The organism is Saccharothrix coeruleofusca, assembly GCF_014648515.1.
GTDB lineage: Bacteria > Actinomycetota > Actinomycetes > Mycobacteriales > Pseudonocardiaceae > Actinosynnema > Actinosynnema coeruleofuscum.
Window position 1 is genome coordinate 60,772 of the sequence record NZ_BMRG01000017.1, and the last position, 57,671, is coordinate 118,442.

Annotated in this window: 49 protein-coding genes and 2 pseudogenes (1 of these 51 running past the window's edge); 28 read left to right on the forward strand and 23 right to left on the reverse strand. The window is 73.8% G+C overall.

The window, feature by feature from the left end:
* Together IEZ00_RS37310 and IEZ00_RS29285 are read left to right on the forward strand one after the other, a co-directional pair.
* A pseudogene (locus IEZ00_RS37310) lies at positions 1–136 on the forward strand (sugar ABC transporter permease); the annotation flags it as partial.
* Between the two features lie 48 nt (positions 137–184).
* Positions 185–1,396 carry a C39 family peptidase gene (locus IEZ00_RS29285; RefSeq protein WP_189226590.1) on the forward strand — a complete coding sequence of 404 codons (1,212 nt, stop codon included), beginning with the start codon at positions 185–187 and terminating at the stop codon, positions 1,394–1,396.
* A gap of 1 nt (position 1,397) precedes the next feature.
* On the opposite strand, the gene IEZ00_RS29290 is transcribed toward IEZ00_RS29285, so the two are convergent.
* The gene (locus tag IEZ00_RS29290; protein WP_189226591.1) at positions 1,398–2,006 is read right to left on the reverse strand and encodes a hypothetical protein; all 609 of its coding nucleotides are present in this window, start codon (positions 2,004–2,006) and stop codon (positions 1,398–1,400) included.
* 324 nt (positions 2,007–2,330) lie between these two features.
* Between IEZ00_RS29290 and IEZ00_RS29295 the strand changes: the two genes are divergently transcribed.
* Positions 2,331–3,464, forward strand: a complete 1,134-nt coding sequence (locus tag IEZ00_RS29295) for a right-handed parallel beta-helix repeat-containing protein (RefSeq protein WP_189226592.1) — start codon at positions 2,331–2,333, stop codon at positions 3,462–3,464.
* 108 nt (positions 3,465–3,572) lie between these two features.
* Positions 3,573–4,358, forward strand: a complete 786-nt coding sequence (locus tag IEZ00_RS29300; RefSeq protein WP_189226593.1) for a DeoR/GlpR family DNA-binding transcription regulator — start codon at positions 3,573–3,575, stop codon at positions 4,356–4,358.
* Positions 4,359–4,680: 322 nt separating this feature from the next.
* Here the strand turns inward: IEZ00_RS29300 and IEZ00_RS29305 are convergent, their stop codons facing one another.
* On the reverse strand, positions 4,681–5,679 hold the full coding sequence (locus IEZ00_RS29305; RefSeq protein WP_189226660.1) for a LacI family DNA-binding transcriptional regulator: 999 nt from the start codon (positions 5,677–5,679) through the stop codon (positions 4,681–4,683).
* Between the two features lie 150 nt (positions 5,680–5,829).
* Between IEZ00_RS29305 and IEZ00_RS29310 the strand changes: the two genes are divergently transcribed.
* Genes IEZ00_RS29310 through IEZ00_RS29330 form a run of 5 tightly spaced genes read left to right on the forward strand, consistent with a single transcriptional unit; the run spans position 5,830 to position 13,132 of the window.
* Complete coding sequence (locus IEZ00_RS29310) at positions 5,830–6,894, forward strand: ABC transporter substrate-binding protein (protein ID WP_189226594.1); 1,065 nt, start codon at positions 5,830–5,832, stop codon at positions 6,892–6,894.
* Between the two features lies 1 nt (position 6,895).
* On the forward strand, positions 6,896–8,413 hold the full coding sequence (locus IEZ00_RS29315; protein WP_189226595.1) for a sugar ABC transporter ATP-binding protein: 1,518 nt from the start codon (positions 6,896–6,898) through the stop codon (positions 8,411–8,413).
* Positions 8,410–9,357 carry an ABC transporter permease gene (locus tag IEZ00_RS29320; protein ID WP_189226596.1) on the forward strand — a complete coding sequence of 316 codons (948 nt, stop codon included), beginning with the start codon at positions 8,410–8,412 and terminating at the stop codon, positions 9,355–9,357. Before IEZ00_RS29315 ends, IEZ00_RS29320 begins: the two co-directional genes overlap by 4 nt.
* A gap of 8 nt (positions 9,358–9,365) precedes the next feature.
* Complete coding sequence (locus IEZ00_RS29325) at positions 9,366–10,343, forward strand: ABC transporter permease (RefSeq protein WP_189226661.1); 978 nt, start codon at positions 9,366–9,368, stop codon at positions 10,341–10,343.
* A gap of 53 nt (positions 10,344–10,396) precedes the next feature.
* The gene (locus IEZ00_RS29330; RefSeq protein ID WP_189226597.1) at positions 10,397–13,132 is read left to right on the forward strand and encodes an AbfB domain-containing protein; all 2,736 of its coding nucleotides are present in this window, start codon (positions 10,397–10,399) and stop codon (positions 13,130–13,132) included.
* Positions 13,133–13,187: 55 nt separating this feature from the next.
* Here IEZ00_RS29330 and IEZ00_RS29335 read toward each other — a convergent pair whose 3' ends face one another.
* Positions 13,188–14,273 (reverse strand): amidohydrolase family protein, encoded by a 1,086-nt coding sequence (locus IEZ00_RS29335; RefSeq protein ID WP_189226598.1) that lies wholly within the window; start codon positions 14,271–14,273, stop codon positions 13,188–13,190.
* Between the two features lie 66 nt (positions 14,274–14,339).
* On the opposite strand from IEZ00_RS29335, the gene IEZ00_RS29340 reads away from it, so the two are divergent.
* The 6 genes and pseudogenes from IEZ00_RS29340 (at position 14,340) to IEZ00_RS29360 (ending at position 20,644) form a co-directional block, all read left to right on the forward strand.
* The gene (locus IEZ00_RS29340; protein WP_189226599.1) at positions 14,340–14,774 is read left to right on the forward strand and encodes a MarR family winged helix-turn-helix transcriptional regulator; all 435 of its coding nucleotides are present in this window, start codon (positions 14,340–14,342) and stop codon (positions 14,772–14,774) included.
* A 118-nt stretch (positions 14,775–14,892) separates the two neighbouring features.
* Positions 14,893–18,108 (forward strand): GH92 family glycosyl hydrolase, encoded by a 3,216-nt coding sequence (locus IEZ00_RS29345; RefSeq protein ID WP_189226600.1) that lies wholly within the window; start codon positions 14,893–14,895, stop codon positions 18,106–18,108.
* A gap of 180 nt (positions 18,109–18,288) precedes the next feature.
* Positions 18,289–18,699 (forward strand): annotated as a pseudogene (locus IEZ00_RS37885) (DUF6359 domain-containing protein); the annotation flags it as partial.
* Positions 18,688–19,470 carry an endonuclease I family protein gene (locus IEZ00_RS37320; RefSeq protein ID WP_373293221.1) on the forward strand — a complete coding sequence of 261 codons (783 nt, stop codon included), beginning with the start codon at positions 18,688–18,690 and terminating at the stop codon, positions 19,468–19,470. The pseudogene IEZ00_RS37885 and the gene IEZ00_RS37320, both read left to right, overlap by 12 nt.
* Before the next feature lie 271 nt (positions 19,471–19,741).
* Positions 19,742–20,089: a hypothetical protein gene (locus IEZ00_RS37325; RefSeq protein ID WP_229796200.1), complete on the forward strand. Its 348-nt coding sequence runs from the start codon at positions 19,742–19,744 to the stop codon at positions 20,087–20,089.
* Between the two features lie 120 nt (positions 20,090–20,209).
* Positions 20,210–20,644, forward strand: a complete 435-nt coding sequence (locus tag IEZ00_RS29360; protein WP_189226602.1) for a hypothetical protein — start codon at positions 20,210–20,212, stop codon at positions 20,642–20,644.
* A 110-nt stretch (positions 20,645–20,754) separates the two neighbouring features.
* On the opposite strand, the gene IEZ00_RS29365 is transcribed toward IEZ00_RS29360, so the two are convergent.
* A complete protein-coding gene (locus IEZ00_RS29365) occupies positions 20,755–21,657 on the reverse strand; it encodes a glycoside hydrolase family 16 protein (protein ID WP_189226603.1) in 903 nt (300 codons plus the stop codon).
* A 215-nt stretch (positions 21,658–21,872) separates the two neighbouring features.
* On the opposite strand from IEZ00_RS29365, the gene IEZ00_RS29370 reads away from it, so the two are divergent.
* Together IEZ00_RS29370 and IEZ00_RS29375 are read left to right on the forward strand one after the other, a co-directional pair.
* Positions 21,873–23,159 carry a hemolysin family protein gene (locus tag IEZ00_RS29370; protein ID WP_189226604.1) on the forward strand — a complete coding sequence of 429 codons (1,287 nt, stop codon included), beginning with the start codon at positions 21,873–21,875 and terminating at the stop codon, positions 23,157–23,159.
* Between the two features lie 64 nt (positions 23,160–23,223).
* Positions 23,224–23,673 carry a DUF4383 domain-containing protein gene (locus tag IEZ00_RS29375; protein WP_209617388.1) on the forward strand — a complete coding sequence of 150 codons (450 nt, stop codon included), beginning with the start codon at positions 23,224–23,226 and terminating at the stop codon, positions 23,671–23,673.
* A 120-nt stretch (positions 23,674–23,793) separates the two neighbouring features.
* Here IEZ00_RS29375 and IEZ00_RS29380 read toward each other — a convergent pair whose 3' ends face one another.
* Positions 23,794–24,537 carry an alpha/beta fold hydrolase gene (locus tag IEZ00_RS29380; protein WP_189226605.1) on the reverse strand — a complete coding sequence of 248 codons (744 nt, stop codon included), beginning with the start codon at positions 24,535–24,537 and terminating at the stop codon, positions 23,794–23,796.
* Between the two features lie 133 nt (positions 24,538–24,670).
* On the opposite strand from IEZ00_RS29380, the gene IEZ00_RS29385 reads away from it, so the two are divergent.
* Both IEZ00_RS29385 and IEZ00_RS29390 read left to right on the forward strand, forming a co-directional pair.
* Entirely contained in the window at positions 24,671–25,444 is a 774-nt protein-coding gene (locus tag IEZ00_RS29385; RefSeq protein WP_189226606.1) for an alpha/beta fold hydrolase, read from the forward strand.
* 111 nt (positions 25,445–25,555) lie between these two features.
* On the forward strand, positions 25,556–25,975 hold the full coding sequence (locus IEZ00_RS29390; protein WP_229796216.1) for a DUF6292 family protein: 420 nt from the start codon (positions 25,556–25,558) through the stop codon (positions 25,973–25,975).
* Positions 25,976–26,003: 28 nt separating this feature from the next.
* Here the strand turns inward: IEZ00_RS29390 and IEZ00_RS29395 are convergent, their stop codons facing one another.
* On the reverse strand, positions 26,004–26,954 hold the full coding sequence (locus tag IEZ00_RS29395; protein WP_189226608.1) for a lysyl oxidase family protein: 951 nt from the start codon (positions 26,952–26,954) through the stop codon (positions 26,004–26,006).
* 237 nt (positions 26,955–27,191) lie between these two features.
* Between IEZ00_RS29395 and wecB the strand changes: the two genes are divergently transcribed.
* Positions 27,192–28,670: a non-hydrolyzing UDP-N-acetylglucosamine 2-epimerase gene (gene wecB, locus IEZ00_RS29400; protein WP_229796201.1), complete on the forward strand. Its 1,479-nt coding sequence runs from the start codon at positions 27,192–27,194 to the stop codon at positions 28,668–28,670.
* Here the strand turns inward: wecB and IEZ00_RS29405 are convergent.
* Both IEZ00_RS29405 and IEZ00_RS29410 read right to left on the reverse strand, forming a co-directional pair.
* On the reverse strand, positions 28,636–29,928 hold the full coding sequence (locus IEZ00_RS29405; RefSeq protein WP_189226609.1) for an FAD-dependent oxidoreductase: 1,293 nt from the start codon (positions 29,926–29,928) through the stop codon (positions 28,636–28,638). The two genes, wecB and IEZ00_RS29405, sit on opposite strands and share 35 nt — an antisense overlap.
* Before the next feature lie 10 nt (positions 29,929–29,938).
* Positions 29,939–30,754 (reverse strand): glycosyltransferase, encoded by an 816-nt coding sequence (locus tag IEZ00_RS29410; RefSeq protein ID WP_209617400.1) that lies wholly within the window; start codon positions 30,752–30,754, stop codon positions 29,939–29,941.
* A 256-nt stretch (positions 30,755–31,010) separates the two neighbouring features.
* On the opposite strand from IEZ00_RS29410, the gene IEZ00_RS29415 reads away from it, so the two are divergent.
* Together IEZ00_RS29415 and IEZ00_RS29420 are read left to right on the forward strand one after the other, a co-directional pair.
* The gene (locus IEZ00_RS29415) at positions 31,011–32,444 is read left to right on the forward strand and encodes an exopolysaccharide biosynthesis polyprenyl glycosylphosphotransferase (RefSeq protein ID WP_189226610.1); all 1,434 of its coding nucleotides are present in this window, start codon (positions 31,011–31,013) and stop codon (positions 32,442–32,444) included.
* Positions 32,426–33,676 (forward strand): putative glycoside hydrolase family 15 protein, encoded by a 1,251-nt coding sequence (locus IEZ00_RS29420; protein ID WP_189226611.1) that lies wholly within the window; start codon positions 32,426–32,428, stop codon positions 33,674–33,676. The genes IEZ00_RS29415 and IEZ00_RS29420 overlap by 19 nt, the downstream gene beginning before the upstream one ends.
* Positions 33,677–33,729: 53 nt before the next feature.
* Here the strand turns inward: IEZ00_RS29420 and IEZ00_RS29425 are convergent, their stop codons facing one another.
* Genes IEZ00_RS29425 through IEZ00_RS29465 form a run of 9 tightly spaced genes read right to left on the reverse strand, consistent with a single transcriptional unit; the run spans position 33,730 to position 43,598 of the window.
* Complete coding sequence (locus IEZ00_RS29425) at positions 33,730–34,827, reverse strand: glycosyltransferase family 4 protein (protein ID WP_229796202.1); 1,098 nt, start codon at positions 34,825–34,827, stop codon at positions 33,730–33,732.
* Positions 34,824–35,954 carry a glycosyltransferase gene (locus IEZ00_RS29430; protein ID WP_189226612.1) on the reverse strand — a complete coding sequence of 377 codons (1,131 nt, stop codon included), beginning with the start codon at positions 35,952–35,954 and terminating at the stop codon, positions 34,824–34,826. The genes IEZ00_RS29425 and IEZ00_RS29430 overlap by 4 nt, the downstream gene beginning before the upstream one ends.
* Entirely contained in the window at positions 35,951–37,378 is a 1,428-nt protein-coding gene (locus IEZ00_RS29435) for an oligosaccharide flippase family protein (protein WP_229796203.1), read from the reverse strand. The genes IEZ00_RS29430 and IEZ00_RS29435 overlap by 4 nt, the downstream gene beginning before the upstream one ends.
* The gene (locus IEZ00_RS29440) at positions 37,375–38,634 is read right to left on the reverse strand and encodes a glycosyltransferase 87 family protein (RefSeq protein WP_229796204.1); all 1,260 of its coding nucleotides are present in this window, start codon (positions 38,632–38,634) and stop codon (positions 37,375–37,377) included. The genes IEZ00_RS29435 and IEZ00_RS29440 overlap by 4 nt, the downstream gene beginning before the upstream one ends.
* Positions 38,631–39,557, reverse strand: a complete 927-nt coding sequence (locus IEZ00_RS37330; protein ID WP_229796205.1) for a hypothetical protein — start codon at positions 39,555–39,557, stop codon at positions 38,631–38,633. The genes IEZ00_RS29440 and IEZ00_RS37330 overlap by 4 nt, the downstream gene beginning before the upstream one ends.
* Complete coding sequence (locus tag IEZ00_RS29450) at positions 39,554–40,633, reverse strand: glycosyltransferase (protein ID WP_229796206.1); 1,080 nt, start codon at positions 40,631–40,633, stop codon at positions 39,554–39,556. Before IEZ00_RS29450 ends, IEZ00_RS37330 begins: the two co-directional genes overlap by 4 nt.
* A complete protein-coding gene (locus IEZ00_RS29455; protein WP_229796207.1) occupies positions 40,608–41,879 on the reverse strand; it encodes an O-antigen ligase family protein in 1,272 nt (423 codons plus the stop codon). Before IEZ00_RS29455 ends, IEZ00_RS29450 begins: the two co-directional genes overlap by 26 nt.
* Positions 41,812–42,762 carry a polysaccharide deacetylase family protein gene (locus IEZ00_RS29460; protein ID WP_189226613.1) on the reverse strand — a complete coding sequence of 317 codons (951 nt, stop codon included), beginning with the start codon at positions 42,760–42,762 and terminating at the stop codon, positions 41,812–41,814. The genes IEZ00_RS29455 and IEZ00_RS29460 overlap by 68 nt, the downstream gene beginning before the upstream one ends.
* Complete coding sequence (locus IEZ00_RS29465; RefSeq protein ID WP_189226614.1) at positions 42,759–43,598, reverse strand: hypothetical protein; 840 nt, start codon at positions 43,596–43,598, stop codon at positions 42,759–42,761. The genes IEZ00_RS29460 and IEZ00_RS29465 overlap by 4 nt, the downstream gene beginning before the upstream one ends.
* 222 nt (positions 43,599–43,820) lie before the next feature.
* Between IEZ00_RS29465 and IEZ00_RS29470 the strand changes: the two genes are divergently transcribed.
* The 3 genes from IEZ00_RS29470 to IEZ00_RS29480 all read left to right on the forward strand — a co-directional run bounded on the left by IEZ00_RS29470 (position 43,821) and on the right by IEZ00_RS29480 (position 47,603).
* Complete coding sequence (locus tag IEZ00_RS29470; RefSeq protein WP_189226615.1) at positions 43,821–44,726, forward strand: DUF8832 domain-containing protein; 906 nt, start codon at positions 43,821–43,823, stop codon at positions 44,724–44,726.
* A 61-nt stretch (positions 44,727–44,787) separates the two neighbouring features.
* Positions 44,788–46,983 (forward strand): heavy metal translocating P-type ATPase, encoded by a 2,196-nt coding sequence (locus IEZ00_RS29475; RefSeq protein ID WP_189226670.1) that lies wholly within the window; start codon positions 44,788–44,790, stop codon positions 46,981–46,983.
* Positions 46,980–47,603, forward strand: coding sequence for a TVP38/TMEM64 family protein (locus IEZ00_RS29480; RefSeq protein ID WP_189226616.1), 624 nt, complete (start codon positions 46,980–46,982; stop codon positions 47,601–47,603). The genes IEZ00_RS29475 and IEZ00_RS29480 overlap by 4 nt, the downstream gene beginning before the upstream one ends.
* A gap of 88 nt (positions 47,604–47,691) precedes the next feature.
* Here IEZ00_RS29480 and IEZ00_RS29485 read toward each other — a convergent pair whose 3' ends face one another.
* The 4 genes from IEZ00_RS29485 to IEZ00_RS29500 form a co-directional block, all read right to left on the reverse strand.
* Positions 47,692–48,534, reverse strand: a complete 843-nt coding sequence (locus tag IEZ00_RS29485; RefSeq protein WP_229796208.1) for a DUF3152 domain-containing protein — start codon at positions 48,532–48,534, stop codon at positions 47,692–47,694.
* Positions 48,531–49,181 carry a DivIVA domain-containing protein gene (locus IEZ00_RS29490; protein WP_189226617.1) on the reverse strand — a complete coding sequence of 217 codons (651 nt, stop codon included), beginning with the start codon at positions 49,179–49,181 and terminating at the stop codon, positions 48,531–48,533. Before IEZ00_RS29490 ends, IEZ00_RS29485 begins: the two co-directional genes overlap by 4 nt.
* Positions 49,182–49,306: 125 nt before the next feature.
* Entirely contained in the window at positions 49,307–49,744 is a 438-nt protein-coding gene (locus IEZ00_RS29495) for a hypothetical protein (RefSeq protein WP_189226618.1), read from the reverse strand.
* A gap of 206 nt (positions 49,745–49,950) precedes the next feature.
* Positions 49,951–50,772 (reverse strand): lysozyme, encoded by an 822-nt coding sequence (locus IEZ00_RS29500; RefSeq protein WP_189226619.1) that lies wholly within the window; start codon positions 50,770–50,772, stop codon positions 49,951–49,953.
* A gap of 295 nt (positions 50,773–51,067) precedes the next feature.
* Between IEZ00_RS29500 and IEZ00_RS29505 the strand changes: the two genes are divergently transcribed.
* Together IEZ00_RS29505 and IEZ00_RS29510 are read left to right on the forward strand one after the other, a co-directional pair.
* Positions 51,068–51,505: a hypothetical protein gene (locus IEZ00_RS29505; RefSeq protein ID WP_189226620.1), complete on the forward strand. Its 438-nt coding sequence runs from the start codon at positions 51,068–51,070 to the stop codon at positions 51,503–51,505.
* Positions 51,506–51,591: 86 nt separating this feature from the next.
* A complete protein-coding gene (locus IEZ00_RS29510) occupies positions 51,592–54,066 on the forward strand; it encodes a penicillin-binding protein (RefSeq protein ID WP_189226621.1) in 2,475 nt (824 codons plus the stop codon).
* An 8-nt stretch (positions 54,067–54,074) separates the two neighbouring features.
* Here IEZ00_RS29510 and IEZ00_RS29515 read toward each other — a convergent pair whose 3' ends face one another.
* Positions 54,075–55,736, reverse strand: a complete 1,662-nt coding sequence (locus tag IEZ00_RS29515) for a RecQ family ATP-dependent DNA helicase (RefSeq protein ID WP_189226622.1) — start codon at positions 55,734–55,736, stop codon at positions 54,075–54,077.
* A gap of 220 nt (positions 55,737–55,956) precedes the next feature.
* Here IEZ00_RS29515 and IEZ00_RS29520 point away from each other — a divergent pair, with 220 nt between their 5' ends.
* Positions 55,957–56,931, forward strand: coding sequence for a sigma-70 family RNA polymerase sigma factor (locus IEZ00_RS29520; RefSeq protein ID WP_189226623.1), 975 nt, complete (start codon positions 55,957–55,959; stop codon positions 56,929–56,931).
* 94 nt (positions 56,932–57,025) lie between these two features.
* Here IEZ00_RS29520 and IEZ00_RS29525 read toward each other — a convergent pair whose 3' ends face one another.
* Positions 57,026–57,671: the 3' portion of an SDR family oxidoreductase gene (locus tag IEZ00_RS29525; protein WP_189226624.1), read on the reverse strand. The gene runs 248 nt beyond the window's last position; the window shows 646 of its 894 coding nt (coding positions 249–894); its start codon lies off the right edge, out of view — the gene reads right to left on this strand; it ends in the stop codon at positions 57,026–57,028.

Here is a 57,671-nt window from a genome sequence, read left to right on the forward strand (position 1 = left end):
CGGCGGCCTGATCATGGGCGTGATCAACAACGGCATGTCCCTGATCGGCGCGCCCAGCGAGCGGGTCATGCTGGTCAAGGGCCTGGTGCTGCTCATCGCGGTGGCCTACGACGTGTGGACCAAGCGCCGGGCGTAGCCCGGTTGGGTGTTTACGGAAAAAGATCGCAACACGACAATCGTCAACATGAGGTCGCGCGTGTTGTGCTCGGTGCTGCTCGGTGTCACCACGGTCCTGTCGGTGGTGACACCGGCGGCCGCCGAGGGGAGCGAGGTGGACTACCGCGAGTGGCGGGCCGGTGACTTCCGGCGCGGCCACTTCGAGGGCACCGCCCCCTGGCTCGGCGGCCTGGTGCTGGCCCGCCCGGCGGGGCGGGTCGAGCACGAGGCCAAGACCTACGACTACGCGCGCTGGACCTCGCCGGTGCACCGGGTGGGCTTCGCCGCCACCCAGGCCGTGGCCTCCTGGAACGCCCGCACGCCCGCGGGCACCTGGCTGCAGGTGGAGTTCCGGGGCGCGGACACCGGCTGGTACGTGATGGGCCGCTGGGCCTCCGGCGACGGCGACATCAAGCGCGCCACCGTGTCCGGCCAGTCCGACGAGCACGGCTACGTCGACGTGGACACCTACGTGGCCCGTCGGCCGCTGCGCGGCTACCAGCTGCGGGTCACCCTCTACCGGCAGGTCGGCTCGCACGCCACACCGTCGGTGTCCATGGTGGGCGCGATGGCCTCGGCCGTCCCGGACCGCTTCACCGTGCCCGCGAGCAGCCCCGGCCCGGCGCGCGGCGTCGAGCTGCCGGTGCCGCGCTACTCGCAGAACGTGCACGCGGGCCAGTACCCCGAGTACGACAACGGCGGCGAGGCGTGGTGCAGCCCCACCTCGACGGAGATGGTCGTCGAGTACTGGCGCCGCGGACCGACGCCGCAGGACCTGGCCTGGGTCAAGCCCGGCTACCCGGACCCCAGCGTCGCCCACGCCGCCCGGCACACCTACGACTACGACTACCAGGGCGCGGGCAACTGGCCGTTCAACACCGCGTACGCGGCCACGTTCGGCCTGCGCGCGCACGTGACGCGGCTGCGGTCGCTGACCGAGCTGGAGCGCTACATCGCGCGCGGCATCCCGGTGATCACCTCACAGTCCTTCCGCGAGGACGAGCTGGACGGCGCGGGCTACGGCACGGCCGGGCACATCATGGTGGTCGTCGGCTTCACCGAGTCCGGCGACGTGATCGCCAACGACCCCGCCTCGCCGTCCAACGAGGCGGTGCGCCGGGTGTACAAGAGGGCGCAGTTCGAGACCGTCTGGCTGCGCACGCAGCGGCATCTGGCCGACGGCACGGTGGGCGGCGGGTCCGGCGGCATCGCCTACATCATCGCCCCGCCCGGCCGGTAGGTCAGGTCTCCACGGGCGGCGACAGCTCACTCAGCCGCAGCCCCCACAGGCGCCCCTCGGCCTCGGTCGCGCGCGACCGGTAGTACACGAACCAACCCTCTTCGACGGAGCTCAGGTAGAACTGGCCGTCGAAGTCGACGACGTCACCATCGCGCCTGCCGGGGCACCAGGCGAACCCCCTGCCACCGCCCATGGCCCGGTCGTCGGTGCTCATGAAAACGCAACCGTTGTGAGAGCTGATGTGCTCGAAGTTGTAGAGCCCCACGTTCCCGCCGTACGGGGGCGTCAGCGGCGGCCTGGTGACCGCCTCGGCGGCCAGCCGTTCCAGCGCCGCTTGGTGCCAGGGGAACACCGCCCGGCCGATCAGGTCCCCGGAGGCCGCAGCCCAGCTCGCCGCGAACAGCGCCGGGGCGATCAGCAGCGGCCGCAGCCTCGCGAGATACCTGCGACGGCGAATGGGCGACTCCATGAGCCAGGCCAGGCAGGTCAGGGCCCACAACAGGGCCACCACGCCCCAGCCGACCAGGGCCATAACCAGCACGGAGTAGTACCCGCTCGGCACGCAGACGCCCAACAGCAACAGGCAGGCGGACGGGACGCTCCACCCCACCGACCACCACGGCGAATTCCACCATTCCACAAGACACCCCCAGAGATCATCACGTAGGACGCGCGGTCCCCGCTCGGGTTGCCCTTGACGATGCGGCGCGCATCCGATTGACTCGAAGCCCTCTGGGAGCGTTCCCAGAGCAGAGGACAAGGAGCAACGGTGCTCACCTCTCCTGTCGCGCACGGGCGTGACCACTCGCTCTGCGGCAGCCCCCGCCGCTGATCCGCCGATCCCTCCTGCCCACGTCCCCCGTGGGCAGGCGGGATCTCCTCGCCGGTTCCGCCGCCCATCAGGAAAGCGCTTACCGCCTGTAGAGGAGAACCAGTGAGAAGCCTGGCCCTGCTGGGTGCCGCGATCCTCACCGCGGCACTCGCGCACACCACCGCCCCCAGTGCCACGGCCGCCGACTGCGGAACCGGCTCGTTCAACGCCGAAGCGGTGCTCTCCGGCAGCACCTGGACCGCGCGCAACGGCAGTCGCACCGTCTACACCGGCACCAGCATGCTGGCCGCCATGCAGGCCGCGACGGGCAGCCTGACCACGGGCCGCACGTCCAAGGAGCGCGTCGTCGTGCGCGGCTCCGGCTCGATCAGCGCCGGTTCGCGGTTCTCGCTGCCCAGCTACACCACCCTCGACGTGTGCGGCACGATCAACGTCACCGGGTCCGGCTCCGGCGACCAAGCCCCGGTCTACGCGCGCAACGTCCGCGACATCGAGGTCCAGCACCTGACCCTGACCGGCGCGCCGCTGTACGGCATCTTCATCCGCAACGCCACCAACGTGGTGCTCGGCCAGATCGACATGCGGCTGTCCGCCGGGCTGGGCATCCGCATCGACAACCACGGCGACCGCGCGGTGCGCACCCGCAACGTGCACATCGACAACGTCCACGTCTCCGGCGCGAGTTCGCACGCGGTGGAGACCTACGGCGTGGACCAGTTGACCATCGGCACCGTGACCGCGCGCGACGTCGGCGGCTCGGGCCTGCTGCTCAACGACACCACCAACGCCACCATCACCACCGTGGACGGCAGCGGAGCGGGCACCGGCACCGGCTACGCCGCGTTCCGCACCGCCAACCGCAACGGCCGCATCGGCGACAGCTACCCCACCAACATCCGGGTGGGCCAGGTCATCGCCCGCGGCGGCGGGCGCGGCGTCTTCTGCGTCTCGGAGAGCGGCGGTCTGGTCATCGACCGCGTGGACATCGCGCAGACCGGCAGCAACGCCGTGCTGATCGAGAACTGCTACAACGTCACCCTGGCCGCGCAGAGCGGCACGGTGAGCGGGCCGGGCGACATCCGGCTGGCCGCGCGGTCGGAGTTCCCGGTCACCCGTGACGTGGTGGTGCAGAACCTGCGGGTCAGCAACTCGGCGATCACCGAGAACCCGTGCGGGACCAACACCACCTTCCGCAACAACACCCTGGTCGGCTCCAGCCAGAACATCTGCTCCTGACCACCGCCCGGATGCCGAATCGTCCCTACCGCACCTTCTGCCCGTGGCCACGGTGCGTTAGGTTCGCCACCACGGTGCGTGCAGTTCGCGCGGTGCGGGAGGCGATGGGTGAATCGGTACGAGCGGTTGAACGCCCTGCTCGCCCTGCTCGCCGAGCGGGGCAGGGTCGAGGTCGACGACATCGCGGACGAGCTGGCGGTGTCCGGCGCGACCATCCGCCGGGACCTCGACCACCTGGCCGAGCAGCAGCTGCTGACCAGGACCCGCGGCGGCGCCGTCGCCCACTCGGTGGCCTACGACCTGCCCCTGCGCTACAAGACCGTGCGACGCGCGGGGGAGAAGCTGCGCATCGGCCGCGCCGCTGCGCAGCTGGTCGGCCGCGGGTCCGTGGTCGGCCTCAACGGCGGCACCACGGCCACCGAGGTGGCCAGGGCGCTGGTGACCAGCGCGGAAGTCGGCGGCGCGGGCGGCGACGGCGTGATCACCGTGGTGACCAACGCGCTCAACATCGCCAACGAGCTGGCCGTGCGCCCCCAGGTGAAGCTGGTGGTGACCGGCGGGGTGGCCCGTCCCCAGTCCTATGAGCTGGTCAGCCCGCTGGCCAACAAGATCGTCGGCGGGCTGAGCCTGGACGTGACGTTCCTCGGCGTGGACGCGATCGACCCGGACGCGGGCGCGGCCGCGCACCACGAGGGCGAGGCGGAGATCAACCGGGTGCTGGCCGAGCGGGCCCGCCAGGTGGTCGTGGTGGCCGACTCCTCCAAGATCGGCGCGCGGGCGTTCGCCTCGATCTGCGAGATCGGTCGGGTCCACGTGCTGGTGACCGACACCGACGCCGACGCCGACGAGGTGCGCCGCTTCCGCGAACGCGGCGTCGAGGTCCACCAAGTCTGACCCCGCGAGTCGAACCTCCAGGCACCCCGAATTCAACATTCGCGCACCCCGACCCGCACTTCCGCGCCCTGACCGGTGCTTTCCCGCCTTCGGTCCACGCTCACGCCCCCACCCCGTGCTTTTCGCGCCCTCCGCCCCGCGCTTCCCGTGACTCGGGTAGTAGTTACCGCCCTCCCCAGCCCCGTCGGGTAGTACTTGCCGACGCACCAGGGCTGCGCGACCCGCCGTCCTTGGTGACCTGCCGCGCGGCGAGCGCACCGCCCTTGCCCCACCCCAACGACGAACTCGCGGTACCCGAGCGTTCGACTCGCGGGGGAGGGGGTCAGCTGGTGCTCTCGCGGATCTCCAGGGCGAACGGGACGTGCACCTGCTGCGGTGCCAGGCCCTCCTCGCCCGACACGCGGCGGCGCAGCAGGTCGACCGCGGCGCGTGCGATGGCCCTCTTGTCCGGTGCGATCGTGGTCAACGACGGCAGGCTGTAGGCGCTCTCCTCGTTGTTGTCGAACCCCACGATCGCCACGTCCCCCGGCACTCGCACGCCGCGCTCGGCGGCGGCTCGCAGCGCGCCGATGGCCAGCAGGTCGTTGAAGCAGAACACCGCGTCCGGCGGCTCGGGCAGCGCCAGCAGGTCTGCCATCGCGGTCGCGCCGTCGCGCCGGTGGTAGTTCAACGCCGGGGCGATCAGCTCTTCGCGCACCGGCAGCCCCGCCTCGGTCAGCGCCGACCGGTAGCCCGCCAGCCGCAGCGCCGCGGTGCCGCGCGTCGGGTGCTGCCCGATCGCGGCGATGCGGGTGCGCCCGATGGCCACCAGGTGCCGCACGGCCACCTCGGCGGCCCGCACGTTGTCGATGCCCACCCGGTCCACCGGCACGTCGACCGCGTGCTCGCCGAGCATCACCATCGGCACGCCGCCGGACAGCTCCTCGAAATCGTTGGCGTGCAGCGCTTCCGGGCTGACGATCGCGCCGTCGACCATGTGCGGGCCCAGCGCGCCCAGTGTGGCGCGCTCGCCCTCCCTGGTGCCCAGGGTCTGCTCGATGAGCACGTTCCACTCCTGGTCGTGCCCGGCGTTGATGACCAGCCCGGCCAGCTCGCCGAAGTAGGGGATGCTCAGCTCCGGCAGCACCAGGGCCAGGAAACCGGTGCGGCCGCGGCGCAGGTTGCGCGCGCCGACGTTGGGCCGGTAGCCGGTGGCGGCCAGGGCCTCCTCGACCCGCCGCCGGTTCTCCGGCTTCACGAAGGCGTAGCCGTTGACGACGTTGGACACCGTCTTCACCGACACGCCCGCGAGCTCGGCGACGTCCTTGAGGGTGGCGGCCACCATCAGCCCCCTTCGGCTGGCAGGCAGGAGAAGCGTGGCACGAGTGTAGCCGTGCGTTAGAAGGGTTTACAACGTTGTGCCAACGATGTAAAAGTGGTTCGACCATTGTGACGCGGGTAACGCCGCCCGGTCCACCGAGGAGCGAAGACCATGTCCCTCGCCCGCCCCGCCGTCGTGGCCACCGCCGTGCTGGCCGTCGCGCTGACCTCCTGCACCAGCCGGGAAACCCAGTCCACAGGCCAGAGCAGCGGTGGTCCGGCCGCCTCGGCCGCGGCCGTGCAGTCCTCCGGTCCCGGCTGCACGCTCGCGCAGACCGGCTACCCGAAGGTCGACGTCAAGGACGCGATCATCGGCTTCTCCCAGTCGGAGAAGGAGGCCAACCCGTTCCGCACCGCCGAGACCCAATCCATCCGGGACGAGGCGGCCAAGCTGGGCATCCCGGACGACAAGCTGCTGGTCACCAACGCCCAGAGCGACCTGAACAAGCAGATCAGCGACATCAAGTCGCTGCTGGACCGGGGCGCGCAGCTGCTCGTCGTGGCGCCGCTGAACTCCGACGGCCTGCAGCCCGCACTGGACGCGGCCAAGGCCAAGAAGGTCCCGGTGATCACCATCGACCGCAAGGTGACCTCCCAGCCCTGCGCCGACTACCTGACCTTCATCGGCTCCGACTTCGTCGAGCAGGGCAAGCGCGCCGCGCGGCAGATGGCCAGGGTGACCGGCGGCAGCGGCAAGGTCGCCATCCTGCTCGGCGCCTCGGGCAACAACGTCACCACCGACCGCACCAAGGGCTTCAAGGACGAGCTGGTCAACACGCCGGGCCTGACCGTGGTCGCCGAGCAGACCGGCGAGTTCGACCGCTCCAAGGGGCAGGCGGTGATGGAGCAGCTGATCCAGAGCAACCCCGACATCACCGCGGTCTACGCGGAGAACGACGAGATGGGCATCGGCGCGGTGACCGCGCTGCGCGGCGCGGGCAAGCAGCCGGGCAAGGACGTCAAGATCGTCTCGGTGGACGGCACCCAGAACGCCGTGCGGATGATCGCCGAGGGCAGCTACAACGCGGTCATCGAGTCCAACCCGCGCTTCGGCCCGCTGGCCTTCCAGACCCTCCAGCGGTTCGCCGACGGCGAGGAGGTCCCGCCGACCGTGGTCATCTCCGACGACGAGTACGACGAGACCAACGCGGCGCAGAAGCTCGGGAACGCGTACTGACGTGGACCCGGTGCTGGAGGTAGTCGACGCCACCAAGGAGTTTGGTGGCGTGCGGGCGCTGGACGGCGTGTCGTTCGCGCTGCGGCCGGGGGAGGTGCACGCCCTGGTCGGCGAGAACGGCGCGGGCAAGTCGACGCTGATCAAGGTGCTGACCGGGGTGCACCGCCCCGACTCGGGGCAACTGCGGCACCGGGGCGAGCCGGTGGTGTTCACCCGGCCCGCGCAGGCGCAGCAGGCCGGGATCTCCACGATCTACCAGGAGGTCAACCTCATCCCGCTGATGAGCGTGGCGGGCAACCTGTTCCTCGGCCGCGAGCCCCGCAACCGCTGGGGGCTGGTGGACCGCGCCAGGATGAACGAGATGGCCGAGCGGGTGCTGGCGGGCTACGGCATCCGGGAGGACGTCCGCCGCCCGCTGGGGACGCTGGCGGTCGGCGCGCAGCAGATGGTGGCGCTGGCGCGGGCCGTGGCCACCGACGCGCACGTGGTCATCATGGACGAGCCCACCTCGTCGCTGGAGCCGCGCGAGGTGGAGACCCTGTTCGGCGTCATCGAGGAGCTGCACCGGCGCGACATCGCGATCGTCTACGTCAGCCACCGGATGGACGAGCTGTACCGGATCTGCGACCGGGTCACCGTGCTGCGGGACGGCAAGCACGTGCACACCGGTCCGCTGGCGGAGCTGCCGCGCATCGAGCTGGTGTCGATGATGCTGGGCCGCGAGGTCGGCGACATCCGGGCGCACGGCACCACCGGGTTCGGCGAGGACCACCACGCGGGCCGGGAACCGGTGCTGCGCGCGGAGCACCTGGCCAGCGGGCAGCGGCTGCGGGACGTGTCGCTGACCGTGCGCCCCGGCGAGGTGGTCGGCTTGGCCGGGCTGCTCGGCTCGGGCCGCAGCGAGACCGCGCGGGCCATCGTCGGGGCGCTGCCGCTGGACTCGGGCACCGTGCTGCTGGGCGGGAAGTCGTTGCCGCGCGGCGACGTCGCGGCGGCCGTGCGGTCCGGGGTGGCGCTGCTGGCCGAGGACCGCAAGGCCGAGGGCATCGTCCCGAACCTGTCGGTGCGGGAGAACATCGTGCTGGCCGCGCTGCCGAGGCTGTCGCGGTTCGGCGTGGTCAGCCGGGCGCGGCAGGACCGCGTGGTGGAGACCTTCATGCGCAGGCTGCGGATCAAGGCCTCCAGCCCGGACCAGAAGGTCGCCGAGCTCTCCGGCGGCAACCAGCAGAAGGTGCTGCTGGCGCGGTGGTTGTGCACCGAGCCGAAGGTGCTGCTGCTGGACGAGCCCACCCGCGGCATCGACGTGGGCGCCAAGGCCGAGGTGCAGGCGCTGGTCGACGAACTGGCCAAGGAGGGCCTGGCGGTGCTGCTGATCTCGTCGGAGATGGAGGAGCTGGTCGACGGCGCGGACCGGTTGGTGGTGCTCAAGGACGGCGCGGTCGTCGACGAGCTGGTCGGCGAGCAGGTCACCGAGGGCAACGTGCTGGCGGCGATCGCGTCCGGGGGTGAGCGGCGGTGACCATCGCGCTGGACCGGGCCCGCACGACGCGGTGGCTGCAGGAGTACGGCGTCTACGCCGCGGTGGTCGCCCTGCTGCTGTTCAACATCGCCTTCACGGCGAACTTCCTGTCGGTGGGCAACTTCCGCACCCAGCTGGTGCAGGCCGCGCCGGTGTGCATCGTCGCGCTGGGCATGGCGCTGGTGATCGGCACCGAGGGCGTGGACCTGTCCGTCGGCGCGACCATGGCGCTGGCCGCCTCGCTCATCCCGCTCTACCTGGGCGCGGGCCCCGCGCCCGCGATCGCCATGGCGCTGCTGGCGGGCCTGCTCGCGGGCACGTTCAACGGCTTCCTGGTGGCCTACCTGGGCATCCAGCCGATCGTGGCGACACTGGCCCTGCTGGTCGGCGGGCGGGGCCTGGCGCTGGTCATCGCCAACGGCCAGCTCGTCCAGCTGCACGACCCGGCGTTCCTGGCGCTGGGCACCGAGGACGTGCTGGGCGTCCCGGTCGGCGTGCTGGTGGCGGGCGTGCTGGCGGTGCTGGTGGCGCTGCTGGTCGGGCGCACCACGTTCGGCCGCGCGCTGGTGGCGGTCGGCGGCAACCGGGCGGCGGGTGTGCTGGCCGGGCTGCCGGTGCGCCGCGTGCTGCTGGGCGTGTACGCGCTGTGCGGCGTGCTGGCCGCGGTGGCGGGCGTGCTGTCCACCGCGCGGCTGAGCGCCAGCGACCCGGCCGACATCGGCCTGCTGATGGAGCTGTCGGCCATCACCGCCGTGGTCGTCGGCGGCACCCCGCTGACCGGCGGCCGGGTGCGCATCCTGGGCACCGTCATGGGTGTGGTGCTCATGCAGCTGGTGCGCGCCACGCTGATCAAGCACAACCTTCCGGATTCGACCGCACAGATGGTGCAGGCGGCGATCATCGTCGTCGCCGTCTACGTCGCGCGTGAGCGGAGCAGCCGATGACCGCCCAGATGACCGCACCGCCCGAGACCCCGGCCAAGCCTCGGCGCGAGCTCGTGGCCTCGGTGCTGCAGCGGCAGGGGGCGGCGATCGCGCTGGTGGTCGTGGTGGCCGTGGCGTGGCTGGCGTTCCCCCGCTTCGGCAGCCCGGACAACCTGCGCGACCTGGCGCTGCAGAGCTCGTTCCTGGCGGTGATCGCGCTCGGCATGACGTTCGTGATCATCACCGGCGGCATCGACCTGTCGGTCGGCTCGCTGTACGCGCTGGGCGGCGTGCTGGCCGCCTACGGCTCGCAGTGGGGCTTCCTGGCCGCCCTGCTGCTGCCCCTGCTGGTGTGCGGCGCGATCGGTCTGGTCAACGGCCTGCTGGTGGCCAGGACGGGCATGGCGCCGTTCATCGTCACGCTGGCCTCGCTGCTGTTCGCCAGGGGCCTGCTGCTGGCCATCACCGACGAGGGCTCCACCACCTACCAGATCGCGCCCGGCTCGGCCTTCCTGGAGCTGGGCCGCGGCACGGTCTTCGGGTTCGGCTACCCGGTGTTCATCGCCGCGGCGCTGTGCCTGCTGGGCGGTCTGGTGCTGCGCCGCACCAGGTTCGGGCAGTCGGTGTTCGCCACCGGCGGCGCCGAGCAGTCCGCGCTGCTGATGGGTGTCCCGGTGGCCCGTACCAAGATCGCGGTCTACACGCTCAGCGGTGTGCTGTCCGGGTTCGCGGGCGCGTTGACGGCGTCCTACCTGCAGTCCGGCGTCACGGTCATCGGCGTGGGCACCGAGTTGGACGCCATCTCCGTGGTGGTCATCGGCGGCACGCTGCTGACCGGCGGCGCGGGCACCGTGCTCGGCACCGTGATGGGCGTCGGGCTGCGCAACGTGATCCAGAACATCATCAACCAGATCGGGACGCTCGACAGCAACTACCAGTCCGTGGTCAGCGGCGCGTTCCTGCTCGTGGTCGTCGTGCTCCAGCGGTCCCTGGTACGTCGCCGATGAGCCGCTGACGACCGACGGGCGCGCAACCCTTCCCTGCTCACAACGGAGTGACCATGCGCAAAGCCCTCGGTTCCCTGATAACAGCGCTGGCGCTGGCCTCGGCAAGCGCCGTGGCGCTCGCGCCCGGCGCGTCGGCGGCCACCTGGCAGCCCAAACCGGCACCGCTGACCACGCCGTGGACCGCCCAGGTGTCGCCGACCAACGCCCTGCCCGAGTACCCGCGCCCGCAGCTGGCGCGGCCGGACTGGCTCAACCTCAACGGGGTGTGGGAGTTCGCGGGCGCGGCGAACCTCGACAACCCGCCGATCGGCAGGCCGCTGGCCGAGGGCGTGCTGGTGCCCTACCCGGTCGAGTCGGCGCTGTCGGGCATCAAGCGGCACGAGGACAACATGTTCTACCGCCGCACGTTCACCGTCCCGGCGAACTGGAGCGGCCGTCGCGTCAAGCTCAACTTCGGCGCGGTCACCTGGGAGACCAGGGTGTGGGTCAACGGCGCCAGCGTGGGCGCGCACACCGGTGGCTTCGACGCCTTCTCCTTCGACATCACCAACGCCCTGCGCAGCGGGACCAACGAGATCGTCATTGGCGTGGCGTCCACTGTAGACGGACAGCGCTACCCGGTCGGCAAGCAGCGCCGCAACCCCAGTGGCATCTGGTACACGCCCGCGTCGGGCATCTGGCAGACGGTGTGGCTGGAACCGGTCAGCGCCAACCACATCACCCGCCTGGACACCACCCCCGACGTTCCGGCGGGCGTGCTCGACCTGGTGGTGCGGGGCACCGGGGGCCAGCAGGTCCGCGCCGAGGTGCTCTCCGGCGGCGCGGTGGTCGGCACCGCGACCGGCGTGGTCGGCGCGCACCTGAGGGTGCCCGTGCCCAACGCCAGGCTGTGGTCGCCCGACGACCCGTTCCTGTACGACCTGCGCGTCACGATGCCCAACGGCGGCGACGTGGTGACCGGCTACTTCGGCATGAGGTCGCTGGGCAAGGCCGTGGTCGGCGGGGTGACGCGCCCGCTGCTCAACGGCGAGTTCGTGTTCCAGCTGGGCACCCTGGACCAGGGGTACTGGCCCGACGGCGGCTACACCGCGCCCACCGACGCGGCGCTGCGCTGGGACCTGGAGCGGCAGAAGGCGCTGGGCTTCAACATGGTCCGCAAGCACATCAAGGTGGAACCCGCGCGCTGGTACTACCACGCGGACCGGCTGGGCCTGCTGGTGTGGCAGGACATGCCGTCGCTGGACTCGGTGGACGACACGACCGCCGCGGGCCACGCCAACTACGAGGCCGAGCTGCGCCGGATCGTCGAGCAGCTCAAGGGCATCACGTCCATCGTGCAGTGGGTGCCGTTCAACGAGGGCTGGGGCGAGTACGACGCGGGCCGCATCGTGAACCTGGTGCGCTCGCTGGACAACACCCGCCTGGTCAACCACAACTCGGGGTCCAACTGCTGCGTCTCCGACCCGGATCCGGGCAACGGCGACGTCATCGACGACCACGCCTACCAGATGTCCGGCGGCACGCGGCTGCCCGACGCCAACCGGGTGGCGGTGCTGGGCGAGTACGGCGGACTGGGCAGGCGGATCGCGGGCCACGAGTACCAGCCCGGCGCCGGGTTCGCCTACGGCGAGCTGTACCCGGACGAGACCTCGCTGACCAACCGGTACGTGGAGATCACCAGGGAGGTCGGCAGGTTCGTGCACACCCGCGGCCTGTCCGCGTCGGTCTACACCGAGCCCTACGACGTGGAGAACGAGGTCAACGGCTTCTACACCTACGACCGCCAGGTGCTGAAGATGGCCGAGTCGCGGGTGCGGGCGGTGAACCAGCAGGTGCTGGCGATGGCGCGCGGCACGGAGGTGCTCCGCGGCGAGGCGGTGTCGTTGCGCGTGACGACTCCCGGTTACACCGACCGCCACCTGCGCCACCAGGGTGGTCTTGGACGCACCGACGTGCTCGGCGGCGATGTGGCGCTCAAGGACGGCACGTTCTGGGCGCGCCCCGGCCTGTCCGACGCGGCCTGCCTGTCGTTCGAGTCGCGCAACTTCCCCGGTTCCTACCTGCGCCACTCCGGGTACCGGGTGCGGTTGGACGCCAACGACGGCTCGGCGACCTTCGCGGGCGACGCGACGTTCTGCGCCCGCGCGGGCGCGGGCGGCACGGCCCTGGAGTCGCGCAACTTCCCCGGCCACTTCGTGCGCCACTACGGCGAGCAGGTCTACATCGCCCGTCGGGGCGGCACCAACCCGTGGGACTCCGGGGCGAGCTTCGCGGCGGACACCACGTGGGCGGTGGCGATGCCGCTGTGGCGCAGCGGTGCGGACCTGCCGCTGGACCAGGCGCGGTCGTTCCAGGTGACCACGCCGGGCTTCACCGACCGGTACCTGCGCCACCAGGACGGGCTGGGGCGCACGGACGTGGTCGGCGCCTCCAGTGCGGCGCTGCTGAAGGCGGACGCGACCTTCGTCGTCCGGCGCGGGCTGGCCGACCCGTCCTGCTACTCGTTCGAGGCGCGCAACGCGGCGGGCTCCTACCTGCGGCACTCGGCGTTCCGGATTCGCCTCGACGTCAACGCGAACACCGACCTGTTCCGGCGGGACGCGACCTTCTGCGCCCAGCCCGGCGCGGGCGGGGTGCGGTTGGCCTCGGTGAACGAGTTGGGCGGCAATGTCCGCCACTACTCGGAGGAGGTGTGGGTGGCGACCAACGGGGGAGCGCACGCCTATGACAACCCCGCTTCCTACGCGCAGGACGTGAGCTGGGCGGTCACGGCCCCCTGGGCACCGTGACGCGCGCCGGCGGGGCTGCCGGTGCGCCGCACCGGCAGCCCCGCCGGACCGGCGTTCAGAGCCGGGGCACCGGGCGTTCCACGCCCGCGCACCAGACGCGCTCCACCGCCCTGGTCGCGGTGATGTCGGCGATCGGGTCGCCCGCCACGAGGACGAGGTCGGCCCGCTTGCCGGGTTCGACGACGCCGCGATCGTCGAGGCCGAAGTGCTTCGCGGGCAACGTGGTCGCCGCGCGCAGCGCATCCACTGTGGACAGGCCGGCGGCCACCAGCAGTTCCAGTTCCCGGTGGATGCTCCCGCCGTGCGGGATCGGGGCGGGCGCGCCGGGCGTCGTGTTGGCGTCGCTGCCCGCCAGCACCGGCACGCCCGCGCGGTGCAGCGCGGTGACGCTCGCCCGCGCCGGGTCGTAGGACAGGCCCCGCCGCTCGGCGACCGCGGACATCATGACCAGCGTGGGGATCGCCACCCGGCCCTCGGCGGCCATCCGGGCGGCCGTGGTGCCGTCCACGGCCACGTCCAGCGGCACGTGGGTGATCACGTCGACGCCCGCCCGCAGCGCCAGGTCCACGGCGCCGGAGGTCACGGCGTGGGCCACGGTGCGCCTGCCCAGTTGCCGCGCGGCGGCCGCCAGCGCGGCCAGCACGGCCAGGCGGTCGGGCTCGCCGGGGGTGGGCGGCTCGACCAGGAGCTTGATGTGGTCGGACCCCTCGGCCACCCGGTCGGCCACCCACCGGCGGGCCGCCTCGGGGTCGGTCACCGTCGCTTCCGGCGGGAACGCCGCCAGCAGCGGGTGCTCGCCCGGCGGCAGCGCGGGCATCCCCGCGCTGCGCAGGTCGGTCAGCCCGCGCAGGCCCCGCAGGGCGGCGGTGCGCGACGGCGGCCAGGCGGCCATGTCCAGCGCCGTGGTGATCCCGTGATCGCTCAGCGATTCCAGTTCGCCCACGTCCACCACGTGCACGTGGGCGTCGATCAGGCCGGGGAGCAGCACCGAACCCGCGCAGTCGACCACGTGCGCGCCCGAGGCGTCGGCGCCGATCCAGCCGCCGTCGAGGACGACCGTGCCGGGGGAGCGCAGCCGCGTGCCGTCGAAGACGCGCACGTTCGTCAGCGCGGTCCTGCGCGGTCGGTCGGGGGAAGCCATTCGGCACCTCCACAGCGTCAACAATGTTGACGGTCAACCTAGCAGGGCGTCAACTAGATTGACGATATGGCCGATGACCTGGAGCAAGCCCGGACCACGATCGCCGAACTGCTGCGCGAGGGCGTCCGCTGGGCCGGGGACCGGCTCGCGGAACGGGTGCTCCAGCCGGGCGAGCCCGTGCTCAGCGCGGGCGCGCGGCTGGTCATGGCGCACGTCGTCGGCGAGGGCGTGAGCACCGCGCAGCTGGCGCGCAAGCTGCGGGTCAGCAGGCAGCACGTGCACGCGCGGGTCAAGGAACTGGCCGCGGCCGGGCTGGTCGTGGTGGAACCGGCGCCGGGCTCCCAGCGGGAGAAGGTCGTGCGCGCCACGGCGGCCGGGGAGGACCGCCGCGGCCGGGCGCTGGCCGAGCTGCGGCGGCTGGACGACGAGATCGCCGACCGCGTCGGCCGCGACGACCTGGAGCACCTGCGGAGCACCCTGCGCAGGCTGCTGGACCGCTGACTGTCCGGCGGACAGAGTGACCGCTTGGTCTGGACGACCGCGGGGGGTGTGCGCGAGAGTCGGAACGCCCGCACACCGCGGTCGCCTGACAACGTTGTCACACAGAGAGGCCCTGCACATGCCCCTCCGCAGACGCAGCAGCGCCGCACTGCTGGCCGCCGCGCTGGTCGTCGGCACCGCGACGCCGACCGGCGCACAGCCCGCCGAAGACCCGGTCGACCTGGTCAACCCGTTCGTCGGCACGCAGAACTTCGGCAACACCTTCCCCGGCGCCAGCGCCCCGTTCGGCATGGTCCAGGTCAGCCCCGACACCGGTGGCCAAGGCGGCTACGACTACCAGCAGAACGCCATCCACGGCTTCAGCCAGACGCACCTGTCCGGCGTCGGCTGCGGCGTGATGGGCGAACTGCCCGTCATGCCCACCACCGGCCCCGTGGACAACGTCGACCCCAACGCCTACCGCTCCACCTTCAGCCACGACGACGAAGAGGCCGAACCCGGCTACTACCGGGTGGGGCTGAGCCGGTACGGCATCAACGCCGAGCTGACCGCGACGCCGCGCACCGGCTGGCAGCGCTACACCTTCCCCAGCACCGGCGCGGCCAACGTGCTGTTCAACACCGGCAAGGCCAACCAGCAGGTGCTGGACTCCGAAGTGCACGTGGTGGGCGAGCGCACCATCGAGGGCCGGGTGCGCGCCGGGCGGTTCTGCGCGGGCCAGGACGAGCACACCGTGTACTTCACCGCCCAGTTCGACCGCCCCTTCACCAGCTTCGGCACGTGGCGCGGCAGCACCCCCGCGCCCGGCTCCCGCGACGCGGCGGGGCAGGGCGGCAACGGCGCGTGGGTGGGCTTCGACGCCACCACCGACCGCGACGTGGTGCTCAAGGTCGGCCTGTCCTACACCGGGGTCGAGGGCGCCCGGCGCAACCTGGCCGCGGAGACCGGCGACTCGTTCGACTTCGACGCCACGCGCGCGAAGCTGCGGCAGACCTGGGCCGAGCAGCTCGGCGCGATCCGGGTCGGCGGCGGTCCGGTCGAGCGGCGCACCGCCTTCTACACCGCGCTCTACCACTCGGTGCTGCACCCGAACCTGGCGGGCGACGTGGACGGCCGCTACGCGGGGTTCGACGGGAAGACCCACGTGGCGCAGGGCTTCACGCCGTACCAGAACCTCTCGCTGTGGGACACCTACCGGCCGCAGAACCAGCTGCTGGAACTGCTCGAACCCGAGGTGGCGCGGGACGTCGCGCTGTCGGTGGTGGCCGCGGGCCGCGACGGCGGCTGGCTGCCCAGGTGGGCGCTGGCCAACAGCGAGACCAACATCATGACCGGCGACCCGGTGACGCCGTTCCTGGTGGAGGCGTGGTCGCGCGGCCTGCTGGCGGGCCACGAGCAGGAGGCGTACGACCTGCTCAAGCGCAACGCCACCAGCACCCCGCCCGCTGACTCGCCCTACAACGGCCGCTCGGGCGTGGAGCACTACCAGGAGCGCGGCTACATCCCGTCCGGCCTGACCCTGGGCACCGACTGCGCGCACAAGGGCGGCGACAACGACTGCGTGCACCCGGCGTCGGCGACGCTGGAGTACGCGGCGGCCGACGCTTCGCTGGCGGTGATGGCCAAGGGCCTCGGGCACGACGACGACGCGCGGACCTTCGCCGCGCGCGGCCAGTGGTACCGCAACCTGTGGGACTCCGCCACCGGCCACTTCCGCCCGCGCACCGCGGACGGCACCTGGCTCACGCCGTACAACCCGGTCGACGCCGCGCACCAGTTCCACGAGGGCGGCGCGTTCCAGTACCAGTGGCTGGTGCCGCAGGACCCCAACGGCCTGGTGGACCTCATGGGCGGCAAGCGCGCCGTGGAAAAGCGGCTGGACCAGTTCTTCGTCTACGACAAGCTGCTGACCGATCCGGCGGGCACCGTGCGGACCGACTGGATCACCCAGCCCTACGACTACTACGGCAAGCCGACCTACAACCCCAACAACGAACCCGACCTGCTCGCGCCGTACGTGTACCTGTCGGTCGGCGCGCCCGCGAAGACCGCGACCGTGGTCCGCGCGGCGATGACCCTGTTCACCACCGGCCCGGACGGCATGACCGGCAACGACGACCTGGGCACCATGTCGGCGTGGTACGTGTTCTCCTCGCTGGGCCTGTACCCGACGATGAGCGGCGGCGACTTCCTGGCGCTGTCCAGCCCGCAGTTCCCCTCGGCGACCGTGCGGACCGGGCGCGGCACGCTGACCATCTCCGCGCCGGGGGCCAGCGACGCCAACCGGTACGTGCAGCAGGTCTCGCTCAACGGGCGCGACGTGCGCAAGACGTGGCTGGACTGGGACGACGTGGAGCGCGGCGGCAGGCTGACCCACCGGCTGGGCGAGCGCCCGTCGGACTGGGGCACCCAGCCGGGCGCGGAGCCGCCGTCGGTCAACCGGGCCCAGCCCGACTCCCGCAGGCACGTGGACGCGGCGCTGCGCCCGGCCTCGGCCGTCCTGCCGACCTCCTCGACCGGGCAGACCGCGAACTTCACCCTGGACGTGCTGGGCCAGTCGCCCGGCGTGCTGCCGGTGTCGGTGACGGCCACCGCGCCGCAGGGCTGGCAGGTCGACACGAAGCCGCTGAGAATCAGGTCCGACCGGCTGCCGGTGCAGCAGGAGGTCGCGCTGCCGGTGAAGATCCCGGCGGGCACCCCGGCCGGGCGGTACGAGGTCGTCGTGACCGTGCGCGGTCCCAACACCGTGACCGCGAAGGCGGCGGTGGAACTGCGCGCGGCGGCCGGTTGCGCGATCAGTCGTGACGGGTTCTGCGCCGTGGACCTCGGCGCGGAGTACGACCACGACGGCACCGCCACCGCCGCCAACCCCGACGAGGGCGACTTCGACGGCTCGGGGTGGAGCTACGACGCCGCGCTGCTGCCCACCGGCGAGGTGACCTGGGGCGGCGTGACCTACGCCGCGCCCGACCCGACCGGCACCGCGCCGAACTTCGTCGAAGCGCGGGGCCAGGCGGTGCTGCTGCCCGCCGGTCGGCACGCCGCGCTGCACGTGGTCGCCTCGTCGCACAACGGCCCGGTGGCCACCGCGGTGTCCGTCCGCTACACCGACGGCACCACCGCCGAACTGCCGATGACCGTCGGGGACTGGGCCAACACGGGGGCCGAGGTGGCGCTGGAGATGCCGCACCGCATCAAGGCGGGCCAGGGCGTGGACGGTCCGCCGGTCCGGTTGTTCGCCCACCACCTGCCGCTGGACGCGGGCAAGGCCGTGCAGTCGGTCGCCCTGCCCGACGACCCGAGGGTGGAGGTCTACGCGATCACCCTGCGCTGATCCGGGTCGTGGTGCTGCCGGACCCGTCGTCCGGCAGCACCGCGGCGGACCAGGTCGGACCTATCTGTCCCCGCTGCGGGGGACGTTTGCCGATCATTCATCCAAAAGTGCGCAGCTGCGTGCGATTCTCCCGGTGTGCGGTCACCCTGCGCCGCCGCATCCGGGAGAGGACACCTGATCGTGCGTACCCGACGGCTGACACCCTGGCACCCGATCGCCCTGTTGACCGCCATCGCCGCCCTGAGCGCCGCCCTGCTGCTGCCCACCACCGCCGCGTCGGGCGCGACCCCGCTGACCGTCGCCCAGGCCATCGCGCAGCAGAACGGGGCCTCGGCCACCGTGCGCGGCTACGTGGTCGGCCAGCCCACCGCGACCTCCACCGTGGTGCGCTCGAACTTCCCGTCCGACTACGCGCTGGCGCTGGCCGACTCGCCGAGCCAGACCGCCACCGGCCAGATGCTCTACGTGCAGATCACCTCGGCCTTCCGGGCGTCGTGGGGGCTGCGCTCCAACCCCGGCCTGCTCGGCAAGCGCGTCGACGTGACCGGGCCGCTGGGCGCGTACTTCTCCCATCCCGGCCTGACCTCGCCCACCGCGTTCGCGCTCGCGGACAGCGCGCCGACCACGACGACCACCACCACGACCACTACGACGAGCACCCCGTCGGGCGGCTACGACTCGACCTACTACCGCGATGCCATCGGGCGCAGCGGGCAGGCGCTGAAGTCGTCCCTGCACACCATCATCCGCACCCACACCAAGCTCAGTTACGACCAGGTGTGGGACGCGCTGAAGTCCACCGACCAGGACCCGAACAACCCCGCCAACGTCGTCCTGCTCTACAGCGGCCGGTCGCAGAGCAAGACGGCCAACGGCGGCGGCGCCGACGACTGGAACCGCGAGCACGTCTGGGCCAAGTCCCACGGCGACTTCGGCACCGCCACCGGCCCCGGCACCGACCTGCACCACCTGCGCCCGGAAGACGTGTCGGTCAACGCCAACCGGGGCAACAAGGACTTCGACAACGGCGGCTCGGCGGCGACCGAGGCGCCCGGCAACTACACCGACGCCGACTCGTGGGAGCCGCGCGACGCGGTCAAGGGCGACGTCGCGCGGATGATCTTCTACATGGCGGTCCGGTACGAGGGTGGCGACGGCTTCCCGGACCTGGAGCTCAACAGCAGCGTCGGCAACGGCACCGCCCCCTACCACGGCAGGCTCCCGGTGCTGCTGCAGTGGCACGCCCAGGACCCGCCGGACGCCTTCGAGAAGCGCCGCAACCAGGTCATCTACGACACCTACCAGCGCAACCGCAACCCCTTCGTCGACCACCCGGAGTGGGCCGCGGCGATCTGGGGGTGAGCTCCGACCGGCCGGTTGGCATTGCGCTGGTCGGCCGTGCGGAGTGGCGCACCGGAGGCGTCCGGCGGTCGGGTCGCGGTGCTGGTGATCACCCGCGTGCTGCACCGCAGCGCCCGGCAGGCCGCGAGGTCGCCCGGCAGCGGGACCGGCGGCTGAGCTTCGCGGACAGGCTCGGCGCGACCCGACTGCGCAGGCTCTTCGCCGGGAACGACGTGCCGGACCCCGCTGGCGCACGAGATCGCGGCCTGCGTCGACGTGGCCGAGCGGCGCGGTGTCGCTGGCGATCAGCGGCGCGGCCGTCGAGGTCCCCACCGAGGTGCGGCGGGAGCTGACCGGCCCGGTGGTGGCGGCCCTGTCGGGAGGACGGGTCGAGGTGGAGTGCGGCGCGTACGGGGAGCACACGCGGATGGAGGGCAGGGGCGGGTGGGTGCGGTGGTCGTGGACGACCACCCGGCGGTGCGCGCGGGCATCGCGCACCGGCTGTCGTCGGGCACGCCGCCGATCCGGCGCGAAGTACGAGACCTGCGTGCTCCAGGCGGCCCGCGAGGGCTCGAAGGTCGCCGCCGCGAGCTACGACAAGGGCGACGGCTACGACAAGTCGCCGGTCATCTGGAAGTGAGCCGCCCGCCGCACCCGGCCGGGTGAGACGGCGGGAGTTCCCGGCGTTCGGCGCGCGGGCGCGGGGGTGTGTCGGGACCATGTCGACACCGGTGTTCCGCCGGTGGGTGGGAGGCTGGACATGGGCACGCCGCACCGCGCGACCCCGTTGGCCGAGGACGCCGTGCGCCACTACGAGGGCGGGGCGCTGGCGAGCATCGAGCACACCCGGCACGGCCGGGTGCGGCTGGTGCAGTACTTCGACCGCGCCTGGCCGGACGAGGAGCTGCCCCGGCGGCACCGCGAGCGCTACGGGGACACGGCGTTCGAGGTGCTGACCGCGCCACGCCCGGTGAGCGGGGGAGCGGTGCGGTCGGTGCTGCGCTTCGACGCCTCCGGCGCGCTGGTCGAGGTCGCCGAGCTGGAGACCGACACCTGCGGCCAAGCACGGGCCGAGGTGCGCCGCAAGTCGAACGGGACGTTGCGGGAACGGGTCGAGTACGTGCGCGATGATGCGGGCGCACTGCTGCGCACCCGCATCATCGGACCGGACGGTGCTCTCCTCCGCGAGGGGTAATCCCTAGCCCGAATGGGTGAGAGTCGGCGGAGATCGTCAAGTTCCCCGCCCGGAATGTCGATAGGTGATCGACGGGGTTCCGGCACGCGCCCGGAACCCCGTTTCCGCGATCAGCTCGCCGGGACGGTGTCGACGTGGTCGACGCCCGAGGAGCGGTAACCCGCCACCCTGCTCTGCACCTCCGCCGGGCTGAGCACCTGGTTCCTGGCGAAGTAGACCCAGTCGACCTGCTGCTGGTAGGCGCGCTCGCCCGAGCCGCCGACCAACCCGTCCGCGATGAACCACAGGTTGAAGTTGATCGACATCGGCGTCTCCGGGTAGTACTTGTCGCCGTGATCGGCCACCAGCGCGCCGTCCACGTAGTACTTCACCCGTCCACCCGCCACCTGGATCACCAGGTCGTGCCAGCCCGCGAAACCGCGCCGCTGCGCCGAGTGGATGTTGTCGGCCACCCACGGGTCGGGCTGGTAGGTCTCCCAGGTGGTCTCGAACAGCGTGCTGGAGGACTCGCCCCACCCGCCGTTGGGCAGGTACTCGAAGTCCATCTCGCCGTAGTCGGGGTCCATGGGCCGGTTCAGCGGCGTGATGGTGAAGAAGGTCTCCACCACGTGGTCGCCGTCCACGCCGCGCACCGGCGCGTCGGTGAACTGCACCCGCGCCGCGTAGGTGCCCTCGAAGAACTTCCGCCGGTGGTACACCTCGGTCTGCTTGGCGCCGGAGCCGTTGGTGGACGACTCCAGCCGCAGCACCTTGTTGCCGTTCACCGTCGGGAAGCTCACCTGCGAGGGCACCCACTGCGCGTTGGGCAGGCCGGGCCCGCCGCTGCCCGAGCGCACCGTCCAGCCGCGCTGGGCGATCTTGGCGTCGGTGTGACCGGCGTAGTTGAAGTCGTCGAACAGGGCGGGCCCGTCGGCGAGGAAGGAGTGGTCGGCGGCCGGGGCGCTGGGGGCGGTCACCAGCGCGGCTGCCGCCGCCACGGCCGCGGCGGCAGCCGCGGTCTTGCGTGTGGACAAGGTGTTCTCCTCGTGTCAGCAGGGTGGACAGGGGGAGTGCTGTCGGTCTTCTCCTCATCGGTCGGGGGCGCGGCGCGGCACCGGCAGGGAGCAGCGCGACGCCACCGCGGTGAACAGTAGCGTGATCATGAAGCCGACCGGGTGCGGCGTCCACGACGGGCGGCCACCGGCGCTCCGGCTGTAGCGTTTGCCCACTCGGTCGGGTGGGAGCGGATGTGGACGGGTACGGATTCACCCTCGCGCTGGTCGCGGTGCTGGTGCTGCTCAACGCCGTGTTCTCGGGCAGCGAGATGGCGCTGATCTCGCTGCGCGAGGGACAGTTGCGCGCCCTGGAGCGCGACGGCCGCGCGGGCGCCCGCACGCTGGTCAAGCTGGCCCGCGACCCCAACCGGTTCCTGGCCACCATCCAGATCGGCATCACCCTGGCCGGGTTCCTGGCCTCGGCGACCGCCGCGGTGGCGCTGGCCCGGCCGGTGGTGCCGCTGCTGTCCTTCCTGGGCGGCGCGGCCGACGCGGTCGCGGTGGCCCTGGTGACCGTGGTGCTGACGTTCCTGACCCTGGTCTTCGGCGAGCTGGCGCCCAAGCGGCTGGCCATGCAGTACTCCCTGCGCTGGGCGCTGCTGGTGGCCCGCCCGCTGGACCTGCTCTCGACCATCTCCCGCCCCGCCGTGTGGACGCTGAGCGCGTCGACCAACGCGGTGGTGCGCCTGCTCGGCGGCAAACCCGAGGCCGAGTCCGAGCAGATGTCACCGGAGGAGCTGCGCGAACTGGTCTCCGCCCAGCGCGGCCTCAACACCGAGCAGCGCATGATCATCAACGGCGCGCTGGAGATCCACGAGCGCAGGCTGCGCGAGGTGCTGGTGCCCCGGCGGGCGGTGATGACCCTGGCCGCCGAGACCGACGTGGCCGCCGCGCGGGCCGAACTGGCCGAATCCGGCCACTCCCGCGCCCCGGTCGCCCGCGGCGGGCACCTGGACGACGTGATCGGCGTGGTGCACCTGCGCGACCTGCTCGACGACTCGGCGCTGCTGGTGGACGTGGCGCGGCCCGCCACGGTGTTCCCCGACTCGCTGCGCGTCTCCGACGCGCTGCGGCGGTTCAAGGCCGAACGCGAGCAGCTGGCACTGGTGGTGGACGAGCACGGCGCGGTCGCGGGCATGGTCACCCTGGAAGACCTGCTGGAGGAGATCGTCGGCGAGATCTACGACGAGACCGACCGCGACGTGATGGCGGTGCGCAGCACCGCCGACGGCTCACTGGTGCTGCCCGGCGCCTTCCCCGTGCACGACCTGGTCGACCTGGGCGTGGAGCTGCCGGAAGCCCCCGAAGGCGACTACGCCACCATCGCGGGCCTGGTGCTGGTCCTGCTCGGCCGCATCCCCGAGCGACCCGGCGACCGCGTCTCGGTGTCGGGCTGGACGATCGACGTGCTCGGCGTGGAGCACCACGCCATCACCTCGGTCCGGCTGCGCCAGCAGGCACCCGCACCCACGGACGGGTGAACCGCGTCGTTTCGCCCTTGATCGCACGGGTACGCCACCGGCACCCGGTGATTGGAGGACAGCCGTGACGACCTCAGCTGGGCGCACCGACGTGCGCCGCCGCCCCGTCCAGGTGTTCGCCCTGGTGGTCGGCGTGGTGTTCCTGGTGGTGGGGGTGCTGGGCTTCATCCCAGGCATCACCACCGACTTCGACCAGCTGCGCTTCGCCGGACCCGGCTCCCAGGCCAGGATCTTCGGCCTGTTCGAGGTCTCGGTGCTGCACAACCTGGTGCACCTGCTGTTCGGCGCGCTCGGCCTGCTCGCCGCCCGCCGCGGCGGCGGCGCGCGGGGCTACCTGGTGGTCGGCGGGTTCGCCTACCTGCTGCTGTGGGTGTACGGCTCGGTGATCCACGAGGACAGCGGCACCAACTTCATCCCGCTCAACCCGGCGGACAACCTGCTGCACCTGTTCCTGGGAGCGGGCATGGTGCTGCTGGGCGTGCTCGGCACCGTCCTGGAGCGCAAGCGCGCCTGAGTTGCTGTGTTGGATGGCCGCTGCTCCGCAGACGGCGGCTCGGCCGCTGGGGAAGTCGGCCCGGCAGACCGACGCGGCCTCGCGTGGTGGTCGGGTGGTGGTGGGTACCGATCCGCGGGCTCATCGGGCCGTGTCGGCGGCGTCGGCGATCAGGGCCGCGGTGAGGCCGCCGCGGCGGTAGGGGAAGGTGTGCGCGCCGGGCACGGTGACCGCTCGGCCGTCCGGCGCGGCGGCGGCGAGGCGGTCCACCCAGTCCTGCGTGGCGAAGGTGTCCTGCTCGCCGCGCACCAGCAGCACCGGGCAGCGCACCTCGCGGATCGTGCGTTCGGGCTGGTCGCGCTGGGCGGAGCGGACGATGCGGGCCAGCCCCCGAGGGCCGCCGCGCGCGTAGTACGGCAGCACCACCGGCAGCAGCACCGGTCGTTCCCTCGCGAGGTCGCGGACGGCGGCCCGCGCCAGGCCGGGGAACCGGCGCTGCTCGGGCGGGAACGTCATCCCCATCAGCACCAGCGCCCGCACGCGGTCCGGCCGCCCGGCGGCCACGCGCAACGCGGCCTGTGCCCCGGTCGAGTGACCCACGAGCACCACCGGCTCCTCCGGGGCAACCGCGTCCAGCCAGCGCGACACGGCGCCGGCGATGGCCGGGACCTCCGGCGGGCACGGCCTCGGCGGCGGGTGGCCGAAACCGGGCAGGTCCAGCAGGAACGAGCGCGCCCACGCACCGCAGGCGGTCAGCGTGTCGGTCAGGTAGCCCAGCGCGCCCAGACCGGGCACCAGCGCCACCACCGGCCCGCCGCGCGGTCCCGGCGCGGTCACGCTCCGGACACCCGCGTCCCACCGGGCGCGCGGCGCGTCGTCATGCACGGTGTTCCCCTTCCATCGCCCGGTCGGGGGATCTCCACCTGACTGTGCGGTGAAACCGCTTCACAGCCGAAGATTCAACCGCCGGAAGGGGGGAACTCCGAGGAGCACCGATCCACGACGGGAGGGCAGTCCGATGGGGGTTCTCGACGCGGTGCGGGCCGCGACCCGCGAGCAGGTGCTGGTGGCGATGATGGACATCCCCAGGCTGCTGCGCGACCCGGTGTGGCGGGCCGCCGACCCCGACCAGGGCCGGGGCACGGGCGTGCTGCTGGTGCCCGGCTTCGGCTTCGGCGACGCCAGCCTGGCGCTGACCGCCACCTGGCTGCGCCGCCGCGGCTACCGGCCCGCCCCCGCCCGCATCGGCCTCAACGTCGGCTGCACCAGCGAGCTGGTCGACCGGATCGAGCGCAGGCTGCGGGAGCACGCCGAGGCCACCGGCGGCCCGGTGGTGCTGCTGGGCCAGAGCCGAGGCGGCTGGCTGGCCAGGCTGGTCGCGGTGCGCAGACCGGAGCTGGTGCGCGGGCTGGTGATGCTGGCCAGCCCCGTGCTCGACCCGCTGGGCGCGCACCCCAGCGTGGTGCGGGTGGCGCGGGCGCTGGCCCGGCTGTCCGCCGCGGGGCTGCCCGGCCTGCTGGACGGCGACTGCTTCGCCGGGCCCTGCTTCGAGGAGAACATCGCGGCCATGGCCGCACCGCTGGAGGTGCCCGCCGTGGCGGTGTACTCGCGGGAGGACCGCATCGCGCCCTGGCACCTGTGCCAGGAACCGTTCGCCGAGTGCGTGGAGGTGTCCAGCACGCACACCGGCATGGGCCTCGACCCGGACGTGTACCGGGCCCTGGAACCCCGTCTCGCACGATGGGCTGTACCCGACCGGGTGACGTACGCGGCTGTGCCCACACCTGCTTAATCGGAACAGTAAGCCCAGCGGTTGCCATCCCTCGTCCGGGGGTATGTGCTTCATTACGTCAAACAGTCGACGCGTTGCACCCTGTTGGGTCAAGAAGGCGGCGATGGCGTGATGGAGTTCGACTTCGACGACGACCCGGCGCGCTGTCTGCGCGGCTACGTGCGAACGGTCGGCGAGGCGCTCGGCCTGCGGGGCGAGTGCTTCTGCGTGCAGGTGGAGCCCGCGTCGGCCTACCTGCCGCTGGACGGGCACGTGGCGATGTTCCCCGACCGCGACGTGGCGCTGCTGTGGGACGAGCAGCGCGGCTGGTCGGTCGCGGTGGAGCTGGGTGCTGGTGAGGACCTGGTCGTGGTCGCCCATCTGGGTGGTGACGTACTGCCGCCGCCCTCCCGCGTGGCCCGGTGGGTCGAGCGCCTGCTGCGCGACGGGCAGGTCCCCGCCCCGGCCCCGCCCCTCCCGCGTCCCGCCGCCGACGACCTCCCGCGCCGCCTGGCGCCCTACGCCTCCGCCACCGGACCCTGCGCCACCTGATCCCCTCGCCTGGGCAGGACGCCGCGCCTCAACCCGGCAGCGTGGCCGCGCAGCGCGCCGTGCCGGGGCAGTGACCCAGCACCCGCACCACCGGCGGTGCGGTGATGACCTTGGGCGGCTGCGCCGCGCCCATCGGCCACTGGATCGACACGGCCATCGACGAGGAGTTGTTGCCGTAGTCCTGCTCCACCAGGCTGCGGTCGCCGTTCACCGTGTTCACCACGTCGTAGACCCCCGAGGGCACGCGGCTGATGTCGAGCCACTGGAAGTCGACGGTGTGCGCGTAGTCGTCACCCGAGCCGACCGAGATCCCGTGCGTCACCGACAGCGCCTCGGGCGCGCGGTGGCCGCACATGTTGTCCCGCAGGTAGTCCGCCAGCGCGTCCTCGGGCCGCCCGGCGCCCGGTGGCCGGTGGGCCAGCCGGTCGGCGACCCGGTACCGGTCGCCGAGGCAGAAGCCGTTCTTGCGGTCGGTCACCAGCGCGTCGCCCTGCGGGGTGCGCAGCTGGTAGTGGTTGAACGCCCCCAGGTGCCAGTGCTGGTGCGACTGCGCGGGCTCGTAGTACACCGAGGTGGGCAGCGGGTGCTGGGCCTGCGCGAAGGTCCACGGGATCGAACCGTCCGAACCGGACTGGAAGGCCTGCCGGGCCGTCATCGTCGGCACGTCGCGGCTCGCGCGCTCGGCGTGCAGCAGCAGTGGGCCGTCGCCGATGTTGTCCACCGCGGTGGTGAACCTCAGGCGCACCGCGCGGATCGCGCCGGTCAGCAGGCAGTCGCCGTTGGGCGCGTTCGCGTCGGCGACCGCGCACACGTCCCAGCTGTCACAGCGGTTCAGGTCTCCGATGAAGCCCCCATCGCACCCCACCGGCGCCTGTCTCAGGTCGGGCAGCAGTTGGGCGGCGGTCGCGTGCGCGCGGGGCACGACCACCAGCGCCGCCGCCACCAGCGCGGCGGCCAGCGCGACCGGGTACTTCCTCATCGCCGTCCTCGAAATCCGTTGGTAGAGCCGGGAATGGGCGATCAAACCGTATCCACCACGGCGCGACGCGGCAGCGCGCGGCACGCCGGAGTTCACCCGATCGATTGAGCCACAAGGGAAATCCCCGCCGGACGTCCTAACGTCCTCATCGCCTCGCGCGGAGGCGCTCGCTTCTGGCATGACGTGTCGGCATGACGTGGCCCGCGCCACGGGAAAAGGGGAGCCTTGTCGTTCGCTGTGAGCGTTCCGATGGGCGACAGCGCGTTGGAGGTCGCCGTGGTGCTGCGGTGCGGCTGCGCGCAGGGCCGCTGCGGCCGTCAGGTCGGCCTGGCCTACGCGGCGCGGCCCCGCTTCGCCGAAGAGCCGCCGCTGACCCTGGTCAACGACACCGGGGTGGCGGGGCACCCGCGCGGCGTGCGCCGCCAGCACGTGCCCGCCGACTTCCTCGGCTCGGCGGACATCTTCTGGTGCCCGGAGTCCGAGCAGCCGCACGCGGAGGTCCCGCTCGCCGTGCTCAAGCGGCCGTACGAGGACTTCCTGGCCTCCGGCCGCACCAGGCCCTCCGAGCTGACCCTCCAGCCCCAGCCCGCGGGCGGGGGTGCGGTCACGGTGGTCTGCGGCACCCGCCCCGAGCTGATCAAGATCGCGCCGCTGGTCGCCCTGTTCGGCAAGCGGTGCTCCATCGTCTACACGGGACAGCACTACGACCGATCGATGTACGAGGTCATACTGGCGGGGGTCGCCGAACCGGGCAGCTTCCACGAGTTCGCCCTCGGCGGCGTCCGGCGCGGCACCCAGCTCGGCCGGGCCGTGGTCGCGGTGGACGAGGTGCTCGCCCGCCACGCCACCGACGCGGTGCTGGTGCAGGGCGACACGACCTCGGCGCTGGCGGGCGCCTTGGCGGCCAACGCCAACGACCTGCCGCTGGTGCACGTGGAGGCGGGGCTGCGCAGCTACGACCGGGCCATGCCGGAGGAGCACAACCGGGTGCTCATCGACCACCTCGCCGACCTGTGCTGCGCGCCCACCCCGCTCAACCGGGCGAACCTGCTCGCCGAGGGCGTGCCCGCGGACCGCATCGCGGTCACCGGCAACACCGTGGTCGAAGCGCTGGAGGCCGCGCTGCCCGGTCCCGACGAGGAGAGCGCCGTGCTGGACCGGCACGGCCTGGCGCAGGACGGCTACGCGATCGCCACCCTGCACCGCCCGGAGAACGTGGACGACCCGGCCACCCTGGAGACGGTCCTGCGCGAGCTGGTCCGGCTGCCGCTGCCGGTGCTGCTGCCGCTGCACCCGCGCACCGCCAAGCGGGTGGACTCCTTCGGCCTGCGCGCCCTGCTCGACCGGTTGCGGGTGGTCGAGCCGCAGGACTACCGCGCGTTCCTGGCGCTGACCCGCTGCGCCGCCGTGGTGATCTCCGACTCGGGCGGCATCCAGGAGGAGGTCAGCGTGCTCAAGCGGCCGGTGGTGGTGGTGCGGCGCAGCACCGAGCGGCCGGAGATCGAGGGCACCTTCGGCACGCTGGTCCCGCCCGGACCCAGGGTGGGCGAGGAGGCGCTGAAGTGGCTGGACGACGTGGCCGGGCACCGCGCCCGGCTGCGCGAGATCCCCTCGCCCTACGGCAGCGGCTCGCCCTCGGCGCTGATCGCCGCCGCGATGCGCCCGCTGGTCGGCGGCGGGCTCACGGCCGCGGCGCGCCTCGCGGCGACGCGGTGACCAGGGCGGCCACCCGGTTGGCCAGCCGCACGCTGGAGTTCCAGCTGGTCACCGCCGGGTAGACGTGCGCGGTGGTGGCCAGCAGGAGCGAGGTCCCCGGCAGCTCCACGGGCGGCTGCCTGCTCAGGAACCCCAGCGGGTACACCGGTTCCACGAACGGGGCCCGGTACACCCGCACCTCCTCCACGTCGGCCGGGGCCAGGTCGGGGTGCAGGCGCAGCAGCTGCTCGGTCCACCGGGCCGCGACCGCCTCGTCGCCCTCGTGGTAGAGCGCGGAGTCCCGACCGGTGTAGCGCATGGCGTACACCAGGTGCCGCCCGTCGAGCGCGCCGGTCAGCGCGGACATCTCCACCAGGCCGTCGAAGTCCGCGCCCGAGCGCACCACCGGGGTCCAGTAGTGCCCGGACAGCGGCCTGCGCAGGAAGAACAGCGCGTTCACCACGCCCTGGTAGGGCAGCTGGAGGTCGGGCAGCCGGGCGGCCAGCTCCTCGTCGGCGATCCGCCGCAGCGCGGGCAGCGGCAGCGTGCAGATCACCCGGTCGGCGCGCAGCACCTCGTCGGCCAGCGCGACCACCCCGCCGCCGCCCAGCCGCAGCACGGGGGAGCCGGTGCGCACCACACCGCCTTCGGCCTCGATGGCAGCCCTCAGCGCGTCGACGACCGCCTTGTAGCCGCCCGCGGGGTATCCGCGCACCGAGACGTTGCTCTCGCGGCCCAGCCGCTGCCACAGGTACAGCGCGGGCACGTCGCCGAAGGACGGCCCGAACTTGGCGCCGAACAGCGGCGCCAGCAGCGTCTCCCACGCCGCGTCGCCGTACAGGCCGCGCAGCCAGTCCTCGGTGCGCGTGGCGTCCAGGTCGCGGCCCCGGCCCAACCGCCGCAGCAGCAGCGTGACCACCCCGAACCGGAGCCGGTCCAACACCCCCAGCGGGGTGAACCGCAGCAGGTCCAGCGCCGAGTTGAACGGGTGGCGGCGGCCGTCGACCACCATGCCCATCCCGGTGCGCCGCCAGCGCACGGCCCCGTGCAGGCCCAGCTCGTCCAGCAGCGCCAGCAGGTGCTCGTCCGAGGGCATCACGCAGTGGTAGAAGCGCTCCACCCAGGTGTCGCGCCACGGGGCGAAGGTGCCCAGCCCGCCGAGCTGGTCGCTGCCCTCCAGCACGGTCACCGGGACGCCGGAGCGGGCCAGCCGGTGCGCCGCGGCCAGTCCGCAGATGCCGCCGCCGACCACCGCCACGCGCGGCGCGTCGCTCCTCATCGCGGCCACCTCACAGGGCCCGGTAGGGGGCGGGCGCGAGCCGGTCGCGGACCAGCAGCCTCAGGTACTGCGCGACGGTGCGGCGCAGCGCGAGCTTGCTGGGGCCCCGCTTGCGGTCGTAGCGCAGCTCCAGCGGGACCTCGGTGATCACCGGGCGGCAGTGCCGGAGCTTGAGCAGCAGTTCCACCATGCAGGCGAAGCCGCGCTCCTCGATCAGCCGCTCGCCCCAGTGCTCGGCGGCCCGCCGCAGCAGGCTGACCCGGTAGGCGCGGAACCCGCTGGTGAAGTCGCGCACCCCCTCCACCGCCAGCACCCGGCGGAACAGCACGGCCGCGCCTCGGGAGAGCGCCCGCCGGTGCGGCGGCGCGGTGGCGTCGTCGCCGCCCGCGACGAACCGCGAGCAGATCACCACGTCGGCGCCGCGCGCGACCTCGGCGCGCAGCCGGGGGATCAGCGCCGGGTCGTGGGTGTCGTCGGCGTCCATCACGACCACCACGTCGTCGCGGTCGGCGTCGGCCAGCACGGCGCGCAGACCGGACTGCACGGCTTGGCCGAGGCCGAGGTTGACCGGGTGGCGCACCACCCGCACGTCCAGCCCGCGGACCGCCTCGGCGGCGGCCGCGGTGCCGTCGGAGGAGCCGTCGTCGACCACCCATGCGGTCACCTCCTCGGTGCGCGCCACGTCCGCGAGCCTGCGCAGCAGCGGGGGCAGCGACGCCGCTTCGTTGTAGGCGGGCAGCACGACGTGCGCCCGGCCTCGGGTGCGCGTCGTGCTCGGTTCGACCGGTTGCGGCGCGGTGCGCACCTCGGTGTCATCGGGAACCACGGGACCTCATTTCCGTTGAAGCCGGATCACGGGTCAGAATTATTGGTCCGCCGGGGCCGACGGGCTATGTGGCGTCGGATGATTTAAAGTCTTCCCACGTAACGAAAACAGTGCGATTCCTTGCGGTGGCTCACTCGGAGGGGGGTGATTTTCAATCGATTAGGTGGTGCGAGTCCGCGACTTGCACGTAAAGGTGCTCCTAATGATCGGAAAATCACGTTCGAGTGAACTCGAATGGTTGGGTGAAGGGCGGATCATGGCGAACGGCGTGGACTCGGCGACGGCGTCGCCCTCGGTGCCGAGGCCGAGGAGGTGGCAGGCGCGGCTGCCGGGACGGCCTGCCGAGCGGGCCCCGGCGCACGTGGTGCTGCGGCGGGTCAACGCCGTGGCGGTGCTGCTCGTGGCCGTCGAGGCGCTCGCGGCGGTGGTCGCCTCCGCCCGCCTCGGTCTCGACGCGGGCTGGACGGCCGTGGTGGTTGCCGCGCTGCTGGGCGTGCGGGCGGGCCGCAGGCTCTACCGCAGGCGGCTGTGGCTGTCCTGGTTCCAGGACCTGCCCCGCTCCGCCGCGGCGACCGCGACCGCGTTCGCGCTGGTCACCGTGATCGCGCTGGTCGCACCCTCGGCCGAGGCGACCTCGGCCCAGTGGGCGGTGCTGGCCTTCGCCGCGCTGAGCGAGCCCGCCCGGCTGGCGGTGTTCGCCTTCGGCCGCTGGTGCAGGCGCAAGCTGCGCCGCTGCGACCGGGCGATCGTGGTCGGCGCGGGCAAGGTGGGGGTGGACCTGGTCCGCGCCATGCAGGCGCACCCGGAGTTCGGCCTGCTCCCGGTCGGGTTCGTCGACCCGGAGCCGGTGCGCGACCCGGCCTCGCTGCCGGTGCGGCTGCTCGACGGCGAACTGGCCGACGAGATCGTCCGGCTGGGCGTGGGCACGGTCGTGCTGGCCTTCTCCCACGCCCGCGACTCGCCGGTGGTGGAATCGGCCATCACCGCCCACCGGCTGCGCTGCACGGCGCTGGTGGTGCCCCGGATGTACGAGCTCTACCAGGACGGGCCCGACGTGGAGCGGCTGCGCAGCTACCCGCTGATGCGGCTGGGCACCGCCCCGACCGCCCGCCCCAGCTGGTGGCTCAAGCGGGTGTTCGACCTGGTGCTGGCGGCCTGCGCGCTGGTGGCGCTGGCCCCGGTGCTGGCGCTGTGCGCGCTGGCCGTGCTGCTGGAGAGCGGGCGGCCGGTGATCTTCCGCCAGGTGCGGGTCGGGATGGACGACCGCACGTTCGTGCTCTACAAGCTGCGCAGCGTGCGGATGAGCGGCGAGGACGACTCCCAGGTCCGCTGGTCGGTGGTGGGCGACCGGCGGGTGGGGCCGGTCGGCCGGTTCCTGCGGCGCACCTCGCTGGACGAGCTGCCGCAGTTGTGGAACGTGCTGCGGGGCGACATGTCCATTGTCGGACCGCGCCCGGAAAGGCCGGGTTTCGTGCGCCAGTTCTCCGCGATCCACGAGCTGTACTGGGCCCGCCACCGGGTGCCGACCGGATTGACCGGGCTGGCCCAGGTGCACGGCCTGAGGGGGGACACCTCCATCGTCGACCGCTCGCGCTACGACAACTACTACATAGCCAACTGGTCTTTGTGGTTGGACGTGAAAATCCTGCTGCTGACGGTGGGGGAGCTGGTGTGCCGAAGAAATCGCTGAGCCGCTGCTGCGCCACCGCACTGCTGCTGCTCGGGCTGCTCTCCGGCTCCGCCCCGGACGCGCCACCCGCACCGGCCGCGCCGTGCGCGTGGTGGTACGGCATCGGCGAGCCGCCGACCCCGGCGGAGATCGGGTTCGCCGCGCGGCACTACGACCTGGTGGTGCTCAACGCGACCGAGACCGCCGCGATGCGCAGGCTGCGCGCCCTCAACCCGGAGATCACGGTGCTGGTCTACAAGGACCTCGCCAGCACCCGCGACTACCCCGGCGCGGTGCACGGCGAGCGCGACGCGCGCTACCTGCCCACCGGGGTGGGCTACCACGCCGCCGAGGACGGGCACCCCGAGTGGTTCGCGCTGGACGGCACCGGGCGGCGCATCGAGTGGCGGTCCTACCCCCGGCACTGGCAGATGGCGGTGTGGCACCCCGGCTACCGGGAGAGCTGGACGGCGGCGGTGCTCGCCGAGGTGGTCCGCGAGGGGTGGGACGGGGTGCTGGCGGACAACGACTTCAGCACGCTGCGGCACTACTCCGACGCGGTGCTCTCGGGCACCGCGGACGCCGAGGAGACCGACCGGGTGCTGCGCGGCGGGCTCGACGCGCTGGTGGCCACCGCAGGCGAGGCGCTGCGGCGGGCCGGGAAGGTGCTGGTCCCCAACATCTCAGAGTCCCGCCTGACGCCGGGCCGGTGGTCGGCGCACTCCCGCCACGGCGGTGGCATGGAGGAGAGCTTCGGCCTGCGCGGCGACGACGGGGCAGGCGGGGTGCTGACCTTCCGCGGCGACGAGTGGAAGCAGCTGCGCGCCTCGGCCGCGCTCGGCCGGTCGTGGCTGCTGCTGGTGACGCCCGTCGAGGGCGGGCGGGACGAGCGGGTCGGCTACGCCGCGGCCGCGCTGCTGGCGGGCCCGCGCACGTGCTGGAGCGGGGCGCGGACACCGGACTACCGCGACCCGGACTGGTCACCCCACCAGGGGACCGGGCTGGGGGAGGCGGTCGAGGCGGCCCGCAGGCTGCCGTCCGGGGTGTGGACGCGGCGGTACGCGCACGGGTGGGTCGCGGTGAACCCGACCGGGACGACCGCGCGCGTGACCCCGCCCGCCGACGTGGCGGCCACCGCGTCCGTGGCGGCCATTGCGGAAGCCCCGCTCGACCTGCCCGCAGCCGACGCCCTGATCCTGACCCCACCCACCCCGCCTGCAAGTACCACCCGTCCCACCCCGCAGGGCCGGTAACCACCACCCGACGTCACGAACGCTCGGTTCGCGCGGTAGGCGACCACTGTGGATCAGGCGTGCTCCAGCACGTCGTGGTACAGCTCCAGGTGGCGTCGCGCGCACACCTCGGGATCGAACCGCTCCCGCGCCCGAACGGCCAGCAGGCGGCCGGTGCGTCCGGGATCGGTGTCGGCGAACAGGGCCCGCAGCCGGACCGCGAGGTCGGCCACGTCACCCGGCGCGGCCAGCAGACCCGCTCCACCCAGCATCTCCGCGACACCCCCGGTGTCGGTGGCCAGCACCGGTTTGCCCGCCGCCATCGCCTCGGCGACCACCAGCGGCTGCTGCTCCATCATGGACGGAAGAACCAGCGCGTCGTGCTCGCGCACCAGGTCCGGCACGTCACCGCGGAACCCGAGGAACTCCACCCGGCACCCCGACCGCAGCGCCTCGGCCTCGGCCTCCGCGCGCTGCGGACCGTCGCCGACCACCGTCAGCGTCGCGTCCGGCGGCGTGGTGCCGGGTGCGGCCAGCGCGCGCAGCAACGTGGACAACCCCTTGCGCCGCACCAGGAGGCCGACGAACAGCAACTTGCGCACCGGTCCGGCGGGCGGGCGCGCGTCGACCGGGTCGACGCAGTTGTCGATGTGCGCCAAGCGGTTCGCAGGCACGCGCAGCCGCGAGCGCAGGAACCGCCCCATCGCCGCGGCGGGCACCACCGTCCGGTGCACGGCACGGGCGACGAGGGCGTCCGCGGCGAGCACGGTCCGGGTGTACGCCGAGGGACCGGCCGCTCCCGGCGCACCGCGGAACCACGCTTCGCCCACGTCGTCGGGCACCCCGTGGTAGGTGTGCACGACCGGGCACCGCGACCGCAGCCCCGCGCCGACCAACCCCGCGCGGCGGTCCTGGGCGTGCACCACGTCGGGCCGCCACGCGGCCAGCGCCGCCCGCGCCCGCCGCCCCGCACGCAGGTCGCCCTTGCGCGGGACCTCGACCGCTTCGTGGTGCCGCGCCAGCGAGTCCGCCGCCCGCGCGGGCGGCGGGCCGAACACCCGCACCTCCGCCCGGCCGGACGCCAGCAGCGCGCGGGCCAGCCGCACGGTCACGTCGACCGGCCCGCCGCGGTCCTGGGTCACCAGGTAGGCCACGCGCAACCGCCCGCTCACCCGGTCACCTCGCGGGCGACGAGTTCCTCCACCAGCGCGTTGACCTGCTCCACCACGCGCCCCCGGTCGAACAGGCACTCGGCGCGCAGCCGCCCAACGGCGCCCTCGCGGTCGGCCAGCCGCCGGTCGGCCAGCCGCGCGGCGATCGCCCCGGCCAACGCGGCTACGTCCCCGGCGGGCACCACCGCGCCCGCGCCCGCCACGCTCTGCCGCACCCCGCCCACGTCGAAGGCCACCACCGGGCGCCCGCAGGCCATCGCCTCCAGGGGCACCAGCGCCATGCCCTCGGCGCGCGAGGGCAGCACCACCACGTCCGCGGCGGCGTAGAACTCCGCCACCGCGTCGTCGTGGCCCCACCACAGCACCGACTCGCGCCCGCCGCCGGTCTGCCACCGGGTTTGCCATTGGGCCTGCCACTGGGCCCGCCAGCGCGCCCCCATCGGCCCGTCGCCCACCAGCACCAGCCGCGCGTCCGGCACCGCGGCCAGCACCGCGGGCCACGCCGCCAGCAGCTGGTCCTGCCCCTTGAGCGGGGCGAGCCTGCCCACGCACACCGCGGTGGGCGCGTCGGCCAACCCCAGCCGCCGCCGCGCGGCCCCGCGGTCGGCGGGCAGCAGGCGGGTGGTGTCGACGCCGTTGCACACCACCTCCGCCCGCGCCACCACCCCCGCGGCCCGGCCCTGCGCCAGCTCGTCGTCGCTGACGCAGACCAGCCGGTGCGTCCAGCGGGAGGCCCACCGCTCCCACGCCCGCGCCGCGCCGCCCAGCGCCCCGGTCGCGGTCTGGAACGACCACAGGTGCGGCTGGAACAGCGTCGGGCGGGCACCCCGCACCACCAGCCTGCCCACCAGACCGGCCTTCGAGCTGTGCAGGTGCACCACGTCGGGCGCCAGGCGCGCGATGATCCGCCACAGCCGCACCGCTTCAGCGAGCGTGCGCGGGCCGGGGTCACGGGTCGCGGACCAGCGGTGCAGCCCGGCCCCGACCTCCCGGAGCCGCTCGGCCAACCGGCCGGGCGGGCAGGCCACGTCCACCGACCAGCCCAGGCGCCGCTGCGCGGCGACCAGCTCCCGCACCACCGCCGCCACTCCCGCGTCAACCGGCTGGGTCACGTGCAGAACCCTCACCGCCGCACCTCCCGCAACTCCCGCACCGCGTCCCGGTCGGTCACCAGCACCGCCGCGGCATAACCGAGCACCAGAACGAACCCCTCCACCACAGCGCCCCCCGCCGAGGCGGCGAACCAGCCGTCGAGCACGAAGGACAGCGCCGCGCAGCAGCAGGCGGCCAGCAGCACGCCGCGCGCCATCCGGACCAGCCGGGCCGGGGGCGGGGCCAGCCCGCGCCGCGCCAGCACCCACCAGGCCACCGGGACCAGCGACCACACCGCCGCCACCTGGACCGCCGCCACCGCCAGCACGCCGAATCGGGTGGCCGAGGCCAACCCGGCCGTCAGCACCACCAGGTGCGCCACCGCCAGCGCCAGGTGCGCGCGGGCGTGCCCGGCGGCCCGCAACGCCTCCCCCCACACGTGCAGCAGGCTCAGGCCCAACCCGTAGCCGCACAGCAGGAACAGCGGCCCCGCGGCGGGCGCCCAGCGCTGGCCGAGCACCACCACCCGGTCGGCCAGCAGCGCGACGACCGCGTAGAGACCACCGGTGAGCACCAGCACGGCGTGCGTGAAGCGGCCGACCGCCGAGGGCAGGTCGGCCCGGCGGCCGTCGCGGACCAGTCGGGCGCACAGCGGGAACGCGACCCCGCCGAGCACCACCGCCACCACGATGTAGGGCACCCAGGCGATCCGGTAGGCCAGCGAGTACACCCCCACCGCGCCCGGCCCGAGCACGTGCCCGATCGCCAGGTAGTCGGCGTTCACCAGCAGCACCGCCACCACCGCGGCCGGACCGACCACGGCGATCCAGCGCACCGCCTCGACCGCGCAGCCCCGGTCCCAGCCCGGCCTGGGCCGCACCCCGACCAGCGCCGCCAGCACCGGTTGCGCGACCGCCGCGCACAGCAGCCCGATGGCGGGCGAGTACGGCCCCGCGCCCGCCACCGCCAGCGCCACCGTCACCGCCGCGCCCAGCACCGCGCTCCCGGAGTCCGGCAGCAGGCGGCGGCGGAAGTCCAGGTCCCGGTGCACCAGCGCCAGCTGCACCCCGCCCGCCGCGGTGAACGGCAGGCTCACCGCCACCAGCCGCACCAGCGGGGCGGCGGCGGGCGTGCCCAGCGCGGCGGCGACCGGCCCGGCGGCCAGCAGCAGCGCCAGCGCCAGCACCACGCCCGTCCCGGCGCTGAGCGCCAGCAGGGTGCCCGCCATCGCGCGCGGGTCCCGCCGGGTGCGGCTGACCAGGTCGTAGACGCCCATCGACTGGACGACCTGGCCGATGTTGACCACCGCCACCGCCAGGGCCACCAGGCCAAGGTCCTCCTCGGTGAGCAGGGCCGCCAGCGCCAGCGTCACCACCACCTGGCTGCCCTTGCTGACCAGGTTGACCAGGAACAGCCACAGCGAGCCGCGGACGGTCCGCTTCCCGAGCCGCTGCGTCACGTCCGCGCGCTGAGGACCGGTTCGGACCGCCGCGCGCGGGCGCGTCCGGCGGCGAAGACCACCAGCAGCACCCAGGCCGCAACCACCGCCACCCCGTCCACGGTGACGCCCACCCGGCCGCCGAACAGCGCGCGGATGGCCGTGTCGACCAGGTGCAGGTGCGCGAACGGCACCGCCAGCGCGGCCACGGCCAGGCCCACCACGCGCCAGTCCCGCTCGCCGCGCCGCCGCCACCACAGCGCCACGACGGCCACCATGGCGGGCACCGCGATCAGCACGTCACCGGGCTGGTGCACCACGGCGACCACGACGGCCACGCAGGTCAGCAGGTCCGCCACCGCGCCCGCGCCGGGATCGGCGTCGCGGTCCAGCCGCCGCGCCAGCACCGCGCTGGCCGCGAGCACACCGACCAGGGCCAGCGCCTCGGCCGCGGGCGGCAGCCAGCCGGTGACCCGGAACAGCACCGCCGCCACGTCCACCCGCTGCCCGGTGGGGGAGTCGACCGCGCCGTAGGAGGTGTGGCTGGCGTGCGCGAGGTTGGCCGCTATCACGTCCAGGAACGCGCCGACGCCGCCACCGCGCACCACCATCGGCACCACCACGACGAGGCTGGCCGCCGCCGCGAGGCCGGTGCCGGTCAACGCCACCCTCCGCGACCCGCGCGCGAACAGCAGCAGCGCCAGCGGGAACCCGAACTGCGGCTTGAGCCACGCCAGCGCCAGGGCCAGCGCCGCCCACCTCGGGTGGCGGGCCCGCGCCGCCAGCGCCCCCGCCGCGCCCAGCGCCACCAGCGGGTTGACCTGCCCCACGTAGAGCTGGGCCTTGCCCACCTGGCTGACCACCAGCAGCGCGGCCACCCCGACCGAGCCCAGCACCAGCGGCAGCCGGGCCCGGCTCGCGGCCAGCACCGCCAGCGCGACCAGCAGCACCAGCGAGGCCAGCGCGAAGGCCACCGCGCCGACCCGGTAGCCCGGCAGCGCGAACGGCAGGTGCAGCACCAGGTGGTAGGGCTGGTAGAGGTTGAAGTTCTGGCGCACCGGCCAGTGCGCGAACATCGCGGCCGGGTCGTAGGGGTTGCCCCCGGCCAGGAACTCGCGGACGGGGTAGTAGAGGGCGTCGCGGAAGTCCTGCATCCGCTCCTCGGGCTTGGTGGCCGGGGTGGGCAGCGGCACCTGCCACGACGGGCGCAGCGCCCGCCACGCGTTGACCGCGCCCACGACCGCGACCAGCGCGGTGATCGCCGTGCGGTGCTTCACGCCAGCACCACCGCCACGATGCTCGTGTCCGGCCGCAGCGCGCCCGCCACCGCGGCCAGCTCGTCCTGCCGGGGCGCCGCGCCGTGGACCACCGCTATCACCGCACCGCCCTCGCCCGGTTCACCGGTCTTGTCCGGCAGTCGCTGGGCCAGCTCCTCGGCCCGCTCCGCCAGCTCCGGCACCACCGCCAGCACGCGCGTGGGCCGGGCCGCGGCTTCGCACAGCACGGTCAGCCGCTCGGTCACCGCCGGGTCCTCGTCCCGCACCACCGCCACCGGGCGCCGCACCCCGGCGGAGGTCAGGGCGGCGCGCACCGCGTCGCCGGACCGCGTCCGGCGCAGGTGCAGCACGGCGGCGGTGGACACCCCGGACAGCGCGGCGGCGGCCAGCGCCAGTCCGACGGCCAGCGCGTGGTCCGGCGCCACCTGGTGGGTGTCCGGGGTGTCGTCCAGCAGCCGCAGCTCGCCCTCCGGCGCGAGCAGGTCGATCGACATCACCGCGGCGGCCAGCGCGGACACCGCCCGCGCGGCCTGCTCGGCGGACGGCGCGCGCACCGAGAGCCGGGCCAGGCCGGACGCGGGCACCAGCTCCACCCCCACGTGCTCGGCCAGCTCCTCCGGCCTCGTGCCGGAGGCCGCCGCGGCGGTGCCGAGCACGGAGGGGCTGCGCGCGAGTTCGGCCAGCGCGGGCACGCCCAGGGCGACGACCTCGCCGTACTGGCCCGTCCCGCCCTGGCCGGGGGTCGGCCCGGCGAGCAGGCTGAGCCTGCTCTCGTGCTGCTCGCCGCGCAGCGCCACGGCGGCCAGCACGCCCGCGCCCGCCAGCAGCGCCGCCGCGACGCCCAGCACCACCGCCTCGTGCCGCAGCACCCTCAGCGCCCCGTGCCGCAGCGCCCTCAGCACCCGGTTCAGCCACGTCTTCACCGCAGACCTCCGATCGTGGCGCGCAGGAGCTCGTCGTAGGAGCGCATGAACGCATCGGGGTCGTGGTCGCGGCGCACCGCCGCCAGGCCCTCGGCGGCCATCCGCGCCCGCAGCCCGGCGTCGAACAGCAGCTCCCGCAGCGCCTTGGCGGTCGCGGCGGGGGACCGGCGGGGCACCACGATCCCGCCGCCACCGGCCAGCGCCTCGCGCACCCCGTCCACCCCGGTGGCCACCACCGGGCGGCCCGCCGCCAGCGACTCCAGCACCGCCACGGGCATCCCCTCCCAGTCGCTGGTCAGCACCGTCACGTCGGCGGCGGCCAGCAGGTCGGGCACGTCCGAGCGGGTGCCCAGGAAGCGGACCCGCCCCGCCACACCCAGCTCGCAGGCCCGCCGCTGCGACTCGGCGCGCAGGCTGCCGTCGCCCGCCAGCCACAGCACCGCGTCGCCGCCGACCTCGGCCCACGCGCGCAGCAGCACGTCGTGCCGCTTCTGCGGCTCCAACCGGGCCAGGCACAGCGCGACCGGGACGTCCGGCGCGGTCCCCAGCCGCGCGCGCAGCGCGTCCCGGTCGCCGCGCGGCGGCTGGGTGAACACCGCGTTGGGGATCACCACCGGGGCCGGGGCGGTCAGCCCGGCCGCGCGCAGCCGGTCGGCGGTCGCCGCGGCGACCGCCACCACGGCGCGCGAGGTCCGCTTGAGCACGCGCGCCGCGCGCGGGTAGTCCGCCTCCGCCACGCCGTGGAAGACCGTCAGCACCGGCAGCCGCCGGGGCAGCGCCGCGAGCCGGGCCACCAGGCTGGCCGAGACGTTGTGGGCCAGCACCACCTCCGGGCGGAACCCGCGCACGGCCGCCCTGGTCGCCGTCGCGGCGCGCAGCACGCCGGTGGCCCTGCGGCGGGCCACGGGCACCGGGAACGTGGGCACGCCCGACGCCCGCAGCGCGTCCGCGCGGTGTCCGCCGCCGCTGGCCACGGCCGACCGCCAGCCGAACTCCGCGCCCGCGCGGGCCATGCCCGCGACGAGCGCCTCGGCGCCTCCCGCGCCCATCTCACTGATCACGTGCAGCACGCGCACCGGCGATCGTCCTCCTCAGCCGCAGGTCGGCGGCGGCGGCCACGGCCACCAGCGCCCACAGCGGCAGGTAGTACTGCTGGGACAGGAAGGCGGAGGCGACCACGACGGCGATCAGCGACGCCTGCACGGCCACCGCGGGGCGCGGGTCGGGACCGGCCCGCGCCCACCGCTGCGAGATCACCGCGGTGGTGGCGATCAGGCCGAGGAACAGCGCCAGGCCCGGCACGCCCAGCTCGGCCCCGACTTCGAGGTACATGTTGTGCGCCACCGGGGTCTGCTCGTCGACCTCGGCGTTGTGCGAGGCGGCGGGGTAGCCGTCGCGGAACCCGCCCGGCCCGACGCCGAGCACCGGCTGCCGCGCCAGCATCCGCGCGGCCGCCTGCCAGCGCAGCTCGCGGGTGTCCACGTTGGTGCCCGCGATGTGCTCCTTCTCCCGCACCGCCTTGTCCAGCACCGGTCCGGCCAGCAGCGCCACCACGCCCGCCAGCCCGGCCAGCGCCACCGCCCCGACGGCCACGGCGCGCAGCGGCAGCGCGCGGCGCGCCACCAGCCACGCCACCGCGCAGGCCAGCGCGAGCGCGCCGCCACGGGAGAACGTCGCCGCCGCGCCCGCCACCAGCACGACGCCGGCGACCGCGAGCAGTGCCCGGCGGCGGCCCCGGTCGGGCGACTCCCGGTCGGGCAGCAGGGCCACCAGCAGCGGCAGCGCGCCCACCAGGAAGTAGGCCAGGTCGTTGGGGTCCTGCAGCGGTCCGCTCGCCCGCGTCGCCCCATCCGCGACCAGGCTGTGCAGCGCCCCGGCGCCCGCCGCGCTCGCCCCCGCGACAGTGGCGGCCAGCAGGGCGCGGATCGGGACCTCCCGCGCCGCGACGTCCACCAGCACCACCGTCACCACCAGGAACGGCAGCCAGCGCGGCAGGTACGCCAGGGCGAACGGCCCGCCCGCGTGCACCGCGGACGAGGCGAGCAGCACCAGGGTCAGCAGCGCCAGCACCGCGTGCACCGGGTGCGCCTCGGGTGCCCGGCGCTGTCGCGCCCGCACCGCGATCCAGGCCAACACCAGCAGCGCGGACGGCACCTTGGCCAGCTGCGGGTGCACCTGGAGCAGGTAGCCCTCGACCGGGGCCAGCGCCACGGTGAGGCAGGCCAGCGCCCGCAGGACCGCCGTGCCCATCAGCTCAGCACCGGGCCAGTCGACCGGCGTCCCGGTCGCGCAGCCCGCTGCCCGCGCGGGCCACGTGCTCACCGGTGCCCACCACCTCGAAGTGCCGTCGCAGCGCGGCCAGCACCCACCGCAGCAGCTCGACCTTCCGCGCGCCCGGCACGGCCATGCCGGGGAAGAACTCCATGCCCGGCGCCTCGGCCGCGCCCAGCACGTCGGTGGGGTGCAGCAGCAGCGACGGCGAGACCCCCAGCGCCCGGCACAGGCGCAGCGCCGCGCCGAAGTGGCCGCGCGCCAGCCGGGGCGAGACCTGGTGCAGTTGCAGCAGGTAGGAGCCGTGGATGGGCACCCGCAGCAGCGGCATCGTGGTCACCGGCAGCTCCACCAGCTCGCCCGCGGCGGTGCGCCAGCGGTAGGGGGCGTTGGGGGCGAGCACCCGCGAGAACCCGCCGAACAGCCCGTCCCGCTCGGCGCCGGGTGGCGCGGTGCGGTTGTGGTAGGCGCGGGCCAGCGGGCCGATCCAGGTCGGCAGGGTGCTCGCGTCGTAGCGGTAGCCCCGCTCGGCGAGCACCTCCAGCAGGTCGCGGGTGACGCTGTAGCCGGGGCCGCGGAAGCCCACCGGCCGCGGCGCGCCCGCCGCGGTGATCGCCTCCTCTGCGCGGGCCACCTCCTCGGCCAGCTCGGCGCGGGAGTACCGGTGCAGCCACGGCTCGTGCCGGTGCGAGTGGTTGGCTACCTCGTGCCCGGCGGCGGTGATCGACGCGACCGCCGCCGCGCCGTCGTCGCGCTCGGCGTCCGCGCCCACCACGAACACGGTGGCGGTCAGCCCCTGCTCGGCGAAGACCTCCAGCAGCCGGGGCACCGCGGCGGGCAGGAAGCTGGGGCGCCGCTCCCACGCCGGGTCGCCGTGGGTCTTCAAGTAGGCCCACAGGTTGTCCAGGTCCAGGGACACGCTGGCGACGTTCACCCGACCTCCCGCGCCACGACCGCGGCCGGGGCGTCCCGCCGCACCGAGCCCAGCGCCAGCACCCCCACCACCACCAGGGACACGCCCGCGACCACCCACCACTCGCGGCCCGGTGCGATCCGGTCGCCCAGGGTGGCGATGCCCACCACCGAGGTGAGCACCACCGTGGTGGCGTCCATGGCGGCCACCGCCGAGGTCGCCGAGCCGCGCTGCAGCGCCACCGCCATGCACGCCTGGCCGACCAGCGCGGCCGCCACCATCAGCCAGCTCAGCGGCTGCAGCGGCAGCCGCAGCAGCGGCCCGTCGGCCAGCGTGCGGCTGGTGATGGCGACGACGGCGAACGCGCCGCCCGCGAGCACCGCCAGGCCCACCACCCCCGCCGCGCGGCGGGCGCGCAGCACCAGCACCGCGGCCAGCAGCGGCAGCCCGAGCACGGCGCAACCCACGCCGACCGGGATGTCGCGGGCCTGCGAGGGGGTGGCCGCGGCGACCAGCAGCAGCAGGCCCAGCGCCATCAGCCCGAGCACCGCCAGCTCCGCGGCGCGCACCTGCCAGCCCAGCACCAGCACGCCGAACGCGGTGGCCAGGCCGACCGCGCAGGACGAGCCCGCCTGCACCAGGTACAGCGGCAGCGAGGAGCGGGCGAGGAAGGCCAGCGCGAACCCGCCGACCTGGGCGGCGAACCCGAGCAGGTAGAGCCGGTCGGCGGCCAGCCTGGCCAGCAGGCCGGGGTCGTTGCCGGGCCGCCGGTCGGCCCTCCGGGCCGCGACGCTCTGCGCCACGACCCCGAGCGCGGACATCGCGGCGGAGGCCGCGAGTTCGAGGTGACCCACCACGCAACACTTCCCTGGGACGGCCGGTGTCGACTGGACAGCAGCGTATGAGCAGCCTCTGGCCTGTGCTTTTCGGCGACGGCACAGATCACTCGATCGGGCAGCATGATCACCCGTTGTCGGTCCGGCGGGCCCCGCGGTGGAGTCGCTATACCCCCTTGGGGTATAAATGCGCGGGGGTGCGGGTGGCCGCGCCCACGGGAAGGGCCGGGTCGAAGGACGGACATGAACACACCAGCGAAGCTCGCCGCCTACGGCGCGGCGCTCGCCCTGGTCGCGGGCGGCGCCTGGGGGGTGGGCGCCGCGGTCGGCCCCCTGCGCGCGGAGCCCGCCGCGAGCGGCCCCGCGGCGGGCCACGGGGACGACCACGCCGCCACGGGCAGCGCGGACGACGGGCACGGCGACGGGGCAGGCGACGGGCACAGCGACGCGCCGCCCGCCGGGCTGGCCTCGTCCGAGGGCGGCTACACCCTCGTGCCCGCGACCACGACGCTGCCCGCCGGGACCACCACGACCTTCGCCTTCCGGATCACCGGCCGGGACGGCGCCGCGGTGACCGGGTTCGACGTCGCGCACGACAAGCGGATGCACCTGGTCGTCGTGCGCCGCGACACCACGGGCTTCCAGCACGTGCACCCGGACATGGCCGCCGACGGCACGTGGTCGGTGCCGCTGACCCTGCCCGAGGCAGGCTCCTACCGGGTCTTCGCCGACTTCGCCCCCACCGGGGGCAGGCCCACCACGCTGGGCGCGGACATCTCCGTCCCCGGCCCGTTCGAGCCGAGGGCGCACCAGCCGTCGTGGACCGCCGAGGTCGACGGCTACCAGGTCCGGCTCACCGGGCGGCTGTCCGCGGGCCACGTGGCACCCGTCCGGCTGACCGTGGCCAAGGACGGCGGCCCGGTCACCGACCTGGAGCCCTACCTGGGCTCCTACGGGCACCTCGTGGTGCTGCGCGAGGGCGACCTGGGCTACCTGCACGTCCACCCAGGCCAGGGCGCGGCGGGCCCGGAGATCCCGTTCGGGGTGGAGGTGCCCACCGCGGGTACCTACCGGTTGTTCCTGGACTTCCAGCACGCGGGCGTGGTGCGCACCGCCGAGTTCACCGTGGAGGTCGGCCGTGACCACTGACAACGCCACCGAGGAGGCGCGCGGGAGCGCCGTCGGGGAGGTCGAGCTGGCGATCACCGGCATGACCTGCGCCTCGTGCGCGTCCCGGATCGAGCGCAAGCTCAACAAGCTGGACGGGGTCAGCGCCTCGGTGAACTACGCCACCGAGAAGGCCAGGGTGAGCTTCCCCGCCGACCTGGACCCCCAGCGGCTGGTGGAGGTGGTCGAGACCGCGGGCTACGGGGCGAGCCTGCCCGCCGCCGAGCCGGAGCGGGAGCCGGACCAGGAGGACCCGACGCGTCCGCTGCGGCAGCGGCTGGTCGTCTCCGCGGTGCTGTCGGTCCCCGTCGTCGCCATGGCGATGGTGCCCGCCCTGCAGTTCACCTACTGGCAGTGGATCTCGCTGACGCTGGCCGCGCCGGTGCTGGTGTGGGGCGCCTGGCCGTTCCACCGCGCGGCGTGGATCAACCTGCGGCACGGCGCGGCGACCATGGACACGCTGGTCTCCCTGGGCACGACCGCCGCGTTCCTGTGGTCGCTGTACGCCCTGCTGCTGGGCACGGCGGGCACGCCCGGCATGACCCACCCCTTCGAGCTGACCGTCCAGCGCACCGACGGCGCGGGCGCGATCTACCTGGAGGTGGCCGCCGGGGTCACCACGTTCATCCTGGCGGGCCGCTACTTCGAGGCCAGGGCCAAGCGGCGGGCGGGCGCCGCGCTGCGGGCGCTGCTGGAGCTGGGCGCCAAGGACGTGGCGGTGCTGCGCGAGGGCCGCGAGGTCCGCGTGCCGGTCGCGGAGCTGCGGGTGGGGGACCGGTTCGTGGTGCGGCCGGGGGAGAAGATCGCCACCGACGGGGTGGTCGAGGAGGGCAGCTCGGCGGTCGACGCAGGCCTGCTCACCGGCGAGTCCGTGCCGGTCGAGGTGGGCCCCGGCGACGCGGTGGTCGGCGCGACGGTCAACGCGGGCGGGCGGCTGGTGGTGCGCGCCACGCGGGTCGGCGCGGACACCCAGCTGGCGCGGATGGCCGAGCTGGTGGAGCGGGCGCAGAGCGGCAAGGCGGAGGTGCAGCGGCTGGCCGACCGGATCTCGGCGGTGTTCGTGCCGATCGTGATCGCGCTGGCCGTGGGCACGCTGGCGTTCTGGCTGGGCGCGGGCGCGGGCCCCTCGGCCGCGTTCACCGCCGCGGTCGCGGTGCTGATCATCGCCTGCCCGTGCGCGCTGGGGCTGGCCACGCCGACCGCGCTGCTGGTCGGCACCGGCCGCGGCGCGCAGCTGGGCGTGCTGGTCAAGGGCCCGGAGGTGCTGGAGTCGACCCGGCGGGTGGACACCGTGGTGCTGGACAAGACCGGCACCGTGACCACCGGCCGGATGAGCCTGGTGGCCGTGCGCCCCGCGGCGGGCGAGGACGAGGACGAGGTGCTGCGGCTGGTCGGCGCGCTGGAGCACGCCTCCGAGCACCCGGTCGCCCAGGCGATCGCGGAGGGCGCGGCCACGCGGGTCGGCGAGCTGCCCCCCGTCGAGGAGTTCGCCAACGCCGAGGGGCTGGGCGTGCGCGGCGTGGTCGAGGGACGCGCGCTCGTCGTCGGGCGCGAGAAGCTGCTGGCCGAGTGGGGCGTTCACCCGACCGAGGAGCTGGCCGGGGAGCTGCGCCGGGCGCGGGAGCAGGGCCGCACGGCGGTGCTGGCCGCCTGGGACGGCCGGGCCCGCGCGGTGCTGGTGGTGGCCGACACCGTCAAGCCGACCTCGGCGCGGGCGGTGCGCGAGCTGCGCGCCCTCGGCCTGGAGCCGGTGCTGCTGACCGGCGACAACGAGGCCGCGGCGCGGGCGGTCGCGGCGGAGGTCGGCGTCGACGAGGTGATCGCCGAGGTGCTGCCGCAGGACAAGGTGGACGTGGTCGCGCGGCTGCAGCGGCGGGGCCGGGTCGTCGCGGTGGTCGGCGACGGGGTCAACGACGCCGCCGCGCTGGCCAAGGCCGACCTGGGGTTGGCCATGGGCACCGGGACCGACGTGGCGATCGAGGCGGCGGACCTGACCCTGGTGCGCGGCGACCTGCGCGCCGCGGTGGACGCGATCCGGCTGTCCCGGCGCACCCTGGCCACCATCAAGGGCAACCTGTTCTGGGCGTTCGCCTACAACGTCGCCGGGCTGCCGCTGGCCGCCGCCGGCCTGCTCAACCCGATGATCGCGGGCGGGGCGATGGCCCTGTCGTCGGTGTTCGTGGTCACCAACAGCCTGCGGCTGCGCGGCTTCCGCGGCACCGCGGACCGCACCGGGTGAGGGCGCTGCGGCTCGGCGCGCTGGTGCTGGTGGTGGCGGCGCTGGCGGTGGCCGTCCTCACCGGGGTGACGCCGGACGTGGCGCGGCTGCGCGACTGGGCCGCGGCCGCGGGCCCCGCCGCGCCGCTGGCGTTCGCCGTGGTGTGCGCGGCGGGATCGGTGGCCCTGGTGCCCAAGCCGGTGCTCAGCGTCGCGGGCGGGGTGGCCTTCGGGCCGGTGCTCGGCGCGGTCGTGGTGGTCGCCGGGGTGACCGCCGGGGCCGTGGCCAGCTTCGCGGTGGCACGCGCGCTGGGCAGGGACGCGGTGCGCGACAGGCTGCGGCGGGGGCGGTTCGCGGCGGTGGACGCGGCGCTGGAGCGGCGCGGGGTGTGGGCGGTGATCGGCTTGCGGCTGCTGCCGGTGGTGCCGTTCGGGGCGGTCAACTACGCGGCCGGGTTGAGCGGGCTGCGCGTGGGCGCGTTCGCGCTGGGCACGGCGGTGGGCGTGGTGCCTGCCACGCTGGTCTACACGACCACCGGCTCCTCGCTGGGCTCGATGTCGCCCGCCGGGTGGGCGCTGGCGGGCGCGGCGGTGGCGCTGCCCGCCCTGGTCGGCTTCGCCGTCGCCCGCCGCGCGCGCTGACCCCGCTCGCCCGGTGGAGGCGGTGATTCGCTCGGCCGAGCGCTTCCCCGATCACCGCCTCCCCGGTCGCCGCCCCCCGGCCGCGGCGTCAGCCCGGCCAGGAGTTGGGCGTGCAGACCCGGCCGTCCCTGGGCACCACGACCCCCTGCGGCAGCGCCGCCGTGATGTCGGCCAGCTCGTCGTTGCCCGTGCTGAACGTCTGCTGCATCATCAGCGGCGCGGGCGCGCCGTCCTCGGGGCACACCTCGTGCCCGAGACCCAGGTAGTGGCCCACCTCGTGGTTGACCGCGTAGGCGCGGTAGCCGCTCAGGTCGTCGCCGAAGCTGTGCGCGCCGCGGAACCAGCGCGCCGCGCTGAGGTAGACGCCGCCGTCGACGTGGCACGAGGTGTCGTAGGGCAGGTCGAAGCCGCACACCGAGCGCGCGGTCCACTGGGACGCCAGCCTGATCCGCAGGTCCGGTTCCCCGGTCTCGGCGGACCGCAGCGCGACCCGGCCGGTGCTCGCCCAGCCGCGCGGGTGGAGCAGCACCCGGTGCACGACGGCGGCGAAGGAGTCGTCGCCGTGCGGCAGGTCGACGCCGTCCTCCACCTCCACGGCGAAGGTGCGCACCGGCCCTGCGCCCCAGGTGCCGTGCGGCCCCGGCGCCCGGTGCCAGGTGCCGTGGCCGCGTTCCGGGAACGGCACGCCGGCGGGCAGTTCCGGTCCGGTTCCCCCGACCGGGTGGGCCGGGCCCGCCGCGGCCGCCTGCGGCGCGGGCCCAGCGGGCGTCGGCGCGGGGGGCGGCCGGTCGCGGACCTCCAGCACCACCACCGCAGTCAGCACCACGCACACCGCGAACAGGACCGGCAGGCGCGGCACCCGCCGCCCGCCCCCGGCCGGTCGGGCGGGCAGCTCGCCGGAGAACCCCGCGGGCCAGTCCGGACCGCTCACGTGGTCTCCCCGACCACACCCATCCGGTGGTGCCCGGAGGCCGCCTCGCCCAGCGCGGTCAGCCTGCGCATCGGGCCGGAGATCACCGACTCCCTGGGCGCGGGCACGTCCAGCGGCGTCTCGATCTCCGCGCACCACCGGTCCAGCAGCTCCTGCCGCTGCACCAGGTCCGCCACCAGGCTGCGCGACTCCACCACCGCGGCCTGCACGATCTCCTGCGCGCGCCGGGTCGCCTCGGCCAGCCTGCGCTGGGTCTCCTGCTCGGTCTCGTCCAGCAGCACGGCCTGCCGCGCGGCGACCTCCTCGGCCTGCCGGAGCATCTCCTCGCTGCGCCTGCGCGCCGAGGTCTCCACCGCTTCGGCCTTCTGCTTGGCCACGTGCATCAGGTAGCGGATGCAGCCGGAGACGGTGTTCTCCCTGGAGTAGCCGGCGTGCAGCACCCGGTACTCGCCCAGCTCCGAGCGGGTCGCCTCGAGCTGCCGGGTGAGGTCGTCGACCATCGCCACCGCGGCGTCCCGATCCGTCCTGAGCACCTCCAGCTCCTGCACCAACCGCGCCAGCTCCTCGTCCACCTCGCGCTTGTGGTAGCCGCGCCACTGGAGGCGGAAGGACATGTCGGAGTAGCTCAAGAATTCGTCGATACCCATGTCTGCTGCCCTTCTCTGCCCCTGCCGAGCGCCAGAGCGGTCGTGCTGACCGGTGTACCCGTCGACACCCCTCACGAGACGGTTTTCGGACCAGGAGCGCCCGTTCTGGTGAGCGATCACCCGTCTCAGCGACGAGTGGTACTCCACCGTGGTGAGCTCGAAGATCCCTTCCACCCCTCGGCGGCAGGCGGCCCGCTGTCCACGGTGAACCGGCGCTCCGCCAGGCCGCCCGGCAGCAGCGGCACGCGGCTGGGCACGCGCACCAGCAGGCGGTGCCTGCCCTCGGACAACTCCAAGCCCCGGAAGGAGATCCGGCCGTCCACCCGCGCGGGCCGGACCGGCATCCCGTCCAGCAGCACGACGGCCTCGTCCAGCAGCGCGGGATCGCCGGTGGACACCTGGACGCGGCCGAAGTCCGCCGCCGTGAGCACCGTCCCGTCACCGAGCCCGTGCACGGTCAGGACCGTCCACCGCGCGTGCGCCGCCAGCGCCGCCGTCGCGCTCGCCGCCAGCAGGAGCACGAGCGCGGCCGCGGTGCGGACCCGCCTGGTGTTGCGCGTCATCAGGCCCCCCCGGATCTGTGCGGAGTCTGGGAGGCGTTCATACCCCGTGCCGGGGGCGGGAACCGAGAAGTCGCCCGAAGGTGTTAGCCGGCGCGAGGTCCGGCGGTTTCCGGCGTAATGTGCCGGGATGCTGAGGAAAGCGATCCGATCACGCCTGCCGCTTCGCTCCACAGTGGACCGCGCTGTGCGCGGGCGAAGCGGTCGACTCAGCCGTTGGCCAGCGCGACCAGGCGGTCCCAGCCGCCGTTGAACTTGTTCTGGTCGATCGGCGAGGAGGTGAACTGCCAGATGGTGTGGAACGACCAGCGGTGCGGCAGGGGACCGACGACCGTCGCGTACCGGGCGACCCACAGCGGGTTGGTGCCGCTGAAGTCGCCCGCGCGGCCGGTGCAGTGGTCCCACCACTGGGTCGAGGTGTAGATGACCGGCCATCGGCCGGTGCGCGCGTGGTAGGTGTCGCTGAAGGCGCGGATCCAGGCGACCATCGCGTGTGCGGAGAGCCCGTAGCAGGTGTCCACGCCGTACGGGTTGTACTCGACGTCCAGCACACCGGGCAGCGTCCTGCCGTCGCGCGACCAGCCGCCTCCGTTGTCGGCGAAGAAGTTCGCCTGGGTGGCGCCGTCGGAGCGGTCGGGCAGGGCGAAGTGGTAGGCGCCGCGCACCATGCCGACCTGGTAGGCCCCGTCGTACTGCCGGGCGAACTCGCCGTTGCGGTAGCCGGTGCCCTCGGTGGCCTTGACGTAGGCGAAGCGCTTGCCCCGCTGCCACCACCCCGGCCAGTCCACGACGCCCTGGTGGCTGCTGACGTCGATGCCGTCCACGGTGGGCACGTCGGCGTGGACCCGCGCCGGGTTCACCGGCTCCGCGCCCTCGTGCTTGGCGATCTGCGAACCAGCGTAGTGGTCGTCGGAGCCCTCCGGCGGTGGCTGCGCCGCGGCGGGCACGTGCCAGGCGGCCAGGCACCCCAGCACGAGTGCTGCGGCGGTGGTGCGAGCGGATCGCGGATGAGTTCCGGGTCGCGCGAGCATGGATTCCTCCCCGAACGTGTGGAACACCGGGCTCCGGGTCCACCCCTGGCGTTTTCACCCTGCGGGGTCGGAGTGCGGCGAAGGACCTGGGAATCGGCTACCACCGCCATCAGGTGGGCAAAACGACGAGGTCATTTCTTACCCGAGTGGGTGATGGGGTGATTTTTGGCGATACATCGGGTGCCCGCCGGGGCCGCTCCGGCGCGCCCCGCGCCCTCGTCGGGGGAATCGGTGGGCATGGCGTGGCCTGACCGGGGCACTCCGGTGGTGGGACATCCCACGGAAGGCGAGAGCCATGGACACCGTCGCAGTCGATTGGGAGCCGTTCATCGAGTCGTTGCACGAGGCCGCGGCCATCTGGGACACCGCGCTGGCCTGCCGGGCGCGACAGCCGGAGTTGGACGAGGAGGCGGCGCGGGCGGTGGGGGAGCGGCCCCCCGCGGTGGTGCCGGTCACCGCCGCCGACGCGGAACGCCTGATGACGGCGGTGGCCGTGCTCGCCCGCAGGCTCAGCCTGGCCGCCGAGTGCGTCGTCTACGTCACCGCGCGGCCCCGCCTGGACCTGGTCGACGAGGACACCGCCGGGGAGATCGACGCCCTCTCGCTGACCGCCCTGCACGCCCAGGCCATGCGGCACGCCGCCGATCTGGCCAGGGCCGCGTCCGAGGTGAGCATGACCGTCGGTGAGCATTTCGCCGGGCGTTACCCGCAAGGGCGTAGCAAAGGCGCTTAAACGCACTCGCGCGATTTTCCGTACCATCCGGTGAACCGCCCCGCGCGGCCCGCTGGGGTGCGTCGCGACGTCGTACCGTTCCCCTCATGCAAATCGGGGATTGCATGGCGAAACTGCTCGGTCTCTGCCTGGTCGCCGGAATGCTGGTGGCCGGCCTGCTGTTCCCCGTCGTGGGCGCGGTCGGCCTGGTCTCCAACCGGATGAGCGACCAGGTCAAGGACATCGCGCGGATGCTGCTGGAGTCCGACCCGCCGCTGATGACCACCATCACCGACCAGGACGGGCAGCCGATCGCCTACCTGTACGACCAGTACCGCGTGCTCACCCCGCCCGACCGGATCGCGCAGACCATGAAGGACGCGTTGACCTCGGTCGAGGACCGCAGGTTCTACGAGCACCACGGCGTCGACTGGCTGGCCACCGCCAGGGCCGCGCTGACCAACCAGGCGGCGGGCACCGTCGCGCAGGGCGCCTCCACGCTGACCCAGCAGTACGTCAAGAACTACCTGGTGCACGTCGTGGCGCGCGAGGACAAGGACGGCCAGCGGCGGGCACAGGAGCAGACCGCCGCCCGCAAGCTGCGCGAGGCGCGCATCGCCATGCACGTGGAGACCCAGCTGGACAAGGACGAGATCCTGGCGCGCTACCTCGACATCGTCCCGTTCGGCTCGACCGTCTACGGCATCGCCGCCGCCGCGCAGGCCTACTTCGCGACCACACCGGACAAGCTGACCGTGCCGCAGGCCGCGCTGCTGGCGGGCATGGTCAACAGCCCGACGTTCCTGGACCCCGAGGCCCGCCCGGACAAGGCCGCGGAGCGCCGCAACACGGTCATCGACCTGATGGTGCAGAACGGGAAGCTGCCCGCGGACAAGGGCGAGGAGCACAAGCGCGAACCGCTGGGACTGAGCACCCCGGTGCGCCCGCTGCCCACCGGCTGCGTCGGCGCGGGCCCCGAGCACGGGTTCTTCTGCTCCTACGTGGTCAACTACCTGACGGCCAACGGGTTCGCCTTGGAGCAGCTGAAGGTCGGCGGCTACACGATCCGGACCACCTTGGACCGCGCCGTCACCCAGCACGCCAAGCGGGCCGCCGAGGCGCAGGTGCCCAAGGAGACCGCGGGCGTGGCCAACACCATGGCCGTGGTGCGGCCGGGCAGGCAGCGCCGTGAGGTGGTGGCGTTGGTCGCCAACCGGGACTACGGCTTGCGGACCGAGCGGTTCCAGACCCAGTTCGACCTGCCGAGCGCGGTGGAGAACAAGTTCGGCGCGGGGTCGGTCTACAAGGTGTTCACCGCGGCGGCGGCGCTGGAGAAGGGGCTGGGCATCGAGAGCGTCATCGACACGCCCACCAGCTACACCTCCAGGGTGTTCCGGGGCGGTGCGCCGAACTGCCCGGCCACCGGCGAGCCCGACACCCACTGGTACTGCCTGAACAACCACAACGACCGCTACCCGCCGCGGATGACGCTCAAGCAGGCGCTGGCGACCTCGCCCAACACCGGCTTCGTCATCCTGGAGGAGAAAGCGGGCCTGGACGCGGTGGTGGACATGGCCTTCCGGCTGGGGATGCGCCAGACGCTGGCCACCAACATCGCGGGCACGCCGCCGGACCGCAACTCGCCGCGCAAGGAGTTGCGCGTGTCCCAGGCGGAGTACTACAAGAAGGGCGGCAACGCCTCGTTCACCCTCGGCCCGGCCCCGTCGAGCACCCTGGAGCTGGCCAACGTCGCGGCGACGCTGATCAGCGGCGGCACGTGGTGCGAGCCGACGCCGATCCGCGAGGTGCTCGACCGGCACGGCAAGCGGGTCGAGATCGACGAACCCGCCTGCGAGCAGGCGGTGGCCGAGCCGCTGGCCAACGCGATGGCGGTGGGCATGAGCGAGGACGACCAGGGCATGGGCACCGCGGCCGCGGCGGCCAGGCAGTTCAACTGGACGCGGCCCGCGCTGGGCAAGACCGGCACCACCGAGGAGTACAAGTCCGCGGCGTTCCTGGGCGCGACCCCGGACTACGCGGGGGCGGTGCAGGTGTTCAACGACAGCACCTCGCCGCGCGGCATCTGCGTCGGCGGTCCCACGCCGGTGCTGTGCGACGAGGGCAACATCTACGGCGGCATCCAACCCGCGCGCACCTGGTTCGACACCATGTCCAAGGCGCACGAGGGCCTGCCGGAGAAACCGCTGCCGCCGGTGGAGCCGCGCTACCTCAAGGGCGCGGACAGCAGCGGCGGCGAAGCGGCCACCGCGCCGACGACTACCACCGCGCCGACGACCACCGCGCCGACGACCACCACGCCGACGACCACCACGACGGCACCGAGGACCCCCACCGCACCCCGGCCGACCTCCACGACGCCCCGGTCGGACAACGCGACCAGCAGCGTGCCCAACGTGGTCGGCCAGCGGGTCGACCAAGCCGTGGCCGCCCTGCGCGCGGCGGGCTACGAGGTGGTCGTGCAACGGGTCGAGTCACCGCAGGAGCCGGGCACCGTGATCGGCCAGTCCGCCATCGGCTCGGCCCTGCTCGGCATCCCCGTCACCCTCTCGGTCAGCACCTGACCCGTTCCTCACGCGCGGTCAGCGGCCTCCTCGCCGTCGAGCAGCTCGTGCTCGCGCACGGCGTCCAGCGCCAGGGTCTTGTACCCGACCTCCTCGAACAGCACGGTGATCCGGTCCTCCTCCACCGACATGACCACGCCCGGCCCCCACTCGGCGTGCCGCACCCGGCTCTCCACCGGGTAGTCCCCGTCGCCCGCGCGGCGCGGCTGCGCGGTTCCCGCGTCGCACGTGTCGCAGTTCCCGCACGGCTGGTCCAGCTGCTCCCCGAAGTAGCCCAGCAGCTGCTGGCGCCTGCACCCGGTGGTCTCCGCGTACGCCCGCACCATGTGGATGCGCGACCGGATCAGCTCCTGGTGCGCCTCCGCGATCCGCACCGCCCGCTCCACCGCCCGCTCCGGGGCCAGCTGCGGATCGGCGTAGACCAGCGAGCCGTCCGCGGTGGTCGTCACCGCGCCCGCCTGCTCCAGCAGGTTCACCGCCCTGGTGCGCTGCGCGGGTGAGACCGCCACCTCGTCCTTGAGCCCGCGCGGACGCACCGGCGCGCGTCGCGCCAGCAGCGCCCGCGCCACCTGCGACAGCGCCTCCACCGGCGCCCTGGTCGCGGTGAGGAACTTCTGCAGGTGCAGGTCCTCGGGTCGGTAGAACAGCCGGATCGTCGCGGGTTCGCCGTCCCGCCCGGCCCGGCCGACCTGCTGGTAGTAGGAGTCCAGCGACTCGGGCACCGAGGTGTGCACGACGAACCGCACGTCCGGCTTGTCGATGCCCATGCCGAACGCCGAGGTGGCCACCACCACGTCCAGCTCGTCGGCGAGGAAGCGCTGGTGCACCCGCTCGCGGTCGGCCGCCCGCATGCCCGCGTGGTAGGCCGCCGCCCGCACGCCCGCCTCGGTCAGCTCCCCGGCGTAGAACTCGGTGTCCTTGCGGCTGGCGGTGTAGACCAGACCGCGCCGCACCGCCGGGTCCGACGCCAGCTCCACGACGGTGGCGGTGGCGCTGCCGCGCTTCTGCGGGTCGTCCACGCATCGCTCCACCGAAAGGTGCAGGTTGGGTCGGTCGAAGCTGGCCACCACCTCCCGGTGGTCGCGCATCCCCAGCCGGGTGACGATGTCCTCGCGCACGGGCGGCGCGGCGGTCGCGGTGAGCGCGATCACCCTGGGGCGGCCCAGCCGGTCCAGCACCTGCCCCAGGCGCATGTAGTCCGGCCGGAAGTCGTGCCCCCAAGCCGAGACGCAGTGCGCTTCGTCCACTACGAACAGCGACACGCCGAGTTCGGCCAGCCCGGCGACCAGGTCGTCCTTGGCCAGTTGCTCAGGGGAGAGGAAGACGTACTCGGCGTGACCGTCGCGCACGGCGTCCCAGGCCCGCTCGCGCTCCGCGCCGCGCTGGGCGGAGTTCAACGCCACGGCCTGCGGGGCGCGGCTGTCCCCGATGCCCCCGATCTGGTCGTGCTGCAGCGCGATCAGCGGCGACACCACCAGCGTCGGGCCCTCCAGCAGCAGCGCGGGCACCTGGTAGATCGCGGACTTGCCCGCGCCGGTCGGCAGCACGGCCAGCACGTCGTGGCCTGCCATCACCTGCTCCATGGCCGCCAGCTGGTCCTCGCGCAGCCGCGCCCAGCCGAACTTGTCCGCGGCCAACCGCCGCAGTCGCGCACCGTGCTCCGTCGTCACCGCTGGGGCATACCACCGTGAGTAAATCGGAAACGGCGGTGTGCGTCACCGAGAGTGTGGGAATTCCACCCAAGTCGGTGTCGTTGGAACACGTGCCGCCCCGATCGGGGCGGCGGGCGAGGTAGCCGAGGGCGGACAGCGCCCCATCCCACCCCCTGTGTTCCCCAGGACCGCACCGCGCGGACGAGCGCGCGTGCCCACCGCAGACAAGGAGACGGTCATGTCGGTTTCGACGCGCACCCCCCGCACCGCACGTCGCCGGGAGTGGTCGCCGGACGCGGATCTGGTGGGCCACTACCTCAGCGAGGTCGGCACCACCCCGCTGCTGACCGCCGAGCAGGAGGTCGACCTGTCCCGCCGCATCGAAGCGGGCGTCTACGCCGCGGAGCTGCTGCGCCGCGCCGAAGCCGGGGAGAGCCCACCGCTGGAGACCGAGCGCCGCCGCGCGCTGCGCGCCGTGGCCCACGACGGCCGCGTGGCCAAGGACCACATGATCCGGGCCAACCTGCGCCTGGTCGTGTCGGTGGCCAAGAAGCACGCCTTCCGCGGGCTGCCGCTGGGCGATGTGATCCAGGAGGGGAACCTGGGCCTGATCCGCGCGGTGGAGAAGTTCGACTACGCCAAGGGCTACAAGTTCTCCACCTACGCGACGTGGTGGATCCGCCAGGCCATCGAGCGCGGCCTGGCCGAGCAGACCCGCACCGTGCGGCTGCCCGTGCACGTGGTCGAGGAGCTGTCCAAGCTGGGCAAGATCGAGCGCAAGCTGCGCGCCGAGCTGGACCGCGAGCCCACCGTGGAGGAGGTGTCGCAGGTCTCGGGCACCTCGGTGGCCAGGATCATCGAGCTGCGCGACGCCAGCCGCGCGACGCTGAGCCTGGAGACCCCGGTCGGCGACGACGGCAGCACCTCGGTGGCCGACCTCATCGAGGACACCACCGCTGAGCAGGCCTACGACGCGGTCGAGCAGCAGGCGGTCGCCGCCGAGCTGCGCGCGCTGATCCGCACGCTGCCCGACCGGCAGGCCCGCATCATGTCCCAGCGCTACGGCCTGGCCGACGGACGCGCCCGCACCCTGCAGGAGGTGGCCGAGGAACTGGGGCTGACCCGCGAGCGCATCCGCCAGCTGGAGAAGGAGTCGCTGCGCCTGCTGCGCGACCCCGCCCGCCACGAGGCCCTGCTGGCCTGGGCAGGCTAGAACAGTCGCGAACTGAGCGTTCGGACACCGCGAACTGAGCCTCGGGGCACCGCGAACACCAGGTTCGCGGTGCCCCGAGGTGGTGCTGGGGTGCTCAGGTCAGGGGCTTGCCGCCGGTGACGCCCAGGGTCTCGCCGGTGATGTAGCTGGACTCCTGGGAGGCGAAGAACACGTAGGGCGGCGCCAGCTCCGCGGGCTGCGCCGCCCGCCCCAGGGGCGTGTCGCCGCCGAAGGAGTCGACCTTCTCGGCGGGCATGGTGGCCGGGATCAGCGGCGTCCACACCGGGCCGGGCGCCACCGAGTTCACCCGGATGCCCTTCTCCGCCAGGTCCTGGGCCAGCGCCTTGGTGAAGTTGACGATGGCGCCCTTGCTGGCGGCGTAGTCCAGCAGCTGGGGGGAGGGCTGGAACGCCTGGATCGACGAGGTGTTGATGATGGTCGCGCCCGGCCGCATGTGCGCGACCGCGGCCTTGGACAGCCAGAACATCGCGTACAGGTTGGTCTTGAACACCCGGTCGAACTGCTCGCTGGAGATGCCGAGCAGGCCCTCGTCCTGCGACATCTGGTAGGCGGCGTTGTTGACCAGCACGTCGATGCGGCCGAACTCCTCCACCGCCTTGTCCACCAGCTCCCGGCACGCCTGCTCGGTGCGCAGGTCACCGGGCACCAGCACGGCCTGGCGGCCCGCGTCGCGGACGTGCGCGGCGGTCTCCTCCGCGTCCTGCTGCTCCTCGGGCAGG

Excerpts from the sequence above, each read along its gene's own strand:
- IEZ00_RS29285 (WP_189226590.1), top strand. The coding sequence starts at position 185 with ATGAGGTCGCGCGTGTTGTGCTCGGTGCTGCTCGGTGTCACCACGGTC.
- IEZ00_RS29310 (WP_189226594.1), top strand. The coding sequence starts at position 5,830 with ATGTCCCTCGCCCGCCCCGCCGTCGTGGCCACCGCCGTGCTGGCCGTC.
- IEZ00_RS29325 (WP_189226661.1), top strand. The coding sequence starts at position 9,366 with ATGACCGCACCGCCCGAGACCCCGGCCAAGCCTCGGCGCGAGCTCGTG.
- IEZ00_RS29330 (WP_189226597.1), top strand. The coding sequence starts at position 10,397 with ATGCGCAAAGCCCTCGGTTCCCTGATAACAGCGCTGGCGCTGGCCTCG.
- IEZ00_RS29335 (WP_189226598.1), bottom strand. The coding sequence starts at position 14,273 with ATGGCTTCCCCCGACCGACCGCGCAGGACCGCGCTGACGAACGTGCGC.
- IEZ00_RS29340 (WP_189226599.1), top strand. The coding sequence starts at position 14,340 with ATGGCCGATGACCTGGAGCAAGCCCGGACCACGATCGCCGAACTGCTG.
- IEZ00_RS29345 (WP_189226600.1), top strand. The coding sequence starts at position 14,893 with ATGCCCCTCCGCAGACGCAGCAGCGCCGCACTGCTGGCCGCCGCGCTG.
- IEZ00_RS29360 (WP_189226602.1), top strand. The coding sequence starts at position 20,210 with ATGGGCACGCCGCACCGCGCGACCCCGTTGGCCGAGGACGCCGTGCGC.
- IEZ00_RS29385 (WP_189226606.1), top strand. The coding sequence starts at position 24,671 with ATGGGGGTTCTCGACGCGGTGCGGGCCGCGACCCGCGAGCAGGTGCTG.
- IEZ00_RS29390 (WP_229796216.1), top strand. The coding sequence starts at position 25,556 with ATGGAGTTCGACTTCGACGACGACCCGGCGCGCTGTCTGCGCGGCTAC.
- IEZ00_RS29395 (WP_189226608.1), bottom strand. The coding sequence starts at position 26,954 with ATGAGGAAGTACCCGGTCGCGCTGGCCGCCGCGCTGGTGGCGGCGGCG.
- IEZ00_RS29405 (WP_189226609.1), bottom strand. The coding sequence starts at position 29,928 with ATGAGGAGCGACGCGCCGCGCGTGGCGGTGGTCGGCGGCGGCATCTGC.
- IEZ00_RS29415 (WP_189226610.1), top strand. The coding sequence starts at position 31,011 with ATGGCGAACGGCGTGGACTCGGCGACGGCGTCGCCCTCGGTGCCGAGG.
- IEZ00_RS29470 (WP_189226615.1), top strand. The coding sequence starts at position 43,821 with ATGAACACACCAGCGAAGCTCGCCGCCTACGGCGCGGCGCTCGCCCTG.
- IEZ00_RS29475 (WP_189226670.1), top strand. The coding sequence starts at position 44,788 with ATGACCTGCGCCTCGTGCGCGTCCCGGATCGAGCGCAAGCTCAACAAG.
- IEZ00_RS29490 (WP_189226617.1), bottom strand. The coding sequence starts at position 49,181 with ATGGGTATCGACGAATTCTTGAGCTACTCCGACATGTCCTTCCGCCTC.
- IEZ00_RS29495 (WP_189226618.1), bottom strand. The coding sequence starts at position 49,744 with ATGACGCGCAACACCAGGCGGGTCCGCACCGCGGCCGCGCTCGTGCTC.
- IEZ00_RS29500 (WP_189226619.1), bottom strand. The coding sequence starts at position 50,772 with ATGCTCGCGCGACCCGGAACTCATCCGCGATCCGCTCGCACCACCGCC.
- IEZ00_RS29505 (WP_189226620.1), top strand. The coding sequence starts at position 51,068 with ATGGACACCGTCGCAGTCGATTGGGAGCCGTTCATCGAGTCGTTGCAC.
- IEZ00_RS29510 (WP_189226621.1), top strand. The coding sequence starts at position 51,592 with ATGCAAATCGGGGATTGCATGGCGAAACTGCTCGGTCTCTGCCTGGTC.
- IEZ00_RS29520 (WP_189226623.1), top strand. The coding sequence starts at position 55,957 with ATGTCGGTTTCGACGCGCACCCCCCGCACCGCACGTCGCCGGGAGTGG.